This is a genomic window from Streptomyces sp. NPDC053673, assembly GCF_055585225.1.
The window spans coordinates 1-57,459 of the sequence record NZ_JBVJKN010000024.1; the positions used below are offsets into that span (position 1 = coordinate 1).

Consider the following 57,459-nt stretch of genomic DNA (forward strand, 5'->3'; position numbering starts at 1 on the left):
GCGACGCCTGGCACGCACTCCCCCGTAGCCCTTCGGGCACGGGAGGTGCCCCCACGCTGCGTTGTCGGAGTCATCCACGTACGTCCAGTACGAGGGTGATCTCCCCCAGAGCTGCGCCTGGGAGGTGCCCCCACCGCCTTGCGATCGCACGCACCAGACGCCGCGGGCCCCACCCTCCGGGCGGACGGCGCTACTTTCGCAACACGCCCTAGGACCTGTCCGGTGTCTTGCTGGGCTCGCGACGCCCTGCGGCTCCCGCTCAAGCCGGCGTCCCGAGTGGCCCGGGTGGCCCCGGGGCGCCGCCCCGGGACCCTCCCCCTGCGCCCGCAGGCGTAGGGGGACCTTCAGCTCAATCGCCGAGGGGCTGTTTGAGCCCGTCCGGCGGGTGAGGACGGACGCTCGGGCCCGCCGGACGGTACCGGGCCTCTTCGGAGCCCGCCCGCAGGGCGCACGAAACTACAGCGCCCGCGCCGGGGATCAGTACGGGCCGAGGCCGCCGGACGGGGGGCCGGGCGCCCTCGGGTCAGGCCGGCAGGCCGGGGGCGGGGAAGGCGGACATCAGGTCCGCGACCTCGGCCCGGATGGCGGCCAGGGCGTCCTCGTCGCCCGTTCGGGCAGCGGTGACGCCACGGTCGATCCAGTCGGCGACCGCCGGCATGTGCTCGGAGGTGAGTCCGCGCGAGGTGAGGGAGGGGGTGCCGATGCGGACGCCGGAGGGGTCGAAGGGCTTCCGGGGGTCGTAGGGCACGGTGTTGTAGTTGACCACGATCCCGGCCCGGTCCAGGGCCTTCGCCGCGACCTTGCCCGGGACGTCCTTGGGGGTGAGGTCCATCAGGATCAGATGGTTGTCGGTGCCGCCGGAGACCAGGTCGAATCCGCGGGCGAGCAGCTCCTCGGCGAGGGCCTTGGCGTTGGCGACAACCGCGTGCGCATAGTCACGGAAGGAGGGCTGGGCCGCCTCGTGCAGGGCGACCGCGATGGCGGCGGTGGTCTGGTTGTGCGGGCCGCCCTGGAGGCCGGGGAAGACGGCCTTGTCGATGGCCTTGGCGTGTTCCTCGCGGCACATCAGCATGGCGCCGCGCGGCCCGCGCAGCGTCTTGTGGGTGGTCGTGGAGATCACGTCGGCGTGCGGGACAGGCGAGGGGTGGGCGCCGCCCGCGATCAGACCGGCGATGTGCGCGACATCGGCGACGAGCACGGCGCCGGAATCGCGGGCGATCTCGGCGAAGGCCGCGAAGTCGATGGTGCGGGGCAGCGCGGTGCCCCCGCAGAAGATGATCTTCGGACGCTCCTTGAGGGCCAGTTCGCGCACCTCGTCGAAATCGATGAGGCCCGTGTCCTGGCGCACGCCGTACTGGACGCCGCGGAACCACTTGCCGGTGGCGGACACACCCCAGCCGTGAGTGAGGTGGCCGCCCATCGGCAGGGCCATGCCCATCACGGTGTCGCCGGGCTCGGCGAAGGCGAGATAGACGGCGAGGTTGGCCGGGGAGCCGGAGTAGGGCTGGACATTGGCGTGGTCGACGCCGAAGAGGGCCTTGGCCCGGGCGATGGCGAGCAGCTCGACCTGGTCGATGTTCTGCTGGCCCTCGTAGTAACGGCGGCCGGGGTAGCCCTCGCTGTACTTGTTCTGGAGGACGGTTCCGGAGGCTTCGAGCACGGCGTGCGAGACATAGTTCTCGCTGGGGATGAGCCGCAGGGTGTCGGCCTGCAGCCGCTCCTCGGCACCGACGAGCGCGGCCAGTTCGGGGTCGGCGGCGGTGAGCGCGGGATGGTTGTGCTGAACGGGAAGAGTCATGGCGTCCTCCGGGGCAGGCGGTCGGTGTCCCGGGTGCAGCTGGGGCTTCCCCCGCCGGAGGCAGGGGGCGGGCGGCACCCACGCGGGAATTCGGTTCCCGGGGTGCCCAGGCGGGCGGCACCTCGTAGGTTCTGCCGCACACGGCTTCCCCGCGGTTCGTTCCGCGTACGCCAGTCGCCGTGCGTACCGCCCACCCTACTCGCGGCGGCCCGGGCGCCCGGTCACGGGTTCAGAAACCGCAGGGAAACGGGAAGGTCTCCGGCGAGCCGCGACGGAAGCTCAATGTTTCTTCACCCGGTGACCGAGCGACGATAGAAAGGGGCACCACCCCAGGCCCTGGTCCGACCCAGCAACCCATGCCGCAGGACGAACGGAGACCCCGTGTCTGCAACGGAGAGAGCGATCGCCTCCGCGGAGGCGCACAGCGCCCACAACTACCACCCGCTGCCCGTCGTCGTCGCCTCGGCGGACGGTGCGTGGATGACCGATGTCGAGGGGCGCCGCTTCCTCGACATGCTCGCCGGGTACTCGGCGCTCAACTTCGGCCATGGCAACCGGCGGCTGATCGATGCCGCGAAGGCCCAGCTGGAGCGGGTGACGCTGACCTCGCGCGCGTTCCACCACGACCGGTTCGCCGACTTCTGTACGCAGCTCGCGGAGCTGTGCGGCATGGAGATGGTGCTGCCGATGAACACCGGGGCGGAGGCGGTGGAGACCGCTGTGAAAACCGCCCGCAAGTGGGGGTACAAGGTCAAGGGCGTCCCGCCCGGTCAGGCGAAGATCGTTGTCGCGGCGAACAACTTCCACGGCCGGACGACGACCATCGTCAGCTTCTCCACCGACCCCGAGGCACGGGCCGACTTCGGTCCGTACACGCCGGGCTTCGAGATCGTCCCGTACGGCGATCTCACCGCCCTGCACGCCGCGGTCAGCGCGAACACGGTGGCGGTGCTGCTGGAGCCGATCCAGGGCGAGGCCGGCGTGCTGGTGCCGCCGGCGGGCTATCTCGCCGGCGTCCGTGAGCTGACCCGCGAGCGGAACGTGCTGTTCGTCGCGGACGAGATCCAGTCCGGCCTGGGCCGCACCGGCCGCACCTTCGCCTGCGAGCACGAGGGTGTCGTCCCGGACATGTACATCCTGGGCAAGGCGCTGGGCGGCGGTGTCGTGCCGGTGTCGGCGGTCGTGTCCTCCACCGAGGTGCTCGGCGTCTACCAGCCGGGGGAGCACGGCTCGACATTCGGCGGCAATCCGCTGGCCTGTGCGGTGGCGCTGGAGGTCATCGCGATGCTGCGCACCGGCGAGTTCCAGCAGCGCGCCACCGAGCTGGGCGAGCATCTGCACCACGAGCTGGGACTGATGGGGGGCGGCGGCGCGGTGCAGGCGGTGCGCGGGCGCGGTCTCTGGGCCGGGATCGACATCGCCCCATCGCACGGCACCGGCCGGGAGATCTCCGAGAAGCTCATGGACCGCGGGGTCCTGGTCAAGGACACGCACGGTTCGACGATCCGGATCGCCCCGCCGCTGGTGATCAGCAAGGAGGACCTGGACTGGGGCCTGGATCAGCTTCGGGCGGTGCTGGCGGGCGAGTGACCCGGGGCGGTGCGCCGGGTCACTCGCCCGCGGACCCGGTGCACCGCCTGGAGGCCCATGGGGCCTCCAGGCGTCCCGGGAAGTGCTGGGACCGCCTGGCCCTCTGTCCGGGCGATCCTTTCGGGCCTGTGACGACAGCTACGGCCTGTTCCTCGAAGATCGCCCGGACAGGACCTGGTGCCCTCCCGGCAAGCTTTGCCCTGTCGCGGCACTAGAGGATCACGTGCGGCAGGAAGCGTGCGTACTCGTCGGTGACCAGTCCGGACGACTCCCGGATCCCGAGCCCGGCGGCCTCGTCCTCGACGACCCATGCGCCGAGGACGACCCGGTTGCCGTCGAAGTCGGGCAGCGGCGCCAACTCCTGGTAGCAGCAGGCCTCTTCCCGTACGACATGGCCCGCGGCAGAACCGGTGCCCGGCTCATGGACGGTGACGCCGGCCCCTTCGCGGCCCAGCAGCGGCTTGGCGACGTAGCCGCTGGTGGCGGCGAGTTCGCGCGGGCCGTCGAGATACGCGGGCAGCAGATTCGGGTGCCCCGGGTAGAGCTCCCACAACACCGCGAGCAGCGCCTTGTTGGACAGGAGCATCTTCCAGGCGGGCTCGATCCAGCAGGTGGTGCCGGTGCCGCCGCCGTTGTCCAGGGTGTCGAGGACGTGCGGGCCGAAGCGGTCCGTGGTCAGCCACTCCCACGGGTAGAGCTTGAAGCAGCTGCGGATGAAGCGCAGCCGGTCGTCCACGAACCGTCCCGAGAGCCGGTCCCAGCCGATCCGTTCGACCGACAGAGCCTCGGTGGCAAGCCCGGCCTGCTGAGCGGTTTCGCGCAGATACGCGACCGTCATCAGGTCCTCGCCGAGCTCGTCCCCGTCGGAGTGCACGAAATGCACCGGGCCGGGTGGCAGCAGCGGCGCCTGCCGCTTCCAGGCGTCGACGAGCCGCTCGTGCAGAGAGTTCCACTGGTCGGCGCCGGGGAAGCGTTCCTCCATCCAGAACCACTGGGGGCTGGCCGCCTCCACGAGCGAGGTCGGAGTGTCGGCGTTGTACTCCAGCATCTTGGCCGGTCCCGTGCCGTCGTAGCGCAGGTCGAACCGCCCGTAGACGGAGGGCAGTTCGGCACGGCGCCGCCAGGACTCGGCGACCCGCCCGGCCAGCCGCCGGTCGCTGATGCCGAGGTCCGCGAAGCGGTCGTTCTCCACGATGTGCGCGGCTGCGGTCAGGCACATGGCATGCAGTTCCTCGACGACCTCCTCCAGCGCCTCGACCTCGGGCAGCGAGAACTCGTAGTACGCGCTCTCGTCCCAGTACGGCCGCAGCGAACCGTCCGGGTAGCGGGTGAGCGGATAGATCAGCCCCTGCTCCTCGACGGTTTCCTGCCAGCCGGGGCGGGGTTCTATGGTGTGACGTTTCATCGGTACGTACGTGTCCCGCCTCAGCCGCCGCCGCTGCTGGATCCGCCGAAACCGCCGCTGTCCACGGCCGACTTGTCGTAGCTGCCGCCCGAGACCTTGCCGCGGCTGACGCTGCCGCCGTAGTAGTAGCGGCCGGAGGTGTGGCCGTCCCCGTCGTCGTCCTCGCACTTGTAGTCGGGCAGGACCTCGTACGTCACGGGGTCGATGCACCTCTCGTCCGGCTCCGAGCCGCAGGACGTGAGCGTCGCCGCGAGCACCCCCATCCCGCCGAGCACCACTGTGCCCGACCTCAGCCTTCGCCGCGCCATCCCTCCGGCCTCCCCGTCCTTGTACACATCAAGCCAGTCAACGAACCGCCGCACACACTAGATGGCCGCGCCGCCCGGCTGTAAGCCCGGTCCACGAACCCTCCCCAACTAGAGTCGTTTTGTGTTCTTTGGAATGCTCTGTGCGATTGCCTCCGCGGTCTGCTACGGCCTGGCCACCGTCCTCCAGGCGGTCGCCGCCCGTACCGTCGTCGATCCGGCCTCGGCATCCGGGGTGGACCCCGCGCTGTTCCTGCGCGCGGTGCGGCAGTGGCGGTATCTCGTCGGACTCGCACTGGACGGGGCGGGGTTCGCGCTGCAGATCGTGGCGCTGCGGCTGATCCCGATCTACGCGGTGAGCGCGGCGCTCGCGGCGAGCCTGGCGGTGACGGCGGTGGCCTCGACGCGGGTGCTGTCGGTGCGGCTCAGCCGGGTCGAGTGGACCGCGGTCGGCGTGGTCTGCGCGGGCCTCGCGATGCTGGGGCTCGCCTCGGGTCCGGAGGGCGATACGCCCGCCCCGCCCGAGCTGAAGTGGGTGCTGCTCGGCACGGCGGTCGCGGTCCTGCTGATCGGCGCGGCCGCGGGCCGGCTGCCGGGCCGCTCCCGGGCGCTGGTGCTGGGCCTGGGCGCGGGCATCGGCTTCGGGGTGCCCGAGGTGGCGGTGCGGCTACTGGACTCGGTGGACTTCACGAACCCTGCGCTGTACGCGCTGCTGCTCGGCGGGGCGGCGGCGTTCCTGCTGCTCACCTCGGCCTTCGCGCGCGGCTCGGTGACCACGGCGACGGCGGGTCTGGTCCTGACGGAGACCCTCGTCCCCTCGGCGGTGGGCGTCGTCTGGCTCGGCGACCGCACCCGGGAGGGCCTCGCGTGGGTCGCCGTCGCCGGCTTCGCGATCTCGGTGGCCGGCGCGCTGGCGCTGGCCCGTTTCGGCGAACTCCCGGCGCCGCCCCAGGCCGCGGATCCGGCGCCGCCCCCGGCCGCGGATCCGGACCCGCCCGAGTCCGCACCCGAGTCCAAGTCCGCGCCCAAGTCCAGGTCCGAATCCGAATCCGAATCCGAATCCGCCGAAGCAAACGGCGGACCGCCGGCGGGCTAGGTGTCCTGTCCGGTCTGCTCCCCGTCCGGCCCGTTCCCGAACCGGGGCTCCGCCCCAGGCCCCGCGCCTCAAACTCCCCCTACGCCCTGGGGCGTGGGGGGAATCCCCATCGGGCGCTCGTTGTGAGCCGGTCCGGCGATTGAGGACGGACACCCCCTGCCCGCCGGACGGTGCCGGTCCGCGCTGGAGCCCGCCCGCAGCGCGTACCCGGGACCGGGGGCAGAGCCCCACTCCCCTTACGGCAGCACCCGGCACAGCGCGTCCAGCGCCCCCGACCAGGCGCTGTCCGAGGGGGTGCCGTAGCCGACGACGAGGGCGTCGCGGCCCGGCGGGGTGGAGGGGTGGCGGTAGCGGGAGAGGCCCTCCAGGGCGAGCCCCTGCCAGGCCGCCGCCTGGACCACCGCGTGTTCCGTGCCCGGCGGGAGTTCGAGGACCGCGTGCATCCCGGCCGCGATGCCGCTCACGCGGATGCCGGGGGCGCGTTCCGCGAGCGCCTCGACGAGCTGGTCACGACGGCGCCGGTAGCGCAGCCGCATTCCGCGTACATGGCGGTCGTACGCGCCCGACGCGATGAACTCCGCGAGCGTCAGCTGGTCCGGCGTGCCCGACGCCCAGTCCACCCCGCCCTTCGCGCCGGCTACCTCGTCCGCGAGGCTCTCCGGCAGGACCATCCAGGCGAGCCGCAGCCCGGGCGCCAGGGACTTGCTCGCCGTGCCCAGATAGACGACCCGCTCGGGGTCGAGTCCCTGGAGCGCTCCGATGGGCTGGCGGTCGTAGCGGAACTCCCCGTCGTAGTCGTCCTCCAGGATCAGCCCGCCCGTACTGCGCGCCCAGTCGACGGCGGCGGACCGCCGGTCGGGGTGGAGCGCCACACCCATCGGGAACTGGTGCGCGGGCGTGAGCAGCACCGCTCCCACCCCTCTCAGCTCCGGCAGCTCCTCCGTCCGCGTGCCGCGCTCGTCGAAGGGCAGCGCGGGCAGCCGCAGTCCCGCGTCGCTCAGCCGGTTCCAGTGCAGATCGAGCCCGTAGGACTCCACCGCCACCTCCCGCACCCTCGCCCTGCGTCCTGCGGACGTGGGGGGACCCCCGGCGCGCAGCACCGTCGCGAGCAGCATCAGCCCGTGCACGAAACCGGAGCAGATGACGATGCGGTCCGGGTGGGTGTATACGCCACGCGCCCGGGCCAGATAGTCGGCGAGGACGGTGCGCAGTTCGATCCGGCCACGCGGGTCGCCGTAGCCGAACGCCTCGTTCGGTGCGGCCGTCAGTGCCCGGCGGGCCGCCTTGAGCCATTCGGCGCGCGGGAACGACGCCAGGTCCGGTGTACCGGGCATCAGGCTGTACGCGGGCCCGCCCCGCGCGGGGCCGGGACGCGGCGCGGGGGCCGGGGTCCTGCGCGGGCTGGGCGTGGCCCGCGGGGCGACCCTGGTGCCCGAGCCCTGCCGGGCGGTGAGCCAGCCCTCGGCGACGAGTTCGGCGTACGCGTCGGCGACGGTGTTGCGTGCCATGCCCAGGTCCGCCGCGAGCGTACGGGACGACGGCAGCCGGGTGCCCGGCGCCAGCCGTCCGGTGCGCACGGCGTCCCGCAGCGCGTCCATGAGACCCGTGCGCAGACCCGTACCGCGCAGCTCGATATGGAGGTCCGCCCCGAAAGTGGCCCAGTCATCTGTCATGGAAGTGGACCATACCTCTGCGCCATGTGCCTCGTACGGTGATCTCCATGACGAAGACGAACCAGACGTTCAACGCCGAGCACACGCCCCGCATCGAGTGGGCCAGGCACGCTCCCGAGGTCTACAAGGCCATGATCAAGCTCGAGGTGGCTGCCCGGCAGGGCCTCGACCCGGTGCTGCTGGAGCTGGTCAAGATCCGCGCCTCGCAGCTCAACCACTGCGCGTTCTGCCTCGACATGCACACCAAGGACGCACTCGCGGCCGGCGAGTCGGTCGACCGCATCATCCAGCTGAGCGCGTGGGAGGAGTCCCAGCACTTCTACACGGCGAAGGAGATCGCGGCGATCGAGCTGACCGAAGCGGTCACGGTGCTCACGGACGGCTTCGTACCGGATGGTGTGTACGAGAAGGCGGCGAAGCACTTCGAGGAGCCGGAGCTGGCGCAGCTGATCGCCGCGATCACGGTGATCAACGCATGGAACCGCTTCGGTGTCTCGACCCGCATGGTGCCCGGCCACTACACGCCGGGCCAGCACCAGCACTGAGGCGCAAGCACTGCAGCACCAGCACCAGCACCTGCAGCACCAGCAGCACCAGCACCAGCACTGAGAGGTCTCATATGTCGGTCAAGGACTCAGTGAGCGACTTCCGTGCCCTGCACCACGGCCGCGCGCCCGAGGACCCGCTGGTTCTCCCGAACCCCTGGGACGCGGCGAGCGCCCGGGTCTTCGCGGACGCCGGCTTCCCGGCCCTCGCCACGCCCAGCGCGGGCGTGGCGGCGTCGCTCGGCTACGAGGACGGCGAGACGCCCGCCGACGAGATGTTCGCCGCGGTCGCCCGGATCGTCCGCGCCGTGGACATCCCCGTTTCCGCGGACATCGAGGCGGGCTACGGCCTCCCGGCGAAGGAACTGGTCCAGCGGGTCCTCGACACCGGCGCGGTCGGTGTCAACCTGGAGGACTCGGGACCCGGCAAGGCCCTCGTCGAGCCGCAGCGCCAGGCGGAGCGGCTCGCGGCGGTGCGGGCGGAGGCGGGTGACGCGCTCTTCGTCAACGCCCGCATCGACACGTTCATCCGCGGGGTCGCGGACCCGGAGGCGGCGATCGAACGAGCAAGGCTGTACGTCGCCGCGGGCGCGGACTGCGTCTACCCGATCGGGGCTCCGACGGAGGCTCTGCCGCGCCTCCGCGAGGCGATCCAGGGCCCCATCAACGTCGGCAAGTTCCCCGGCACTCCCGCCATCGCCGAGCTGGGCCGGCTCGGCGCGACGCGGATCACCTTCGGCCCGGGTCTGCTCCTGCGCACGCTGGAGTCGGTACGCGAACTGGCGACGAGCCTGCGCACCTGACCGGGGGCTCCGTGCCTCACTCTCCGGACGGGCTCGTCTTGAGCCCGTCCGGAGAGTGAGGCACGTGGCCGGGGCGGCGCCCCGGCAGGGGACCACGGGCCCCGCCCGTCACTTCTGGCGGGGACCACGGGCCCGCCCGTCACTTCTTCGGGAGCCACGCCTTCCAGGTCGCCTCGTTCGCCTTCACCCACTTCTCCGCCGCCGCCTCCGGCGACAGCTTCTGGTCGGCGATCATCAGGGCGACCTCGTTCTGCTGCTCGGTCGTCCACGTGAAGTTCTTCAGGAACTCGGCCGCCTCGCCGCCGTTCTTCACGAAGTCCGCGTTGAAGTACTTCTGCAGCGGCGTGTTCGGGTAGGCGCAGGCCACCTTCTTCGGGTCGGCGTCACAACCCGCCTTGTTCTCCGGCAGCTTGACCTCGACCATGTCGATCTGGGCGTTCAGCCACTGCGGGGTCCACCAGTACGTCAGGAAGGGCTTCTTCTCCTTCGCGTACTTCTTGATGGCCGTGATCTGGGCGGCCTCGGAACCCGAGTAGTTCGTCTTCAGGTCCAGCTTCAGATTGTTGATGATCGCGTCGTCGTTCGTGACGTAGTCGGGCGAACCCTCCAGCAGCTCTCCCTTGTCGCCGCTCTCAGCGGTTCTGAAGTCCTTGGCGTACTTGTTGAGGTTCTTCCAGTCCGTGACATCGGGGTGCGCGTCCGCGAAGTACTTCGGTACGAACCACCCGATGTGGCCGGTGACGCCGAGGTCGCCGCCCTTGACGACGGTCTTCTTCGTCTCGACGTACTGCTTCTCCTCCTTGGGATGGCCCCAGTCCTCGAGGATCGCGTCGGTGTCGCCCTTGGACAGCGCGTCCCAGGCCAGCACCTCGCCCATCTGCTGGGTCTTGACGGTGTAGCCGAGTTCCTTCTCCAGGATGTGCTGGGCGACGGCGACATTGGCCTGGGCGCCGACCCAGGAGGGGACGGTCAGCTTCACGGTCTTCTTGCCGCCGACGTCGTTGCTCTTGCCGGTGTCGGCGGCGCTGCACGCGGTGAGGCTGAGGACGCCGAGGGCGCCGACGACAGCGGTGGCGGTACGGAGGGTGCGCATGGTGGTGCTCCTGTCGAGAGGGTGAGTAAAGGTCAGCGGTCTTTGCGGGCGGGCTGCTGCGTGATCCGGTCCAGGACGAGGCCGAGGCAGACGATGGCGACTCCGGCCGTCATGCCGAGGCCCATCTCGCCCCGGGAGAGGCCCTTGACGACGTCGTAGCCGAGGGCCCCGCCGCCGACGAGTCCGCCGACGACGACCACGGCCAGCACCAGCACCACGCCCTGGTTGACGGCGAGCTGCAGCGCCGGGCGGGCGAGTGGCAGCTGGACGCCGAAGAGCTGCTGGCGCGTGGAGGCACCGAGCGAGCGGGACGCCTCCAGCGCGGCCGGGTCGACCTCACGCAGGCCCTGGGTGGTGATGCGGACGACGGCGGGCAGTGCGTAGACCACGGCCGCGACGATCGCCGACGTGCGCGTGGCGCCGAAGAGCGCGACGACCGGGATCAGGTACACGAACTGCGGCATCGTCTGCATCGCGTCGAGCAGGGGCCGCAGCCAGCGTTCCAGCCGTCCGGCGCGGGCGCACAACACCCCCGCGAAGAAGCCCAGCACCAGCGTGATCACCAGCGCGGCGAGCACCTGGGAGAGCGTGTCCAGGGACTTCGCCCAGACGCCGAGCGCCCCGATCGCCGCCATCGCGGTGGTCGCGGTGAGCGCGGCGGCCCAGTTGCCGACGAGCCAGGCCGTGGCGGCGACGATCAGCAGCACCGACCACCACGGCAGCCAAACCAGGGTGTCCCGCAGGGGGTTGAGGATCCACAGCGTGAACTCCCGCGCCCACACCTCGGCGAAGGTGAGGTTCTCGGTGATCCACTCCTGGGCCTTGTTGACGGGCGTGGAGATCTCGTACGTCCATGCCTCGGGCCAGGTCGTGGTGCGTACGGCGGCGGCCGCGGCGACGAGCACGCCCACCAGCGCCCACGCTCGTCCGCCGTGCAGCCAGCTCCCCGCGGGGGCGGGCTCGCCGATACGGTCGCCCGCGGCCGCGGTCGTACGGTCCAGCCAGATCGCGATCAGCACGATCGGGACGCCCGCGGCGAACGCCTTGCCGACGTCCGTCGTCGACAGCGCCGAGTACACCTCCTCGCCGAGGCCGCCCGCGCCGACCAGCGCCGCGATGACGACCATCGACAGCGCCATCATGATCGTCTGGTTGAGGCCGAGGAGCATCTGCTTGCGGGCGAGCGGGAACCGCGCGGTCCACAGCCGCTGCCAGCTGCTCGCGCCGAGCGAGGCGGACGCCTCCAGCGCGGCCGGGTCGGCGCCGCGCAGGCCGAGCGCGGTGAGCCGGGCCATCGGCGGGGCGGCATAGATCACTGTGCAGAACAGCGCGGCGGGTGTGCCCGTGCCGAAGACCAGCACGAACGGCAGGAGATACGCGAACGCCGGCAGCACCTGCATCGTGTCGAGCACCGGCCGCAGCGCCCGGTCCACCCGGTCGGACACCCCGGCGGCCAGCCCGATCAGGGCGCCGAGCAGGGCCGCGACCGCCACGGACACCACCATCAGCGCGATGGTGATCAGCGTGGCGTCCCACATCCCGAGCAGCCCGCACACGGCGAACGCCCCGAGCGCGGTCAGCGCGACGCGCATCCCGCGCCGCCCGAGCCCGGCGGCCCGCCATGCGACCAGCACTCCCCCGGCGAGGACCCCGAGCCAGCCGAGCGCGTCGAGCAGCTGGTAGACGGCGTCGACCGCGTCGGTGGCGGTGTTGGACAGATGCAGCAGGAAGTAGAGGAAGAGGGGGTGGGTGTCGCGGTTGTCGATGACCCAGGCATTGGCGTCGTCGAGCGGCTGCGAGATGTCGACGGTCAGCGCGGAGGGCCAGCCCCCGCCGCCGAGCAGGGTGACGCCGAGCACGGCGAGTACGGCGAAGGCCGCGACGCCTGCGACCAGCCCGCGGCGCCGTCGTACGACGTCCCGCAGCCCGCGGCCCGGCTGCTGGGACCCGCCCACGGCGTCGGAGGTCCTGGCCGTCTTGGACACGTCGTTCACGGTGACGCTCATCGGGACCACCGCCGGGGGTTCGGGGGCGGAGTCCCCGCGTCCAGGGAGCCGTTCACGCCGCCACCCCCTCGGTCGACAGCCCCGCCACCACCGCGAGCAGCGCCGCGTGGTCGACGACGCCGACGCAGCGGCCGTCCTGCATCACCCGCGCAGGGACACCCGCGCGGGCGACCGCCTCGATCGCCTCGGACACCGTGGCGTCGGGGCCGACGGCCGGGCCCGATTCGGGCTCTTCCGCGTCCACCGGCCGCATCGCCGTGCGGACCGTCATGACCTGCTCACGCGGCACATCGCGGACGAAGTCCCGTACGTAGTCGTCGGCGGGCGAGCCCACGATCTCCTCGGGCGTGCCGAGCTGGACGATCCGCCCGTCCCGCATCAGCGCGATCCGGTCGCCGAGGCGCAGCGCCTCACTCAGGTCGTGGGTGATGAAGACCATCGTGCGGCCCTCCTCGCGGTGCAGCCGGATCACCTCCTCCTGCATGTCGCGGCGGATGAGCGGGTCGAGCGCACTGAACGGCTCGTCGAAGAGCAGCACTTCGGGGTCGACGGCGAGCGCCCGGGCGAGCCCGACGCGCTGCTGCTGACCGCCGGAGAGCTGCCCGGGGCGCCGGTTCTCCAGGCCTTCGAGGCCGACCTTGGCGATGACCTCGGCGGCCCTTTCGCGCCGTGCGGCCCGCCCCACGCCCTGGATCTCCAGTCCGTAGGCGACGTTGTCGAGGACGCAGCGGTGCGGGAGCAGCCCGAAGTGCTGGAAGACCATGGCGGCGCGGTGCCGGCGCAGTTCGCGCAGGCGCGCCTTGTCCATCGACAGCACATCCTCGCCGTCGATCGCGATCGACCCGGACGTCGGCTCGATCAGCCGCGTCAGGCAGCGCACGAGCGTCGACTTGCCCGAGCCGGACAGGCCCATGACGACGAACACCTCGCCCTTGCGGACGTCGAAGCTGACGTCGCGGACGGCTGCGGTGCAGCCGGTACGTTCGCGCAGCTCGGCGGGGGTCAGGGCGCCGAGCTCCGGCGAGCCGGGCACCCGGCCCGCCCTCGGCCCGAAGACCTTCCACAGCTCGCGCACCGCGAACACCGGCGGCTCTTTCGTGATGTCGTCGGCGGTCATCGGGCTCCTCGGGCTCGTTGCGCTCGTCGGGCTCATCGGGTCTCACTCCCCGTCAGCAGGTCCGCGCATTTCTCGCCGACCATCAGCACCCCGATCATCGGGTTGACGGCGGGCATCGTCGGGAAGACGGACGCATCGGCGATACGTATTCCGTCGAGTCCCCTGACCTTCAAGTCCGGGGACACTACGGCAAGTTCATCAGCGGACGCGCCCATTCGGCAGGTGCCGGCAGGGTGGTACACGGTGTGCGCGACCTTGCGCGCGTACTCGCTCAGCTCCTCGTCACCGGTGACCTCGGGTCCCGGGCACACCTCCCGCTTCAGCCAGCCGGCCAGGGGTTCGGACTTCGCGATCTCACGGGCGAGGCGGATGCCGTCGACGAGGGTGCGGCCGTCGTAGTCGTCCTCGTCGGTGAAGTAGCGGAAGTCGAGCGCGGGCTTGGTCTGCGGGTCGGCGCTCGTGAGGTAGAGGCGGCCGCGGCTGCGCGGCTTGGGGATGTTGGGCGTCATCGACACCCCGTGCGGCGGTCGTTCGTAGCCGAGCCGCTCCGGGTTGTCGGTGAACGGTATTTGGTAGAAGTGGAACATCAGGTCCGGGCCTCGTTGCTCCGGATCCCGCCGGACGAACAGCCCGGCGTCCGAGTCCATCGCCGAGTTCTCGGGTATCGGCCCGTGGGTTTCCCACACGATGACCGATTCGGGATGGTCGAGGAGGTTCTCGCCGACGCCCGGCAGATCGTGGGCGACGGGGATGCCGAGTGCCTCCAGGTCGCCCTTCGGGCCGATTCCGGAGTGCAGCAGCAGCCTCGGGGTGTCCACAGCGCCCGCGCAGACGATCACTTCGCGCCGCGCCTCGACGAGCAGTTCCTCGCCGTCCTTGGTCCGCACCCGGACACCGCGCGCCCGGGTCCCCTCCAGCTCCAGCCGGTACGCCCAGGTCTCCAGCATCAGTGTGAGGTTCGGCCGCCGGTCCATGACCGGGTGGAGATAGGCGACGGACGCGGACGACCGCTTGTTGTTCTCCGGGTGGTACGCGAGGTCGAAGAAGCCGACACCCTCGTCGAAGGGCTTCTGGTTGAAGCCTTCGACGCGTGGGACGCCGAGCGCGGCCTGGGCGGCGTCGACGAAGTCGCGGGCGATGGCGTTACGGTCCGCCTCGTCGACCGGCACGATGTGGTTGAGCAGCCGGTCGTAGTACGGGTCCATGGCGGCGGCGTGCCAGCCGTCGGCCCCGGCCTCCGCCCACTCGTCCCAGTCGGACGGCAGCGGTTTGAAGGCGATGAGGGTGTTGTGCGACGAGCAGCCGCCGAGGACACGGGCGCGGCTGTGCCGGATGCGGGAGTTGCCGCGTGGCTGCTCGGTGGTGGGGTAGTCGTAGTCGAGCTCGCCGCCGAGGAGCCCCATCCAGCGGCGCAGCGTGAGGACGTCCTCCCGGTCGACGTCGCTCGGGCCGCCCTCGATGACGGCGACGGTGACATCCGGGTTCTCGGTGAGACGGGAGGCGATCACCGATCCGGCGGTGCCGCCCCCGATGACGACATAGTCGTACTCGGTCATGTGCATGTACTTCCCTGCTCCCCGTGTTCAGCCGTGTTCAGCCCGCGAACCAGCGCACGGGGCGCGGGGCGAGGTTCTGATAGATGTGCTTGCTCTCGCGGTATTCGGCGAGCCCGGCGGGGCCGAGCTCCCGGCCGATGCCGGACTTGCCGAAGCCGCCCCACTCCGCCTGCGGGAGGTAGGGGTGGTAGTCGTTGATCCAGACGGTGCCGTGGCGCAGCCGCCCCGCCACGCGCCGGGCGCGCCCGGCGTCACCGCTCCAGACGGCACCCGCGAGCCCGTACTCGGTGTCGTTGGCGAGCGCGACGGCCTCGTCCTCGGTGCGGAACGTCTCGACGGTCAGGACCGGGCCGAAGACCTCTTCGCGGATGACGCGCATCTCGCGGTGGCACCGGTCGAGGACGGTGGGCCGGTAGAAGTACCCCTTGTACCCGGGGCCTTCGGGCCGCACGCCGCCCGCCCGCAGCACGGCTCCTTCGGCGAGCGCGGAGGCGACGTACTCCTCGGTCTTCGCCAGCTGCTGCGCGGATACGAGCGGTCCGCACTCGACGCCCTTGTCCGTGCCGCGGCCGATGCGGATCTTCTCGGCGCGGCGGGCGAGTTCGCCGACGAAGCGCTCGCGAAGGGACTCCTCGACGATGAGGCGGGAGCCGGCCGAGCAGACCTGGCCGCTGTGGATGAACGCGGCGTTGAGCGCCTGGTCGACGGCGGTGTCGAACGCCTCGTCGGTGGCGCAGGCGTCCGCGAACACCACGTTGGGGTTCTTGCCGCCGAGCTCCAGGGCTACCTTCTTGACGCCGGCGGCGGCGGCACGCATCACCTTCGTACCGCTGGCGAGTCCGCCGGTGAAGGAGACGAGGTCGACGTCGGGGTGCTCGGCGAGGCGCGCGCCGACCGGGTCGCCGGGGCCGGTGACGATGTTGGCGACGCCGTCGGGCAGCCCCGCCTCGGCGAGCAGCCGGACGAGCGCGACCGTGGTGAGCGGGGTGATCTCGCTCGGCTTGATGACGAAGGTGTTGCCGGCGGCGAGGGCCGGGGCGATCTTCCAGCTGGCCTGGAGGAGGGGATAGTTCCAGGGGGTGATGAGAGCGCACACCCCGACCGGCTCGTGCACGACCACGCTGTGGATGTCCGGGGACCCGGCGTCCACGACGCGCCCGTTCTCGTTCATGACCAGATCGGCGAAGTACGCGAACGCGTCCGCGACGCAGTCGACGTCGACGCGCCCTTCCTCCGCCGTCTTGCCGGCGTCCCGGCTCTCGAGCAGCCCGAGCTCCTCACGGTCCCGCCGCAGCAGCCCGGCCACGCGCCGCAGCAGCGCGGCCCGCTCGGCCACCGGTGTACGGGGCCACTCACCCTGATCGAACGCGCTGCGAGCGGCGGCGATCGCGGCGTCGGTGTCCTCGGCCCCGCCCTCCGCCACGACCGCGAAGGGCGTGGCGTCAGCGGGGTCGAGGATCTCGCGCGTGGCTCCGGAGGCGGCTTTGCGCCACTCTCCGCCCACGTGGATGGTCAGTTGTGCCGACACGTCGCGTTATGCCTTCCGTTCCCGTTATGTCTCCCACCAGCGAGAACTGGTGAGCGGGGCGCCTGCCCCGGAGCGCGGAAAGCATGCGCGAGGCATGGCCGGAAGTAATGCGCGTCACTCCACACGAGATCGCCGGCACGGCCGTCGCCCGGTTCGTCGCGGGTTCACCGCGGGGTTCGTCCTGTACGCGGAGCCCGGCATGCGCCCCGACGGCCATGCACCTGCGCGTGACCGTGACGTACGCCACCGCCCCCCCCCTCCAGGCTGTTCATGATCGCGTGCATGCGCCGGTCGTGGCGCGACACCGTCTCCGTCGGGGCGGGGAGGATCATCCGGGCGATCGCCCCGTTCCAGCACTGCGAGGGCTGCGACCGGCCCTTCAGATCCCCGGAGCCCGGCCGCTGCCGGGACCGCCGGGGCGGACCTGGCGCCTGACCTCGGACCGGCGTTCCTCAACCGCCAGTTCCGTCAGTGCGAAGCAGCCGACGCACAGCACGAGCAACCCGGAGATCAGCTCGGCAGTGTTGACGAAGCCGAGCAGAGCGCCTCCCGACGGGGCCGAGGCCGCCGCGAAGTCCATCCAGCCGCTGGAGCTGAAGGCGGCGCCCACGCCGGTCCACGCCATGGCCAGCGGTACGCGCACGCGCACCGTGCCCCACCGGCGGAACACCAGCGCGTACAGGCCCGCCGCGCCGACGAGGGCGGCGATGCCCTGGATCAGGTCCTTGGTGCGGCCGACGGCACCGCCGCTGTCGGTCCAGCCGGCGTTCATGCCGAAGTCCGCTCCCAGCCCCCCGAGGACACGCATCACCCCGGCGAGGACCAGGAACGCGAGCGCGAGCGCGGTGAGCACCTGCTGCATGCCGCGGGTACCCGCCGGGTCCGTCAGGTCGCGCACCCGGGTGCGCAGGAGCTCGCCCCACCGCTCGTCGGCGTACAGCGCGAACGCGCTGAGCAGGACGAGCCCTTCGGCGATGAGCCCGCTGTAGACGACGCCGAACACCCAGGGCTGGAGGAGGTCGCTGGACGCTGCCGGGTTCTCGGCACCTGTGACGGCGATGACGCCCAGGCCGAGCGGCACGGTCGGCATGAGGACGACGAGCATGCCCGTCGCCACCCACATCGGGAAGAGGATCAGCCAGGCGCGTACACGAAGACCGCCGGGGCGGGTCAGCGTGTGGGCTATGAGCGCCGCGATCCCGTCCATCGCGAAGGTCACCACGTTCACGGCGATCCACTGCGCCTTCGAGATGCCGCCCATGTCGTTCACGCCGACGTCGAGGCCGAGAACCCACAGCAGCTTGAGCGTCAGGTAGGGCACGCACGCCACGACGGCGAGCCGGGCAAGGCGCCTGCGTCGCCGGGTGAGCGAAGGAGCCGGAATGCGGAGCGTGTCCATGCTCACGACTCTCGGGCAGGACCCGGCGGTGACGCGTCGTGCCGCAGGACGAGCGGCTCCCCCGGGCGGGGGAGTCACGCACGGTGTCGCCGCACCGCGTGGGTCGCGCCGCAGGCCCTGCGCCGTCGGAAAGCACGTCCGACTCGGCTCTTGACTTCCGACAAATCGGGAGGATACTGACCTCTACACCGGACAACCGGAGAGAGCCGCACCCGTCGGCGGAGACGTCCACCGACCCGCGTGACCCTTCCCACGGCTCTGGCTAGGCCCCCGGCAGAACCGCGCGAGGACCGGCGCTTCAGCGACGACTGAGGTACACGGAAATCGCGGCGGACTACCGGGGACTGTTTTGTGTCCGGCCGGTGGTCCCGGTGTCTGATCAGTCGGTCTTCGCTCCTCTGGCCACGACGAAGGCCGTCAGCCGCGCCGTGCCGAGGCCGAGCGCCGCCCAGCCGCCGCCGAGGCCGAGCACCGCGAAAGCCGATGTCGGGAACTTCTCGCTCATCCGGGCCAGGGCGTCGCCCTCGGCCTCACCCGTGAGCCCTCCCGCCAGGTCCTCCATGCCCGGGTTGTGACCGACCAGCAGGACCGTCCCCACATCCTCGGGCACCTCCCGCAGGACGCCGACCAGCTCCGCCGGATCCGCCCCGTACACGCGTTCCTCGTAGCGCACCGGCACCTCCGTGCCCAGCTGCGCGGAGGCGAGGTCCCAGGTCTCGCGCGCCCGCCGGGCGGTCGAGCAGATCACCAGGTCGGGCACGCACCCCGTCTCGCGCAGGAGCCGTCCGGCCGCCGGGGCGTCCCGCCGGCCGCGCGGCGCCAGCGGTCGCTCGTGGTCGGCGACGTCCGGCCAGGCGGACTTGGCGTGCCGCAGCAGCACGAGACGGGCGGCGTCTCGCTCGTTCCTGGGACCGGGTTCCATGGGCCCAGGCTCGCAGAGAGTGCTGTGGGGCGCTACGCGGCCGCGCAGCGCCCCACAGTCCCTACCGGGAAATCAGATGAGGCCGAGGCCGCGCACCGCGTCGCGCTCCTCCGCCAGCTCCGCGACCGACGCGTCGATGCGGGTGCGGGAGAACTCGTTGATGTCCAGGCCCTGGACGATCTCGTACTTGCCGTCCTTACAGGTGACCGGGAAGGAGGAGATCAGGCCCTCCGGGACGCCGTAGGAGCCGTCCGAGGGGATGCCCATGGAGGTCCAGTCGCCCTCGGCGGTGCCGTTGACCCAGGTGTGTACGTGGTCGATCGCGGCGTTCGCGGCCGAGGCGGCCGAGGACGCGCCACGGGCCTCGATGATCGCGGCGCCGCGCTTGGCGACGGTCGGGATGAACGTGTCGGCCAGCCAGGCCTGGTCGTTCACGACCTCCGCGGCGTTCTTGCCGGCGATCTCCGCGTGGAAGATGTCCGGGTACTGGGTCGCGGAGTGGTTGCCCCAGATGGTGAGGCGCTTGATGTCGGAGACGGCGGCACCGGTCTTGGCGGCCAGCTGCGAGATCGCGCGGTTGTGGTCGAGGCGGGTCATCGCGGTGAAGCGCTCGGCCGGTACGTCCGGGGCGGCGGCCTGCGCGATGAGCGCGTTGGTGTTGGCCGGGTTGCCGACGACGAGGACCTTGATGTCGTCCGCGGCGTTGTCGTTGATGGCCTTGCCCTGGGGCTTGAAGATGCCGCCGTTGGCCTCCAGCAGGTCGCCGCGCTCCATGCCCTTGGTACGGGGACGGGCGCCGACGAGCAGCGCGACGTTGGCGCCGTCGAAGGCGACGTTCGGGTCGTCGCTGATGTCGATGCCCTGGAGCAGCGGGAAGGCGCAGTCGTCGAGCTCCATGGCGGTGCCCTCCGCGGCCTTCAGGCCCTGCGGGATCTCCAGGAGGCGGAGCTTGACCGGCACATCCGCGCCGAGCAGGTGGCCGGAGGCGATGCGGAAGAGCAGCGCGTAGCCGATCTGGCCGGCCGCGCCGGTGACGGTGACATTCACGGGAGTGCGGGTCATGGCGATCTCCGTAAGACAGCTGGCGGTGGGGGTCCCTACCCCCTGATGCTGGATATCTCCACCGTACTGATCGATCTCTCGACGTGAAGAGATATCCAGCCGCCAGGCTATCGGACCGGGACCCCCGCGGACCGCCACCCCCTTGTGGCCCGGCTCACGGGAGCGGCTCACTGCTCCTTCGTGCAGCCCTTCGTGCCCGTGGTGAGCGTCGCGCATGCCTTGGCCTCGGACTCGTCGGTCACGGCGACCATGGGGGTGTACGCGTCCTTGTCGGCGTTCACGAGGCCGTTCTGGGTCGCGTCCCCCGCGGCTATCGAGACCTTGTCGCCCGGCGTCGCCTGGGTGATACGGGCCCACGCGGCCGCGCACGTCTTGCTGTAGCGCACCTCGACGAGGGCCGTGCCGACCTTCACCCGCGAAGCGGTCGTGGCGAACTCACCGCCGCACCCCATGCTCTCGGGGTCCTGGCCGGTGCAGTCGGCCCCGGAGCACTTGACCCCCGCCGGCAGCTGCGGATCGCTGGTCGTGGGAGCGACGGTCGGCGTGGCGGCCACGTTCTTGCCGCCGCCGTCGCCGTCCCCGCCGCCCCCGAGATCGGTCAGCAGGACGGCCGCCGCGATCACCAGCAGCGCGCCCACGACGCCCGCGAGGAACATCGTCATCTTGCGCCGTCCGCGCCCCTGGTCGGGGGACGCGGGAGCGGCATGCCCACCGGTACGGGGCGGCGGAACGGAGCGGCCACCGCCCTGCACGGGGACGTACGGCTCACGCTCGGGACCGGTCGGCGGCGCGGCGGTCCGCGAGGCGCCGGGCTGCCCGGTCGGCCCGAACTCTCCCAGCGCGGCCCGCGCCTGGGAGATCCGGATGGCCTCCATGGTCATGTCGTGGCGCATCTCGGCGCGGCTCCAGGCGCGCTCCGCGAGCTCCCACATGGTCGTGAGGTGGAGCGGGTTCGTCCCCGTCACCTCGGCGAGTGCGACGATCGCGCCCTTGGGTGCGAGCAGCCGCCCGTTCAGATAGCGCTCCCACGACGTCTTGCTGTAGCCGGTACGGTCCGCGACCGCGGCGATGCTGAGCCCGCTGCGGTCGACGAGTCGGCGCAGCTGGCTGGCGAACTCCCTGACCTGCGGGTCCAGTTCCTCCGGTAGCGCCTTCCAACGAGGCATTACTTCCCCCCTTGTCCCCCGAACGTGCCTGATGTGCCCCGCTCCCCCCTACGCCCTGAGGGCGTGGGGGGACCCCCAGTGGTGCCCCAGCCACGCCCTCGGGCGGCCGTCACGGACTCGTACGAGTTACGGACTCGTCCGCGTTGTGGACTACCCAGAGGGATGCGCGGAGCCAGGATGACAGTTCCTGACCCCGGGGCGCACGGGGGGCATTCGGGGCATTGGCGTACCCCCGCGTGCGCCCGTGCCCTGAAGCCCGCCCCAGTCTCGCATCCGTTGCCCGACGATCACACCATGGCGGAACCGTCACTTCCGTGCCACAGGCCCCGGACCTTTCTTGTGCCTGTTTGGCGCGTGCATGACTCTGGATCACGAGACGGCGCCCGTCCTCCCTCGGGGGAGAGGACGGGCGCCGTCACGGCGGATCGACGTGTTGATCAGTGCGGGGCCCCGCTGACGCACTCCGGCGGGCCGCCGGAAGCCGGGGGCAGACAGGCCCGGACCTCTGACTGGCACGCGCTGAAGAACCCCGGCTGCTGACGCCGGAACGCGGTGGCCGGCCCCCGGTTCGTACCGGGGCGGGCCACCGTCCGGGGTTGCGGCGCGAGAGGAGTCAGGCAGAGGGATCAGGCAGAGGATCAAGCGACAGGTCAGGCAGAAGCTCAGGCAAGGGCGCGGGCAAAGGCTCAGGCGGCGGCCATGGCCATCTTCTTCTCCAGGTTGGAGTCCAGCGCCTCCAGGAACTGCTCCGTGGTCATCCACGGGGTGTCCTTGGAGATCAGCAGCGCCAGGTCCTTCGTCATCTGGCCGCCCTCGACGGTCTCGATGCAGACCTCCTCCAGGGTCTGCGCGAACCTGGTGACCTCGGAGGTGCCGTCCAGCTTGCCGCGGTGGGCGAGACCACGGGTCCAGGCGAAGATCGAGGCGATCGGGTTGGTCGAGGTCGCCCTGCCCTGCTGGTGCTGGCGGTAGTGGCGGGTGACCGTGCCGTGCGCGGCCTCGGCCTCGACGGTCCTGCCGTCGGGGGACATGAGCACCGAGGTCATCAGGCCGAGCGAGCCGAAGCCCTGCGCGACGATGTCCGACTGGACGTCACCGTCGTAGTTCTTGCAGGCCCATACGTAACCGCCCTCCCACTTCAGGGCCGAGGCGACCATGTCGTCGATGAGCCGATGCTCGTAGGTGAGCCCCTTCTCCTCGAACTCGGTCTTGAACTCGCTGTCGAAGATCTCCTGGAAGATGTCCTTGAAGCGGCCGTCGTACTTCTTCAGGATCGTGTTCTTCGTGGACATGTAGACAGGGAAGCCGCGGGCCAGGCCGTAGCGGAACGAGGCGCGCGCGAAGTCGCGGATCGACGCGTCCAGGTTGTACATCGACAGCGCGACACCGGCACCCGGGAACTCGTACACCTCCAGCTCGACCGGATCGGAGCCGTCCTTCGGGGTGTAGGTCATGGTGAGGGTGCCCTCGCCCGGGACCTTCAGGTCGGTCGCCCGGTACTGGTCGCCGAAGGCGTGACGGCCGACGACGATCGGCTTGGTCCAGCCCGGGACCAGCCGCGGCACGTTGTCCATGATGATCGGCTCACGGAAGATCACGCCGCCGAGAACGTTGCGGATGGTGCCGTTGGGCGAGCGGTACATCGCCTTGAGGTTGAACTCCTCGACCCGCGCCTCGTCGGGTGTGATCGTGGCGCACTTCACGCCGACGCCGTACTCCTTGATGGCGTTGGCGGCGTCGACCGTCACCTGGTCGTTGGTGGCGTCGCGGTGCTCGATGCCCAGGTCGAAGTACTTCAGCTCGACATCGAGGTACGGCAGGATCAACTTGTCCTTGATGAACTGCCAGATGATGCGGGTCATCTCGTCGCCGTCGAGCTCGACGACGGGGTTGGCTACCTTGATCTTGGCCATGAGCTGGACCGTCCCTCTCGGGCTTCGTGCTGGTTGGCCTCCCGGCTCTCCGCGTACGCGCCGCCTAACGCACGGTGAAGTGATGGACCGCGTCCTCCAGGAACGGGATCTCCAGCCAGGGACGCGGCTGGACCATCAGGGCGAGCAGCACGATCACGGTGCCGAGCAGGCCGTACGTGACCATGTCGGTGAAGCGTGAGCGCACCGCAAGCATGCCCACGGAGGGCAGCGCGCGGCGCAGCGCCGCGCCGGTGAGCAGGGCGACGCCGACGAGAATCGTGCCGACCCGGAAGGCCTGGTCGAACGGATCCGTGCCGACGATCAGCAGCCCGAGCGCCGTCATCCCGAGCACGGTCAGCAGCGGCCACTGCCGCGCGGGCGCGGGCGCGTCCCCGGGCGCTGCCCGCCCGCCGCCCTCGGGCCGCGCGGTGTCCCGCGTGACGGCCGGCGGCCGCCGCGACTTGCTCCCTGCGCGCTCGGAGACGGCGTGGCCGTTGGCCGCGGCCCGCTCGGAGACGGCCTGCCCGTCGGCCGCCGCCCGCTCGGAACCGGGCACGTGGCCGTTGGCCGCGGCCCGCTCGGAGACCGCCTGCCCGTTGACTCCCGCGCCGGTCGCGCCGGAGGCGCTGCTGTCCGGCGACGGGGTCGAGGCACGTCCGCGACCGTCCGCCTCGGGAGCCGACTGCCCGTTCGCCGACCCCTTCGGCGACGTCTTCGCCGACCCGGGCCCGGGCCCGGTGCCGTTCACCGGAGCGTCGGGTGCTGCCCGGTCTGCGGCACCGGGGCCGGTCTCGTTGTTGTCCGGGGTGGTCATGGCCGGTCAGTCCGCGGCCGCGAGCTCGGCCGCCTCAACGACATTGACCAGAAGCTGGGCCCGGGTCATCGGGCCGACGCCGCCCGGGTTCGGGGAAAGCCAGCCGGCGACCTTCGCGACGTCGGGGTGGACATCGCCGACGATCTTCCCGTCGCCGTCGCGGCTGACGCCGACGTCGAGGACGGCCGCGCCCGGCTTCACGTCCTCCGGCCGGACCAGGTGGGCGGAGCCCGCCGCGGCGACGATGATGTCGGCCTGGCGCAGATGCGCGGAGAGGTCACGCGTACCGGTGTGACACTGCGTGACCGTCGAGTTCTCGGAGCGGCGGGTCAGCAGCAGCGGCAGCGAGCGGCCGATGGTGGTGCCGCGGCCGACGACGACGACGTGCGCGCCGTTCAGCTCGACGCCGTACTGACGCAGCAGCCGGATCACGCCGTACGGCGTGCACGGCAGCGGGGCCGGCTCGTTCAGGACGAGACGGCCGAGGTTCATCGGGTGCAGCCCGTCCGCGTCCTTCGCCGGGTCGATCAGCTCCAGCACCCGGTTCTCGTCGATGCCCTTCGGCAGCGGCAACTGCACGATGTATCCCGTGCAGTCGGGGTTCGCGTTGAGTTCGCGTACGACCGCCTCGATCTCGTCCTGCGTGGCGGTGTCGGGCAGTTCGCGCTGGATGGAGGCGATCCCCACCTGCGCGCAGTCGCGGTGCTTGCCCGCGACGTACTTCTGGCTGCCGACGTCGTCGCCGACCAGCAGGGTCCCGAGGCCGGGCGTGATGCCCCTGGCCTTGAGGGCCGCCACGCGGGCGGTCAGGTCGGACTTGATCGCGGCTGCGGTGGCCTTGCCATCGAGAATCTGGGCGGTCATGCCCCCATCCTCGCGGATGACCCCTCCCCTGTTCCAATTCGAGCCGTCGTCATCGGTCCGACAGCCTGTCCACACGGCTCCGTCATCGGTCCGCCGAGCGGTGCGCGAGGTTGCACTTGCACAACACATTCGGATACCGACTGGACAAAAACTCGACCTTAATACCACGATGAGCCGCGCAGTGCCGCGGGCAGTGTCGGGGGGCAAACCGCTTGTTTTTGTGAACTTTCCTCCTGTCAGGACCGCGTCGTCCCCGCAAACCCCACGGAGGAATCCCGCCATGAGCTTCGGCGACCCGAACAACCCCTACGGCCAGCAGCAGGGCCAGCCCGGCTACGGCCAGCAGGGCCAGCCGGGCTACGGCTACCCGCAGGGCCCGCAGCAGCCGCAGCCCGGATACGGCTACCCGCAGGCCCCGCCCGTCCAGCAGCCGTACGGCGGCTACCCGGGCGTCCCGGTGGAGATGCCGGGTGGGGTGAAGGCAGCGCGTGTGATGCTCTACATCCTGGGCGGCCTGCAGGCGGTCGGCGCGGTCATCACCGTCGTCGCCGGCGCGGCGATCATGGACGCTATCGCGGGCTCCTCCGAGATCTCCGGTTCGGACGCTGACGCGGCCGCCGGCATCGGCATGGGCGTGATGGTGTTCGTCGCGCTCCTCATTCTCGGCTTCGCGCTGTGGGGCATCCTCACGGCCGCCAAGTTCCACACCGGCGGCAGCGGCATCCGTATCTCGGCGATCGTCTACGGCTCTGTGATCACTCTGTTCAGCCTCCTCAGCCTGCTCGGGGCGAACATCTTCGCCCTCATCAGCCTGGTGCTGGGCATCCTGATCATCGTCTTCTGCGCCAAGTCGGACGCCTCCACCTGGTTCGGCCGCCCGCGCTACTGACGCGACGCCCTGCAAGACACAGAAGTGCCGTAACTTCCGCCTCACGGCGGTGTGTTACGGCCTTCTGTGCGTATGCGATGCGAGCCACCCAGTACGTGCACGTGCGGCCCGCCGGTTCCGTACCGGCGGGCCGTCACGCGTCACGCGTCATGTGTCATGTGGCACGCATTTAGCGCGTCGCGCGCTCAGTGGAAGAAGTGCCGCGTCCCCGTGAAGTACATCGTCACGCCCGCCTTCTGCGCGGCCTCGACGACCTGCTCGTCACGGACCGAACCGCCGGGCTGGACCACGGCCTTGACCCCGGCCGCGGTCAGGATCTCGAGGCCGTCCGGGAACGGGAAGAACGCGTCGGAGGCCGCGTACGCGCCCGTCGCACGCTCCTCGCCCGCCCGCTCGACGGCGAGCTTCGCGGAGTCGACGCGGTTGACCTGGCCCATGCCGACGCCGACCGAGGCACCGCCCTTGGCGAGCAGGATCGCGTTGGACTTGACGGCTCGGCAGGCCTTCCAGGCGAAGGCGAGTTCGGCCAGCTCCTCGGCGCTGAGCGCCTCGCCGGTGGCGAGGGTCCAGTTCGCCGGGTCGTCACCGTCGGCCTGGAGCCGGTCGGTGACCTGGAGGAGCGCGCCACCGTCGATCGGCTTCAGCTCGACGGGCGCTGACGGGGCGTCGGGGCAGCGCAGCACGCGGATGTTCTTCTTGCGGGCCAGCACCTCGACCGCGCCGTCCTCGTAGTCCGGGGCGACGATGACCTCGGTGAAGATCTCGGCGACCTGCTCGGCCATCGCCACGGAGACCGGGCGGTTGACCGCGATCACACCGCCGAACGCGGAGAGCGGGTCGCATGCGTGGGCCTTGCGGTGCGCCTCGGCGACGTCGTCACCGATCGCGATGCCGCACGGGTTGGCGTGCTTGATGATCGCGACGCACGGCTCGGCGTGGTCGTACGCGGCACGGCGCGCGGCATCCGTGTCCGTGTAGTTGTTGTACGACATCTCCTTGCCGTGCAGCTGCTCGGCCTGCGCGAGGCCGCCGCCCGCCTCGGTGACGTACAGCGCGGCGTCCTGGTGCGGGTTCTCGCCGTAGCGCAGGACGTTCGAGCGCTCGTACGTGGCGCCGAGGAAGTCGGGGAAGAGGCTCTCGTCGGCCGGGGCGTACGAGGACGCGAACCAGGAGGCGACGGCGACGTCGTACGCGGCCGTGTGCTGGAACGCTTCGGCGGCGAGGCGCTTGCGGGCGGTGAGGTCGAAGCCACCCGACGCGACGGCGGTGAGGACGTCGGCGTACCGCTCGGGGCTGGTGACGACCGCCACGGACGGGTGGTTCTTGGCGGCGGCACGGACCATCGAGGGGCCGCCGATGTCGATCTGCTCGACGCACTCGTCGGGAGTCGCGCCGGAGGCGACGGTCTGCCGGAACGGGTAGAGGTTCACGACCACGAGGTCGAAGGGCTCGACGCCGAGCTCCGCGAGCTGCTCGCGGTGGGTGTCGAGGCGGAGGTCGGCGAGGATGCCGGCGTGCACGCGCGGGTGCAGTGTCTTGACGCGGCCGTCCAGGCACTCGGGGAAGCCGGTGAGCTCCTCGACCTTGGTGACCGGGACACCGGCCGCGGCGATCTTCGCGGCGGTGGAGCCGGTGGAGACGAGCTCGACGCCGGCTTCGTGGAGGCCGCGGGCGAGCTCCTCCAGCCCCGTCTTGTCATAGACACTGACCAGCGCGCGACGGATGGGCTTATTCACCGACATGAACCTTTCGTCCCTCAATGCGGTAGCCGTTTCGGGCGAGACGCCCCACGACCTCGACGAGCAGCTGACGCTCGACTTCTTTGATGCGCTCATGGAGAGCGGCTTCGCCTTCTTCTGTGTCCTCTTCGACCACCTCGACCACGCCCTGCGCGATGATCGGCCCGGTGTCGACACCGTCGTCGACGAAGTGGACGGTGCATCCGGTGACCTTCGCCCCGTACGCGAGCGCGTCACGCACTCCGTGGGCACCGGGAAAACTGGGCAGCAGGGCGGGGTGGGTGTTCACGAACCGACCGCCGAACCGGGCGAGGAAGTCCTTGCCGACGATCTTCATGAAGCCGGCCGAGATGACGAGATCCGGCTCGTACGCGGCGGTGGCCTCGGTCAGCGCGCGGTCCCACTCCTCGCGGGTCGCATAGTCCTTCACCTTGCGGACGAAGGTGGGGAGCCCGGCGTCGCGGGCGCGGTCGAGGCCGGCGATGCCGTCGCGGTCGGCCCCGACCGCGACGATCTCGGCGCCGAAGCCTTGCGGATCGTCGCCGATGGCGTCGAGCAGCGCCTGGAGGTTGGTGCCGGATCCGGAGACCAGGACGACGAGGCGGGCGGCAGCCACTGGGGGACTCTTTTCGCGTTGCGGTACGGCTTACAGAAGGCCGTGCGGGTTGTGCGGTATGCGTTTGGGCGGTTCTTGTGTCGATCTTTGTATGGTCGTACGAACGAAACGAGCCCGGCGATAGGGGAACTCTACGAAGCCGTCGACCGTCAGCAACGATACCGGCACACCGAGCGGCCCCCGCGGGACGGGGGCTGGGCCGGGAGGTAGCGTCTGGGGGCAGGGCCCGTCCCCAGACGGAGTACCCGGGTACAGAGGGGAAGACGTTCACCACATGCCGGACCGACGCCGCCGCACGGCACTCCGCCTCCCGCTCTCCACCGAGCGGGGCTCCCTGCTGCTGCGGGAACGCCAGTCGCCGGAGTCCACGGAGCCCCGGGAGACCGGGGGCCCCGCTACACCCAGGGAGCCGAGGGACGAGAGCAATCCGTTCGCGCCGCCGCCCGAGGGCTCCCCGGACCGGCCGTGGCAGCCACGGCACGGCTCCGGGAGCGACTCCGGCGACGAGGGCGGTCGGCGGGACGACGAGCGTTCGTCCTGGGGCAGCCAGTGGAGCAGCCGCCAGCCGGGCCGCTCCCCCGGCGGCTTCGGCAGCCGGCCCGGCGGCCAGAGCGGCCAGAGCGGCCAGAGCGGCGGCAATGGTGGCGGTGACGGCCAGGGCAGCGGCCCGGAAGGCGGTGGCCAGGGCAGCGGACTCCGCTGGGATCCGACGGACCCCGCCCAGCGCCGTGCCCGCTACGCGCTCCTCGGCGGTATGTGGGCCTTCTTCTTCGCGCTCTTCGACCTCCCGGAGATCGCCCTGCTCCTCGGCGCCCTCGCGCTCTACTGGGGTACGAGCTCGCTGCGCGCCAAGCCCCGCCGTGCTTCCTCCGACCCCTCTGTGGCCGCCTCCGCCACGCCGCCGCAGCCTGCGGGCAAGCCCCAGGTGACGGCGGCGGTGAGCGGCCTGCTGCTGGCGGGGATCGCGCTCGCGATCGTGGCGATGACGTTCACGGTGCAGGTGGTGTACCGCGACTTCTACACGTGCGTGGACGACTCCCTGACGAAGACGGGCCAGCTCTCCTGCAACGAGCTCCTGCCGGATCCGCTGCGCGGGGTCATCGGCGTCAAGGAGTAGCGCCGCGACGGAGTAGCGGCGCCGCGGAGTAGCGGCGCCGCGGAGTAGCGGCGCCGCGGAGTAGCGGCGCCGCGGAGTAGCGGCGCCGCGGAGTAGCAGATCCACACCTCCTGTGGGGACATGGATCCAGGTGAGCGTCGGCATCGCGATCGCCGCCTCGTCACCCAGGTGCGGCGCTACGCCTCCGGCGGCGTGATGCTCGGCGGGGAGGCGTTCGGCGGTTGCACGTCGGGGACCTCCGGCGCGGGACGCGGGTGAACGGCCGCATCACCCGGGTGGCTCAGGGCGTGAACCTCCCCCGACGGGGATGGTTCACGCACGGGAGTGACCTCGCCCCTGTGGGCTGCCTCGCCCGTATCGGCGGGCTCGAGCCGTGCGCCCGGCGCGGGGGCCGGCGCGGACCCGGAACTGCCCGGTCGCAGGTCCGGCTGCCCGTCCGGCCGCAGGACCGGCGCGGGCCGGGGCTGCGGCGCCGAAGCCCCCGGCCGTGACTGGCCGGCGGCGTCCGACACCGACGAGTTCGGCCGGTCCTCGCCGGGAGAGGTGCCCGACGCGGACGCAGCGCTGCCCGCGCCCGGCGTGGGAACGCCCGTCGGCCCATCGCCATCGCCGTCGCCGTCGCCGTCACAGTCCGCGGCCGCGGCGGCTTTGCCCGCCGCCCCCAGCGACTCGTCCGAGGCGGCCGGACCTTCCGCAGGAGCGGCCGGGTCGTCCCCTGCGCCGCCCTGCGCGGCATCGGGCGCGAGGGGCGAGGGCCCGGAATCAGCCGCACCCGCCGCGAGCGACCCGGGCGGCGGGGAGAGCTCAACGGCCGAAGGGGCCGCAGCGGCGGAATGGGCCGCAGCGGCCTCGGAATCCGGGAACGGGAACGCTGCCATCAGACCGCCCGAGGCCTGTTTGATGGCCGCCCAGCGCCGGGCACGCGCGTCGCGGTCGGCATCACGGAGGCACCAGGCGTGGACGGCGAGCGCGCCGGGCACGCCGACGGCGCCGGTCCACAGGAGAGCGGCCGGGCCCGTGAGCCACCACACCGGACCGAAGGACGCCAGGTGGCCCGTACCCAGGGGGCCACCCGCAACGGCCGACAGGAAAGATGTGAGGGCTCCGCACACCGCCGCCCCCAGCAACGCGGTGAACGCGGTCTCGCGGCGGCTCCAGGACGCCGCCGCGTCCGCCCCGCGCACCGTGAACCACGCGACCACGCAGCCCGCCACGACCGGCACCACCGCGGCCGCCCAGGTCAGCGGCGACCCGGGCCCCTCCGCGGGGACCGCGGTGAGCAGCGGGAACTGGGGCAGCGCGGGGTTCCCCACCGCCGCGAGCGGCGTCACCGTGGCGCCCGTACCGAGTGCGAAACCCGGGCCGAGCCCGTACGCCGCCGCCCACACCGCCGCGTTCGGCACCAGCGCCAGAGCGAGCAGCAGCAGCGCGAACCGCCCCGGCCAATCGCTCGCGAGCAGCAGGAACGACTTCTGCGCCGCGCCCGCATGCCACACCAGCGCCGCCGCGACGAGCAGCGCCCCGCCGCCGAGCAGCACCGCCACCGCCGCTCCCCCCGCCCGGAACGCGACGGGGACCCTGGAGCGGGCGAGGGCGATGCGAACGCGCTCGGGAATCCAGTCCGGCAGCGGCCCGAGCGGCAGACCGTTCGCCGCCCACACCCCCGTCGCCGCCGACAGCGCCGCCACCACGGGCAGATGCAGCGCCGCGCTGAGCGGCTCCGCGGCGAGGTCCCCACCCAGGGAGTAGAGCACCGCCGCAGCCGCGACCAGCAGATATCCACAGGTCACTCCGCACACGGCCATGCCACCCGACGGCTGGCGCCACCCCTCCCCCTCCTCGAGGGAGTCACGCGCGGCCCGGTGCACCAGCCAGACGGGCAGCGTCACCAGCAGCATCGGCACGAGCCCGACGGGCGCGGGCGTCCCGGAGAGTGTGTCGGCTCTGATCAGCTCGGTCCCGTGCGCGAGCAGCCACAGCCCGGCGGCCACGTGCAGCGCCCCGCGCGGGCCGCTGTCCGGGTACGGCGAGCTGATCCACATCACCATCACGAGCACGGCGAGCGCGCCGAGCCCTAGCCCCGCGGCGAGCACCCCACGCAGAAGCGACGTCACGAGCGCTGCGGCCGGCCTGCCGCCCTGCACGGGCACGAACGACGGGCTGTGATCGGTCGTCTGGGTCACGCGGCCATGCTGCCAACGACACGCGCTTTATCCGGGTAACAGGCGAATGGCCGTTGTGTCGCTCAATATACGTTTATGTACTTTTTGGCCTGGTGCAGTGTCACAAGGAGCCCCTCATGAGGGAGCGCCCTGCGGAAGGCGCGGAGACGACCGCGCCGGCGCTGCCTTCGCCCAAGGAGCGACGCAGGCTGCGCGAGGCGAAGTCATTGAGCCAGGAGCAGCTCGCGGAAGCCGTCGGCGTCACCAAGGCGACGGTCAAGTCCTGGGAGGCCGGTCGCACCAGCCCACGCGGGCGCAAGCGCGAGGCGTACGCGAAACTCCTCGCCACGTACGAGGCGGAGGTCACGGCCAGGGAGGCCAGGCAGGCCAGGGAAGCCAGGGAGGCCAGGCAGGCGGAAGGGCTGGGGACACAAGAAGGCGGGGCGCTCCCCGCCGCTCCCACCCGTCCCGCTCCCACTCCTCCCGCCCCTCCCACCCGCCCCGCCCCGAGCAGGCGTCGGACACCCCCCGTGACCCAGCCGCCGCCTCCCGCGCGCGAGCCGGACCTCACCCCGGAGGAGGCCTTCGACGCCCTCTACGCCCGCGCCGCCCCCGCTCTCGTACGCCAGGCCTGTCTGCTCACCGGACGGCGCGGGCTCGCTCTGGAATCCGTGGAGCATGCCTTCCAACTCGCCTGGGAACGCTGGCCCGAGGTCGCCGTCGACCGGGATCCCGCGGGCTGGGTGCGGGTGGCGGCGTACGAGTACGCCTTGTCGCCGTGGCACCGGCTGCGCCGCAGCCACCGGCACCCGGATCCGGACCCGGTCCCGGACCCGACCCTTCCGGCCCTGCTGTCCACAGCGCCGGACCCGTGCCGACTCACCCTGCGCAAGACGCTGCTCGAGCTGCCCCCGACGTACCGCCGCGCCCTGCTGCTGTACGACGGACTCGGCCTCGACCTGCCCGAGACCGCGGCCGAGACCGAGGCGAGCACTCCGGCCGCCGCGAACCGCGTCCTGCACGCCCGTGCCGTCGTCGCCGAGCGGCTGCCGGAACTGGCGGATCCGCAGGCGCTGCACGAACAGCTCGGCGGCCTGGTCCACGACGTATCCACGCCGAAGGTCCCCACCGCCCGTGCCGTACGAACCGCCGGCGAGCACAGGACCCAGCTGCGGACGCGTGCGGTGTTCGGCCTCACCGCGCTGATCCTCGCTGCGGCGGCGTACACCGTGGCCACCTCGGAGAGCCACTACGAGCCGCCGCAGGCGCCCGGCGATGCGGTCGGCGGTGTACCGCCACGCGGCGGACCCCAGTCGTACACGAAGGCGGAAGTGAAGCTCCGCAACATGCTCCAGTCGCATCCGCACGCCGGCCCGCAACGGCTCGTTCCACGCATCGGTTGACCCGCCCGTCCCGGTTCGGGCTGAACATGCGCGAGGGCCCGCACCCCGGTCTCCCGGGGGCGGGCCCACGTGCTGCGGCTGAGCCGGTCAGGCTCCGCCGGCGAGGCTGTGTCAGCCGGCGAGAATCGCGCGCGCCAGCTTCGCCGTCTCGGTCGGCGTCTTGCCGACCTTCACACCGGCGGCCTCAAGGGCCTCCTTCTTGGCCTGTGCGGTACCAGAAGAACCGGAGACGATCGCGCCCGCGTGACCCATGGTCTTGCCCTCGGGCGCGGTGAAGCCCGCGACGTAGCCGACGACCGGCTTGGTGACGTTCGCCTTGATGAAGTCGGCGGCACGCTCCTCGGCGTCGCCGCCGATCTCGCCGATCATCACGATCAGGTCGGTGTCCGGGTCGGCCTCGAAGGCGGCCAGGGCGTCGATGTGGGTGGTGCCGATGATCGGGTCACCACCGATGCCGACGCAGGAGCTGAAGCCGAGGTCACGGAGCTCGTACATCATCTGGTAGGTCAGCGTGCCGGACTTGGACACGAGACCGATGCGGCCGGGCTTGGTGATGTCGGCCGGGATGATGCCGGCGTTCGACTGACCGGGGGTGATCAGACCCGGGCAGTTCGGGCCGATGATCCGGGTCTTGTTGCCCTTGGCGCCCGCGTACGCCCAGAACTGCGCGGTGTCGTGGACCGCGACGCCCTCGGTGATGACGACCGCGAGGCCGATCTCGGCGTCGATCGCCTCGATGACCGCGTCCTTGGTGAACTTCTCCGGGACGAAGATGACCGTGACGTCCGCGCCGGTCTTCTCGATGGCGTCCTTGACCGACCCGAAGACGGGGATCTCGGTGCCGTCGAAGTCGACCGTCGTGCCCGCCTTGCGCGGGTTGACGCCACCGACGATGTTCGTGCCGGAAGCGAGCATGCGCTTGGTGTGCTTCTGGCCCTCGGAGCCGGTCATGCCCTGGACGATGACCTTGGATTCCTTGGTGAGGAAGATAGCCATGGTGTTGGTGTCCCTCGTCCCTTACTTCGCAGCCAGCTCGGCGGCCTTGTCGGCCGCGCCGTCCATGGTGTCCACGCGCTGCACGAGCGGGTGGTTGCGGTCGTCGAGGATCTGACGACCCAGCTCCGCGTTGTTGCCGTCGAGGCGCACGACCAGCGGCTTCGTCACGGCCTCGCCCTTGGACTCGAGGAGCTCCAGGGCCTGCACGATGCCGTTGGCGACCGCGTCGCACGCGGTGATGCCGCCGAAGACATTGACGAACACGGACTTGACGTCCGGGTCGCCGAGGATGATCTCGAGGCCGTTCGCCATGACCTCGGCGGAGGCGCCGCCACCGATGTCGAGGAAGTTGGCGGGCTTCACGTTCGCGTGCTTCTCACCGGCGTACGCGACCACGTCGAGGGTCGACATGACCAGACCCGCGCCGTTGCCGATGATGCCGACCTCGCCGTCGAGCTTGACGTAGTTGAGGCCCTTGGCCTTGGCAGCGGCCTCGAGCGGGTTGGCCGATGCCTTGTCCTCGAGCTCGGCGTGCGAGGGCTGGCGGAACTCGGCGTTGGCGTCCAGCGACACCTTGCCGTCCAGGGCCAGGACCCGGCCGTCGGCGACCTTGGCGAGCGGGTTGACCTCGACGAGCAGCGCGTCCTCGGCGATGAAGGTCTTCCACAGGGTCTGCAGGATCTCGGCGATCTGCTCGGCGACCTCGGCCGGGAACTTCGCGGCCTCGACGATCTCGCGGGCCTTGTCGGCGGAAACGCCCTCGTTGGCGTCGACCGGGATCTTGGCGAGCTTCTCGGGGGTCGTCGCGGCGACCTCCTCGATGTCCATGCCGCCCGCGACCGAGGCCATGGCCAGGAAGGTGCGGTTGGTGCGGTCGAGGAGGTACGAGACGTAGTACTCGTCGGCGATCTCGGGAGCCGTCTCGGCGATCATCACCTTGTGGACCGTGTGGCCCTTGATGTCCATACCGAGGATGTCCGTCGCACGCGCGACGGCCTCGTCCGGCGTGGCGGCCAGCTTGACGCCACCGGCCTTGCCGCGGCCGCCGACCTTCACCTGCGCCTTGACGACCGAACGGCCGCCCAGTCGCTCGGTCGCCTCGCGCGCCGCCTCAGGCGTGTCGATGACTTCACCGGCCAGCACCGGTACACCGTGCTTGGCGAAGAGGTCCCTCGCCTGATACTCGAACAGGTCCACGCGCGTCCGTCCCTTTTCAGTGATTCGCGGTTCGTTGTCTGCGTGGGCGTGCCGCGAAGGGCAACGTGACTGCGCTGTCACTAGGAAGGCGTACACGGTGACCGGGCACGCGGCATGTCCGTCTCGCAGGTTATCCCCGAGGGACGTGGGGGCCTAAATCGCAGATCACACCGGAGCGGTGATACCTGTCACAGATCGCGCGCGCGGCGGAACCCTCCGAGTACGGCACGAGCAGAGCGTGAGTAGGGGCACACATACGGAAAACGGGCGGCCCCCACCCCAATGGGAACCGCCCGTCGAACGCCTGGACCCGCCGGTCAGACTCCCAGGGTCAGATGCCCTGGGCCAGGTTCTGGACGTAGCTCGGGGCGACCGAGGACGCCACGCCCTGCACACCGGAGAAGGCGTTTCCGGCGACCGGGGTCGCGGCGACCGTGCCCGTCAGGTCCTGGGCGAACGGCTGGACGTCGGAGACCACACCGCCGGCGAACGGGGTCACGTCGCCGGCAACGCCCTGCGCGAGGGTCCCGGCGCTGCCGCCGACGCCGTACGCGACAGGCTGGACATCGGAGACCACGCCGTACGCGACCGGCTGGACATCGGAGACCACACCGTACGCGAGGGCGTCGGCGCTGCCGACGACGCCGTACGCGACGGGCTGGACGTAGTCGACGACGGTCTCGACGAGCGGCTGGACCGCGCCGACGACCCCGCCCGCGAACGGCTGGACATCGGAGACCACACCGCCCGCGAACGGCTGGACATCGGAGACCACACCGCCCGCGAACGGCTGGACATCGGAGACCACCCCGTACGCGACCGGCTGGACATCGGAGACCACACCGTACGCGACCGGCTGGACGTCGCTCACGACACCGCCCGCGAACGGGGTCACGTCACCGGCAACGCCCTGGGCGAGAAGCCCGGCATCGCCGACCGCCTGGCCGACGACCGGGAGCGCACCGTCGATCGCGCGGTCGGCGATCGGGGGCAGGACATCCTGCGCGGTCTCGTCGACGTAGCCGGGGGCCTGCGCAGCGAGGGCCTCCGCCCGGTACTGGGTCTGGCCGACGGTCTGGCCGGCGTAGCCCTGGGCCTGCGTCGCATAACCCTGGGCCGTCTGGGTCGCATAGCCCTGCGTCTGCGTCACGTGGCCCTGGGCCTGGCCCGGGATCTGCTCCAGCTCGGGGGCGAACGCGGAGAGCGGGCCGAAGAGGTAGTCGATCTCGGCCTGCGTGTCGGAGATGCCACCGATCACATCGGCGCCGGTGGGCAGGTCGTACGCGTACGAGGCCAGCTCGCCCTCGACGTACTGGCGGGCCTGGTCCGCGGTGGACTGCGTCGTGCCCTGGAACGTGGCGAGGCTGCCCTGGACACCCTGCGCGACGCCCGTGGCCTCGGCGACGGCGCCGCTGGGCGTGACCTTCGCCTCGACCTGGACATTGCCGGGAGCCATCGTGGCCTCGACGCCGACGACGCCGGTGGACGCGTGAGTGTCGGTGACCTCGGCGAGAGTGTCCGCGACCGAGTCGACCGCCTGGTCGGACGTGGAGAGGGAAACCGCGGGCAACTCGTCCGCGCTGGCGGCGGCGGTGCCGATGGCCCACATGCCGGCGGCACCGGCCGCGACGACGATGGAGCGGCGGATGTTCTTGTTCATGTTCGGGAGAGTTCCTTCGAATTCGAGGATTCCGAATGCCCGTTGCGTCGGTCGCGTCAGCTGCGGCGCTGCGTCAGCTGGGACAGTCGGCATCCGGGCCGGCGGGCAGACCTGCTCCGCCCCCGCGCGGCAGGTCCTGAGGCGGGGGAACGGCCTGCCCTATCCGGGGAATTCGAGAATGTCGCGGTGCCGCTCACGGACTCCGGCGCCGGTGACCGGCTGCCGGGAACCGGGCACGAGTCCGAACGCCACGGCGTCCGAGAACCAGGCGCCGTGCGGGTCACCTGAGCGCTGCGTGTGACCGTCACCGGTGTACTGCAGTACGGCGCTTCCGCACGGGCCGGTCGGCGCGCCGGGAAGCTGCGGAAGCCGCCCGTCGAGCGGGCCGCCGAGCACGGGCGCCACGAGAGTCCGGTACGACTCCGAAGCACGGTGCATGTGCCCGTACGCGTGGGAGAACACGCAGGTGCGGGCGTCCGCGGAAGGGGCCGCGGGCCTGGGCGAGGCGGACGCGAGCGGGCCGGAACGCGGCTCGTCGCGCTGGACGTTGACCGGCACGGCGTTCTGCGGCCGGTCCTGCCCGGGCACGGGCAGACGGTCGGCGGGCCATACCGGTGCGGGCAACGGCCGCGCGGGCACGTCCTCCACGACCGAGCCGACCACCTCACCGAGGGGCTCCGCCACACCGTGAACGACCTGTCCCGCGGCCCCTGCGACGGGCTCCACGACGGGCCTGGCCACATGCTCCACGGTCGGCTCGACAACGCGCTCCACCGCCTGCCCGACCGCCTGCTCGACGGCCGGCTTCGTGACGCGCTGCGCAACAGGATCCGTGACAGGTTCCGTGACGGGCTTGAGGGCCCGCTCGGCGGCCTCGGCTTGCTCGGTTCGCCCAGCGTGTTCGGCGCCCGGGCTGAGCGGCTCGGCCGCACCCTCGGTCACCGGCTCCGCGACGTCACGGAGCTGACCGGCCGGACCGGCGGCAGGGGCGACTTGCTCCAGCGAGGAGCCCACGCCCGACTGCTCCGCCGCGTGCGCCTGACCGCCGAGAACGAACCCCAGCACCAGCAGCCCGCCCACGAGCAGCAACACACGCACCGCGTGCACCGCATGCCGACCGGCCGCACGGCGCACGAGGCGCCCGGCGGCACGAGGCTGAGCAGCGGTGACAGTCAAAATGGGGCGAGCCCTCCCAGTTACGGAACATGGCCCTCCACGGGCAACGGGGACGATGCTTGCACGAGCCTCCCGGGGTCACGCAAGTCCCTTGTTACTGATGAGTCGCCATGTCCGGTATGGGCAGTGGCCTTTTCTCGATCGCCGCGGCCATCACTTCCGGGAACAGGTCGGGCGTGCAGGCGAACGCAGGCGCACCCAGTGCCGCCAGGGCCGCCGCGTGCTCACGGTCGTACGCAGGTGCTCCCTCGTCGGAGAGCGCGAGCAGCGCGACGAACTGAACTCCCGACGCCTTCATCGCCGCGACCCGCTTCAGCATCTCGTCCCGTATGCCGCCTTCGTACAGATCACTGATGAGCACGACGACGGTGTCGGCAGGCCGGGTGATCTGCGACTGGCAGTAGGCGAGCGCCCTGTTGATGTCCGTGCCGCCGCCGAGCTGAGTGCCGAACAGGACGTCCACCGGGTCGTCAAGTTGGTCCGTCAGATCGACGACCGCCGTGTCGAAGACCACGAGCCGCGTCGCGATCGACCGCATCGAGGCGAGCACCGCTCCGAACACCGAGGCGTAGACGACGGATGCCGCCATCGACCCGGACTGGTCGATGCAGAGGACGACGTCCTTCTTCACTGCCTGGGACGCGCGGCCGTAGCCGATCAGCCGCTCGGGCACGACGGTGTTGAACTCGGGGAGGTAGTTCTTCAGGTTCGCCCGGATCGTGCGGTCCCAGTCGATGTCCCGGTGGCGTGGGCGGTTGATGCGCGCGCTGCGGTCGAGCGCGCCGGTGAGGGTCGCGCGGGTGCGGGTGGCCAGCCGCTTCTCCAGATCGTCGACGACCTTGCGGACGACCGCGCGGGCGGTTTCCTTCGTCGTCTCGGGCATCGCCTTGCTGAGGGAGAGCAGCGTCCCGACGAGGTGGACGTCCGCCTCGACGGCCTCCAGCATCTCCGGCTCCAGCAGCAGCGTGCGCAGACCGAGCCGGTCGATCGCGTCTCGCTGCATGACCTGGACGACGGAGCTCGGGAAGTACGTACGGATGTCGCCCAGCCAGCGCGCCACATTGGGCGCCGACCCCTCCAGGCCGGCCGATCGCTTTCCGCTCCCGCGCTCCTGACCGCTCCCCGGGCCGTAGAGCGCGCCCAGGGCTCCGTCCATCGCGGCGTCCGTCCCGGCCAGGGTGCAGCCAGTACCCTCGGCCGCGCCCCCGCCGAGGACCAGCCGCCAGCGCCGCAGCCGCTCGTCGGATGCCATGTCCACCACGGTCTCCGGCGTTGTCATACGTGCTCCCCCTCCAGGATCAGCCGCAGTACGGGCAGCACCGCGTCCGCCCGCTCCTCGTCGAGCCCGGCCCCGAATCCGGGCACGCCCCCTTCACCCCGCACCGGTCCACCGGCGGCGGCCGGGCCGCGCCGCACCAGCTCGCCCAAGGTGCGGCGTACGCCCGGCTCGTACGCCGAGAACGTGCGCCGCAGCAGCGGCAGTACGTCGGTGAACGCGTCCGCCGGGACGGATGCCAGCCAGGCGTCGACGAGTCCGAGGAGCCGCTCGTCGTGGACCAGGAGCATCCCGCCTCCCGACGCCCCGCCGACGAAGCCCTCGATCCAGGCCGCGGCGTCGGCGGGCGGGGTGCCCGGCGAGAGCGCCAGGCTCATCAGCCGCGCGGCCTCGTCCTCGGCGAGCCGCCCGTCGTCCAGCAGCAGCCGGGCCGCGCGCCCTCGGATCACCCCGGGGACGGCGTCCCGCACCGCGAGCTTGCGCAGGACGCCCGACCAGCGGCCGCTGAGCTCCTCGGACTTCGGAAGCAGTGCGATCGCCGTGTGGACGCCGTCGAGATGGCCGCGCATCTCGGCGGAGCCGTCCGCGTCGAGCCCGGTGCAGGCGGGCGGCAGTCCGACGCAGACGCGCTCGGCGAGACCGGCCGCGACCTCGCCGAGGGCCGCGGTGTCCGTCGCGCGCACGTCCCCGTAGCGCAGGGAGCGGGCGAGCGCGGGCAGGGCCTGGGCGAGGTGGCCGACGTCCGCGTCCAGGGCGGCCCGGTCGGCGAGGGCCTTCATCACGACGGGGAGCGCGTCGGGCAGTTCGGCCAGGAGACACCGCTCCGCAAGCGACGTGACGTCGGCGAGCGCGGTCGCCGACGCGGCCTGTCCCTCGGCCTTGGCGGTGGCGGCGGAGAGCACCGTGGTGCCCCAGACGCCCGCCTCGGCGACCTTGACGTACAGCTCGGGGTCCCAGCGCAGCCGCCACGTCTCCCGGAACGTCCCGGTCGATCCGCGCCCCGCCGCCGGTGTGCCCCAGCCGACGCCCAGGAGCCGAAGCCGGTGCAGCAGCCGGCTTCGCTCCGCGTCGGTCTCCTTGCGCAGGTCGAGCTCCAACTCCCGCTCCAGCAGCTCCGGTTTGAGCCGCAGGGTGCGATGGAGGCGGGTCAGGTCGCGCTGCAGCGGTACGGCCGGGGCCGTGTCCGGGACCTCACCGAGCACATCGCCGGTGATCAGCTCGTCCTGGATCAGTCCGAGCGGCACATCGGAGCCGTCGCACATCACAGCCCGGATCGCGTCGGTCGTCTCGCTCAGTCCGGCGAGCGGGCGGGCGCGCATCGCGGCGAGCGTCTCCGCGAGCCGGACGGCCTCGATGACATGGGCCGAGGAGACCATCCGGTCCTCGTCCCTGAGCAGTCCGGCGACCTTGGTCATCCAGCGCTCGACGGGGCGGTCGGGGGCGCTGAACAGGTGCGCGTACCAGCCCGGTGAGTCGATTCCGGCGCCGTATCCGCTGTGCCGGGCGAGCCTGCGGTGCGTCCAGGGCACCCAGGTCATCTCGGTCCTGACCTTGGGCAGGCCCTTGAGCAGCGCGCGGTCCGCGGTGGCCGTCGACTTCCCGGTCAGCGCGGGGACGTGCCAGGCGCCGCAGACGACGGCGACCTCGTCCCCGAACTCCTTGCGTGCCGCCCGCAGCTGGATCCGCATATGGGCCTCTCGGACGAGGTCGCGGGTGTGGCCGCCGTGTCCGTACGTCTCGCGGAGCGCGGCCATGGCCTCGCCGAGCACGGCGAACGGCGCGAGCGGGTCGGCCTCGTCCGCGCCGCCCGCCGAGGATGCGGCGCCGCGGTGCTCGATCACGTCCTCCCACCAGCGCTCGGGGTCGTCGTATCCGGCGGCCTCGGCAAGCACTGCGACCGGGTCGATCCGCAGGGTCGCCTCGCCGTCGGCGACTTCGTCGTCATCGCCCCAGGTGGGATCGGTGGCGGCCGCCAGGGAGTGCGCGGCGGGCAGGTCGATGAAGCGCACAGGCACCTCGTGCGCCAGCGCCCAGCGGATCGCGACCCACTCCGGGGAGAACTCGGCGAGTGGCCAGAACGCGGCCCGGCCCGGGTCGTCCACGGCGTGGGCGAGCAGCGCGACCGGCGGGGCCATGCCTTCGTCGGCAGCGAGCGGCAGCAGCACGTCCCCCTCGGGCGGCCCCTCGATCAGCAGCGCCCTGGGCACCGCCGAATCCAGCGCGGCCCGCACCGCCCTCGCGGATCCGGGCCCGTGATGCCGCACCCCGAGCACGAGCGGACCGTCACCGGGCCATGTCCTCTCCGCGCCTGCGGCTGTGACATGCGCCGGGACCGCGGGCCGTACGGGCGTCGCCGTCCGTGAGGTCATGCGCTCACCTCGCGGCAGGCGCGGTAGAAGTCCTTCCAGCCGTCCCGCTCGCGAACGACCGTCTCCAGGTACTCCTGCCAGATGACGCGGTCCGCCGCCGGGTCACGGACGACCGCTCCGAGGATGCCGGCCGCCACGTCGCCCGGCCTCAGCACTCCGTCGCCGAAGTGCGCCGCGAGCGCCAGCCCGTTGGTGACGACGGAGATCGCTTCGGCCGTGGACAGCGTCCCCGAAGGGGACTTGAGCTTCGTGCGCCCGTCCGCGGTGACGCCGTCGCGCAGCTCACGGAAGACCGTGACGACGCGGCGGATCTCGTCGGCGCCCTCGGGTGCGGCGGGCAGTTCGAGCGAGCGCCCTATCTGGTCGACGCGCCGGGAGACGATGTCGACCTCCGCCTCCGGGGTCGCGGGCAGCGGCAGGACCACGGTGTTGAAACGGCGGCGCAGCGCGCTCGACAGATCGTTGACCCCGCGGTCGCGGTCATTGGCGGTGGCGATGAGGTTGAAGCCGCGGACGGCCTGCACTTCCTGGCCCAGCTCCGGGATGGGCAGGGTCTTCTCCGACAGGATCGTGATGAGCGTGTCCTGCACGTCCGCCGGGATGCGGGTGAGCTCCTCGACACGCGCGGTCATGCCTTCCGACATCGCGCGCATGACGGGGCTGGGCACCAGCGCGTCGCGGCTGGGGCCGTGGGCGAGCAGCTGGGCGTAGTTCCACCCGTACCGGATGGCTTCCTCGGGCGTGCCCGCCGTCCCCTGCACGAGCAGCGTGGAGTCCCCGCTGACGGCCGCGGCGAGATGCTCGGAGACCCAGGTCTTGGCGGTGCCGGGAACGCCGAGGAGGAGCAGCGCGCGATCGGTGACGAGCGTGGTGACGGCGACCTCGACGATCCGGCGCGGTCCCACGTACTTGGGCGTGATCACGGTCCCGTCGGGCAGCGTGCCGCCGAGCAGATAGGTGGCCACGGCCCACGGCGACAGCTGCCAGCGGGCCGGCCGCGGCCGGTCGTCGGACGCCGCCAGTGCCTTGAGTTCGTCGGCGAAGGCGTCCTCGGCATGGGGCCGCAGGGCCTCGGTGCCGGTGGCTGCGCTGGTTTCGGGCACGGTCATGGATCCCCCTCCAGATCGATCGACCGGATGTGGGTTCCACCGTGCACCATGCCACTGACAATCGGTCGTTTCCGCAGGCCGGAGCCGTGATCGGGGGCTGAAGCAGGGGGCGTTGGAGCCGAGTTGCCGGTGATCGCGGACATCGCGGTGCGGTGTCGCGGCCTCGACTCCTGTCCCGGACTCCTCGGTCCGAGGATTCCGCAGGTCAGGGCCGATTGTCAGTGGGGACCCCTAGCGTCTCTCGCATGAATCAGCAGGGGGTGCGCTGGACGGCGGAACAGGTGCTGGCTCTGGCTCCTGATGCCTCGTCACGCAAGGCGGGAAGCAAGCTCGGTGCGGCCGGGCCGTGGTCCGATGCGGGCAGCAGCGGCTCGGGGGCCGTCTGGGGCCTGTGCAAGGGCAGCGGCAGCAGGCCGTACCAGACCATCGTGGACACAACGGGACCGGCGTACAAGTGCAGTTGTCCGAGCCGGAAGTTCCCGTGCAAGCACGCGCTCGGGCTGCTGCTGCTCTGGGCGGGCGACGACGAGACCGTCCGGGACTCCGAGGTGCCGGGCTGGGCCGACGAGTGGCTTGCGGGTCGCCGCAAGCGCACGGCGGAGAAGGAGGAGCGGGCTGCGGGCGAGGGGCCGTCCGCGAAGACCGCGGACCCGGAGGCGGCGCGGCGCAGGGCGGAGCGCCGGGCGGGCCGTATCACCGCGGGGGCGACGGAGCTGGAGCAGCGGCTTGCGGATCTCGTGCGCGGCGGTCTGGCCTCGGCGGAGCAGTCGGGATACGGCCTGTGGGAGGAGACAGCCGCCCGCATGGTCGACGCACAGGCTCCCGGACTGGCCGGACGCGTAAGGGAGCTGGGTGCCATACCGGGTTCCGGGCCCGGCTGGCCCGTGCGCCTGCTGGAGGAGAGCGCCCTTGTGCATCTCCTCGACCGTGCCTGGCTGGGCATCGAGCGGCTGCCGGAACCCTTGGCCGCGACCGTGCGGACGAGGGTCGGACTGACCGTGCCCGCCGAAGGGCCGGCGGTCAGGGACGACTGGCTGGTGCTCGCGCAGTACGACTCCGCCGACGCCAAGATCACCACACGGCGCATCTGGCTCTACGGGCGGGAGACCGGGCGGACGGCGCTGCTGCTCTCCTTCGGCGCGGCCGGCCGCGCACCGCAGCAGGCCCTGCCCGCGGGCCTGATGATCGACGCCGAACTGGTGCCGTACGCGGGCGCGGGGCAGCTGCGGGCCGACCTGGGCGAGCAGTTCGGCGCCCCCGTCCCGATCAAGGCGCCGCCACCGGGCGGATCCACGGGCGACGCGCTCGCCGCGTACGGGGCGGCCCTGCGCGAGGACCCATGGCTCGATTCCTGGCCGGTCACGCTGACCGGTGTCATACCGGTCCCGGCGGACGACGGATGGCAACTGGCCGACGCGGACGGGGGGTCCGCACTGCCGGTCGCCCCCACCGCACTGTCCCGGCCGGGGCTGTGGAAACTCGCCGCACTCTCCGGCGGCAGCCCGGTCACCGTCTTCGGCGAATGCGGTCACCGGGGCTTCACACCGCTGGCCGCCTGGTCCGACGAGACCCCCGAGACGGTCACCCTCACCTGAACGCACCACGGAGGACCGATGACCAGCACCACCCGCACGACCGTCTGGGAAGAGCTCGTGACCTCCGCTCTTCTCGGCACCGACCGGCGGACGCCGCCGGCTGACGTCCTGACGCCCGGCACAGAGGCGCCCGTCGCGCTGCTGGACGCGGCCGCGCTGCACACCGTGCGGCGGAGAGCCGGGCTACGGCCCGCGCCGGCCGGGCCGCGGCCGGAGCCCGCACCGCACGACGACCGCCGTGCCCTGCCCGAGCCCGCCCGGCGGAGACTCGCCCTGCTACTGGCCGACCGGGCCGCGCCCACGGGCGCGGGAGGCCGCCGCGGCACGGCGCCCGACCTCACGGAACTGCTGCCGCAGTGGCTCGCCGCGGCCAACGAGCACGGTTACCGCGCCCCGGCCTCGGCGCTGCCCGCCCTGCTCGACGCGGCCCGCGCCCGCACCGATCTGCGGCCCCTCGCCCTGCGCTTCGCAGGTCCGCGCGGCCTCTGGCTCGCCCGGCTCAACGCGGACTGGAAGTTCGCCCTGCGCGGCACCTGGGGGTCCTCCCGGACCGGAGGCTCCGAGGGAGGTTCCGCCCTGCCCGCACCGGAGGACACGGGGGCTGTCCGGCGGCTGTGGGAGGAGGGCCTGTTCGCCGAGCGGGTCGCCCTGCTCGCCTCCGTACGCGCTCACGATCCGGCTGCGGCGCTCGCACTGCTCACCGGCACCTGGCCGACCGAGCGCGCGGAGGACCGGCTGATGTTCCTGGACTCGCTGCGTACAGGGCTGTCCGACGCGGACGAGCCGTTCCTGGAGCAGGCGCTGTCCGACCGCAGCCGCAATGTCCGGACGACCGCGGCCGAGCTGCTGTCCGCGCTGCCGCGCTCCGCGCTCGCCGGCCGGATGGCCGCGCGGGCCGTCAGCTGCATCGGACCGGACCGCGCGGAGGGCACGGCGGGGATCGCGGTCGAGGCGCCGCACGAATGCGATCCGGCGATGCAGCGCGACGGGGTCGTCCCGACGCCGCCGTCCGGACGGGGCGAACGGTCCTGGTGGCTAGGGCAGTTGGTGGAGGCCGCGCCGCTGTCCACCTGGCCGGAGCGGCTCGGCGGGCGCACCCCCGAGGAGATCGTGGCCCTGCCCGTCGCCGACGACTGGGGCGACGAGCTGCACGCGGCGTGGTGCCGGGCGGCAGTGCGGCAGCGGGACCCGGAATGGGCCCGCGCCCTGCTCGGCGCCCCGTCCGCGCCGCCGTCGACCGGACCCGGGACGTCATCGCTGGCGGAGCGGGCGAAGCTGCTGGCGACACTGCCGGAAGAGGAGCGGGCGGAGTGGGTCGCCGCGTTCATATCCGCGCACGGTCTGTCGGAGGCGTTCCAGCTGCTCGGTGTCTGCGCGGTGCCCTGGGCCGAGCCGCTCGGCCGCGCGGTGGTCGACGCACTGGACATCGCGCGGGACGCGGGGAGCTACCCGTGGAGCTTCAGCGGCGTCATGGGCCTCGCCGAGCGCTGCCTCGACCCGGCGGAGGCGAGCCGCCTCGACCTCCTCACCGCCACCCCGGACGAACCGGAGGGCGGCTCCCCAGGCGCGGGCGGCTACTGGTCCGAGGCCTTCCAACGCCTCGTCTCGACGCTGCGGCTCCGCGCGACGATGCACTCGGAACTGCACCCGTAGCCGACGACAGGGGGTTCGTACGGGCGGCTCCCGTCCCACCGGCACAACACCCACACCAGTGGCAGCCGCGGGACGCGGACCCGCACCCACACCAGTGGCAGCCGCCCCAGGGATCGGTCAGGCGTCCGCCGCCTGGCGAACGTTCGCGTTCACCCAGTCCACGATCGACGCCGTCGTCGCGCCCGGGGTGAAGATCTCCGCGACGCCCTTCTCCTTCAGCGGGGCGATGTCCGCCTCCGGAATGATGCCGCCGCCGAAGACCTTGATGTCCTCCGCGTCGCGCTCCTTCAGCAGCTCGAGCACCTTCGCGAAGAGCGTGTTGTGCGCGCCGGAGAGGATGGAGAGGCCGATCGCGTCGGCGTCCTCCTGGATCGCGGTGTCCACGATCTGCTCGGGGGTCTGGTGCAGCCCGGTGTAGATGACCTCCATACCGGCATCCCGCAGCGCCCGAGCGATCACCTTCGCGCCGCGATCGTGGCCGTCGAGACCCGGCTTGGCCACCACCACGCGGATCGGACCGGTCACACCCATCACTGCCTCCACATACCGACTGCGCCGTCATTGGCACGGGTCCCCACGCCTGTACGGGCCGGGGAGGTGAACGAACGTTATCTCCAGCATCCCGCAACCTGCCGTTTCGCGGCGGATAGCGAGGGGGAAATCACACGTGGGACATATTCGCTGTGCGTCGTACCCGCATCGTGCACCACCCAGTCGCAGCCGGGGCGATCGCAAGGGGAGCCGCTACTCGGTCGCCGTACCACCGTGCCGCCAGCCGTGCGGCGCGGCGGTAGGGCCTGTCGGCAGCCCCATGAGGGCATACGGGGGACGGAGCCGTCGACCCGTGCGCCATTCGGGAGGTCGGCCATGGGTTTCGTGCCGCTCTTGCGGATACGGCTGTCGATCGCGCTGCTCCGGGCCACCGCCCTTGAGCTGGCGATCCTCGCCGGGCATCTGATCCTGTACCCATCGGGCATCTCCCATGAGCGCCAAGCCCCGCTGCCGCCGTCCGGCCCGGCATCACCGCCGTCCGGCCCGGCGTCATCGCCGTCATCAGCGCCTACGACCCTGCCGACCACCGGGGACCCGTCGCGTCCCCCCGCCGTCCTGCTGCACGGCTTCGTCGACAACCGCTCCGTCTTCCTCCTGCTGCGCCGCTCCCTCTCCCGGCACGGCTGGCACCACCTGGAGTCGCTCAACTACTCCCCGCTGACGTGCGACATACGGACGGCAGCCGAGCTGCTCGGCCGCCACATCGAGGAGATCTGCGAGCGCACCGGCCATCGTGAGGTCGACATCGTCGGGCACAGCCTCGGCGGCCTGATCGCCCGCTACTACGTCCAGCGGCTCGGCGGAGACCGCCGCGTGCGCACCCTCGTCACCCTCGGCACTCCCCATTCGGGCACCAGCGTCGCCCCGCTCGCGAGCGCGCACCCCATCGTGCGCCAGATGCGCCCAGGCTCCCCCGTGCTCGAAGAGCTGCGACAGCCCGCCCCAGGGTGCCGGACGCGGTTCGTCAGCTTCTGGAGCGATCTCGACCAGCTGATGGTGCCGCTCGAGACGGCCTGCCTGAAGCACCCCGATCTTCTCGTGCGGAACGTCCGTGTGAGCGGCATCGGCCATCTCGCGCTGCCCGTCCATCCCGCCGTCGCGGCAGGCGTCCGTGAGGCGCTCGAATCGTCCGACGCGGAGGCCGGGGCCTCGGGCGCCGTTTCGGTCGCCTGAAGTCGAACAACAGTCGAACGTAAGGCCAAAGCTGTGCCCGCAGTCCGCCGAAAGGCGGCCGAATGCCCGTTTCCCGTTCCTTCAAAACCTGCTGAAGATTGTCGGCGTCGCATACCGCCGGGTACAGTCGCGCCACTGCTTTGCCTCTGGGACCCCCGCCGTGGGGTGGCCCCCAGATCCTGGTCCTGCTGCCGAGGCGAGAGAGAAGTTGGTGAACGACCAGCACCCCAACGCCGGGTACGACGCGTACGCCACCGGCAGCTTCGACACCGACCCGCTCTTCGGCGCCCTGCCGGGCAGTTACGAAGCGGGACACAGCGGACACAGCGGGCAGTACGACGCGACGCAGTGGAACACGGGCTCCGCGACGGGTTACGAGACCTTCGACGCGCAGGCGCACCAGCAGGCATACCCGCAGCAGTACGACACCACCCACTACGACGCCACGGGCCAGTGGGACGCCAACGCCTGGAACCAGGCAGGACAGTTCGCGACAGGGCAGTACGAAACGGCCGCGGCCACCTTCGCGTACGACACGACCGGCCAATGGCCGGCGGCCGGGTACGGCACGGCATCGGCGTACGAAACGGGCGCGTATGACGCCACCGCCTGGAACTCCGGCGCGGAGGTCCCGGCGGAAGCCACGGCCGTATATCCGCAGTACGCCGACACCCAGCAGTACGCCGACGTCCAGCAGTACGCCGAGCACATCGGGTACGCGGAGCAGCACCTCGATCACACGGAGCACGCAGAGCACACAGAGCCTGCGGAGTACGCCGAGTATCCGGTGCACGACGGCCACCAGGACCTCACCGAGGCCGTCATCCCTGAACAGTTCTCCCCCGCGGACGAGTTCGACGTCGACACCGCGGCCGCGACCGGTTCGGACTACGAGTCCGAAGCCGACCACGCCGCCGACTACGGCTACGAGTCCGAGGGCGACCATGCCGACTACGAAGCCGACTACGACGCCGACACCGAGCTTGACGCCGACGCCGACACCGCCACCGCGCCCGCCGTCGTCCTCTCCCCCGCCGCCGTACCGGTCCGCCCCGTACGCCGGGCCGGCGGCAGCCGCGGACGTCGCCGTACCCCCGCCAAGCGCTCCGCGCTCCTCACCGTCGCCGTACCCTCCGTCTGCGTGATGGGCGTCGCCGGTGTCGCCGCCGCCTCGGTCGGTGGGCTCACCGGCGGCGAGACGAAGGACGCCGACACCGCGGTCACGGCAGCCGATCCGTCATCCGTGAAACCCGTCGCCGCGAACAACAAGCTGGACACCCAGCTGGCGGCGCTCAGCGCAGACGCCCGCGACTTCGGTGACCGCGCCAGCCGCACGCAGGAGCGCATCGACCTCAAGGAGCGCCAGGAGGCCGAGCGCAAGAAGCGCGAGGCGGAGGCCGCCCGGCGCGAGGCACTGCGACCCAAGTTCGCCCTGCCGGTCGCTCAGCACGGGCTGAGTGCGTACTACGGCCAGGCGGGCGTCAACTGGATGTCCATGCACACCGGTATCGACTTCCCCGTCTCGTACGGGACGCCGGTGATGGCTGCGACGGACGGCACCGTGCGCACCCAGTGGAACAGCGCGTACGGGAACATGGCGATCGTGACCGCCGCCGACGGCACGGAGACCTGGTACTGCCACCTCAGCAGCACCAAGATCCGCTCGGGATCGGTCAAGGCCGGCGAGGTCATTGCGTACTCGGGAAACTCGGGCAACTCCACCGGCCCGCACCTGCACTTCGAGGTCCGGCCGGGCGGCGGGTCCGCGATCGACCCGCTGTCGTGGCTGCGCAGCCACGGCCTCAGCCCGACCTAGGCCTGTCCGAGCCGCACCGCGGTCCGAGTTCCGGCTCCGGCTCCGGCTCCGGCTCCGGCTCCGGCCAGCGCACCTGCCCCTGGCCCCGGGGCGGAAGCCGAGCCCCCGCCCCCGAACCGCTTCTTAGAGCTTTTCGACCGGTGCGTACCGCAGAAGCAGCCGCTTCGGCTTGGTGTCACCGAAGTCGATCGTCGCCTGTGCGTCCGCACCCGAGCCGGTCACCGCCATCACGGTCCCCAGTCCGAACTGGTCGTGCGTGACCCGGTCCCCGATCGCCAGCGCGATCACCGGCTTGTCCGTCGTACGCCGCGTGGCGAAGCCCGAAGGGCCGGAGCGCGACCGGGACGACGAGAGCGAAGACGTGATCCCGGACGTCGGGCCGGCGGGCGCCGCCATGGGGCCGGTGCGCTTCCACTGCAGATGCGCGTCCGGGATCTCCTCCAGGAACCGCGACGGCGGGTTGTACGCGGGCTGGCCCCAGGCGCTCCGCATCGACGACCGCGTCAGATAGAGCCGCTCGCGGGCGCGTGTGATGCCCACGTACGCGAGGCGGCGCTCCTCCTCCAGCTCCTTCGTCTGGCCGAGCGCGCGCATGTGCGGGAAGACGCCGTCCTCCATGCCGGTGAGGAACACGACCGGGAACTCCAGGCCCTTCGCCGTGTGCAGCGTCATCAGCGTGATGACACCGGTGCCTTCCTCGTCCTCGTCGGGGATCTGGTCGGAGTCGGCGACGAGCGCGACCTGCTCCAGGAACTCGGCCAGCGTGCCCGCAGCCGCCCCTTCCCGCCCGCCGGGCTCCGCGCGCTCCTGCTCGAATTCGAGGGCGACCGCCGCCAGCTCCTGCAGGTTCTCGATACGGGTCTCGTCCTGCGGGTCGGTCGAGGCCTGCAACTCGGCCAGGTAACCGGTCCGTTCGAGGACGGCCTCCAGAACCGTCGCCGGGCCGGCGCCCGATTCGACGATCGTCCCGAGCTCCTCCATCAGTACGTTGAAGCGCTTGACGGCATTGGCGGAGCGGGCCGCCATGCCGTACGCCTCGTCGACGCGGCGCAGCGCCTGCGGGAAGGTGATCTTCTCCCTGAGCGCCAGGGAGTCGATCATCGCCTCCGCCCGGTCGCCGATGCCGCGCTTGGGCACATTCAGGATCCGGCGCAGCGGGACGTTGTCCTCCGGGTTGGCCAGCACCCGCAGGTACGCCAGCACGTCCCGGACCTCCTTGCGCTCGTAGAAGCGCACGCCGCCGACGACCTTGTAGGGCAGGCCGACGCGGATGAAGATCTCTTCGAAGACACGGGACTGCGCGTTCGTCCGGTAGAAGACCGCTACATCGCCGGCCTTGGCACTGCCCGCGTCCGTCAGCCGGTCGATCTCGTCGGCGACGAACTGGGCCTCGTCGTGCTCGGTGTCGGCGACATAGCCGGTGATCTGCGCGCCCGCGCCCGCATTCGTCCACAGGTTCTTGGGGCGGCGGCTCTCGTTGCGCTCGATGACGGCGTTGGCCGCGGAGAGAATCGTCTGGGTCGAGCGGTAGTTCTGCTCGAGCAGGATCGTCGTCGCGTCCGGGTAGTCCTCCTCGAACTGGAGGATGTTACGGATCGTGGCACCGCGGAAGGCGTAGATCGACTGGTCGGCGTCGCCCACGACGCACAGCTCGGCCGGCTCCAGGTCCTCGTACCCCGTCCCGACCAGCTCGCGGACCAGCGTGTACTGGGCGTGGTTGGTGTCCTGGTACTCGTCGACGAGGACATGGCGGAACCGGCGCCGGTAGTGCTCGGCGACGTCCGGGAACGCCTGGAGCAGATGGACGGTGGTCATGATGATGTCGTCGAAGTCCAGCGCGTTGGCCTCGCGCAGCCGCGCCTGGTACATCCGGTAGGCCTCGGCCAGCGTCTTCTCGAAACCGTCGGCGGCCTGGTCGGCGAAGGTCTCCTCGTCGATCAGCTCGTTCTTCAGGTTCGAGATCTTGGCGCTGAAGGACTTCGGCGGGTAGCGCTTCGGGTCGAGGTCCAGATCACGGCAGACCAGGGCCATCAGCCGCTTGGAGTCGGCGGCGTCGTAGATCGAGAACGACGACGTGAAGCCGAGCTTCTTGCTCTCGCGGCGCAGGATGCGGACGCAGGCGCTGTGGAAGGTGGAGACCCACATGGCGTTGGCGCGCGGGCCGACGAGGTGCTCCACGCGCTCCTTCATCTCGCCCGCGGCCTTGTTCGTGAACGTGATCGCCAGTATCTGGCCGGGGTGCACATGGCGGGTCGCCAGCAGATGGGCGATCCGGTGGGTCAGCACCCGGGTCTTGCCCGAGCCGGCACCGGCGACGATGAGCAGCGGCGAGCCCTGGTGCACGACGGCGGCACGCTGCTGCTCGTTCAGCCCCTCGAGCAGCGCGGCCGGGTCCACGGCGGGGCGCGGCGCCCCGTCCCGGTAGTACGCGTCGCGGGCCGGAGGCGCGTCGAAAGCGCCCTCGAAGAGGTCGTGCGGGACCTCCTCGTGGGGCGGGTGCTCGTCGTGCTCGTCGGGCTCGGGCGGCGGGTGCTCCTCCGGGGCCGAGGTGCGCTGGAGGTCCGCCAGGAAGCTGTCATCAAAGAGGCTGCTCATCGCTCTATGAGTCTAGGCCGCCCCACTGACAGCCCGCCGCCGCCTTCACCACACTCACCGTGCCGGAGCGGAACGCCTCTTCTTGCCCGAGCGCAACGCCTCTCGCTGCCCGAGCAGAAGCAGGGACCGTGCCCGAGCAGCAGCACGCACCGTGCCGGAGCGCACACAGGAACCGATCACATACTGTCACGTCTCGGCCACGACACGCCAAGGTCACGGAAATGTATCGGGCATATCGAACATCGTCCTTCACAGCAGCACCACAGTTTGGCTAGCCTGCTCGCCCAGGCGGCCCGTACTGCCAACGGCGACCTACGCCAATCGGGCAGCCTGCGCCGAATCCGGCCTCCCGCAGGGGAGTTCGGAACCGGGGACCCACCAGACATGTACAACTGGGGTGAATCGGGCCGCACTCCACTCGGCCCGTAGGACAGCCTTCCGTTCCGTCCGAACCCGACAGCTAACCCGGTAGGCGGTCCACGGAAGGAGATGCCGGCCTTGGCGTCGCATCGCAAGCCGCGCAGCCGCACTCGTACGAATTCATCCGCCGTCGGGTTCACGACGGCCGCCCTCGCGGGCGTGACGCTGCTCTCGACCCAGAACGCGACAGCCGAACCGAAGCCGAGCATCGAAGAGGTCCAGAAGAAGGTCGACGACCTGTACCGGCAGGCGGGCTCCGCGACCCAGGACTACAACCGGGCGCAGGAGGCCACCGAGAAGCAGCGCCGCGCGGTGGACACGATCCTCGACGACGTCGCCAAGCGCACGGACTCCCTCAACGAGTCCCGCCGGGCCCTCGGTTCGTACGCGGCCGCCCAGTACCGTACGGGTGCGGTGGCCCCGACCGCCGCGCTGCTTTTCGCCGACAGCCCGCAGGCGTACTTCGACCAGACGCAGCTGATGGACCGGCTGACCGACCAGCAGCGCAGCGCCATCGCCGACTTCGAGACCCAGCAGGCCGCGGCGGCGAAGCAGCGCGCGCGGGCGACCAAGAGCCTGGAGTCGCTGACCGCTTCGCAGCAGACGCTGCGTGAGAGCAAGCAGACCGTCCAGAAGAAGCTCGCCGAGGCGCGGGCGCTGCTGTCCGAGCTGACCGCCGAGGAGAAGGCGCGGCTCGAGGCGCTGGAGCGGCAGCGGGAGGAAGAGGCCCGCCGCAAGGCCGAGGCACAGGCCAAGGCGGAAGCCGAGGCGGAGGCGGAGCGGCTGCGCCAGGAGCGCGCGCAGCAGGAGCAGGCGCAGAACCAGGACACGGGTACCGGCACGGACACGGGTACCGGCACGGGCACGGGCACGGGTACCGGCACCGCCCCCGACTCGTACGCGGCCAAGGCCGAGAAGGTCCTCTCCTTCGCCCGCGCCCAGATCGGCAAGCCGTACGTCTGGGGCGCGACCGGCCCCAGTTCGTACGACTGCTCCGGGCTCACCCAGGCCGCCTGGAAGGCGGCCGGCGTCGATCTGCCCCGGACCACCTGGGACCAGGTGGAGGTCGGACAGCGGGTGGCGACGAACGATCTCCTCCCGGGTGATCTGGTCTTCTTCTACGACGACATCAGCCACGTCGGCATCTACATCGGCGACGGCATGATGATCCACGCCCCGAAGCCGGGCACGAACGTCCGCGAGGAGTCGATCTACTACATGCCGATCTACGGGAGCGTCCGCCCCGCCTAGAGGGCGTGCCGAGCAGACTTGCGGAAGCCGGGCTTGCGGAAGCCCGGCTTGCGGAAGCCCGGCTTGCGGAAGTCGCGCTTACGGAAGTAGCGCCGGTGGAAGCCGCCGCCCGGTGCGGGACTCACGCCGCAACCGGCCATTGGCCAAGGGGAGTTGCGGCATGAGCGGCTCGGGCTCGGCCGACCGGCGCGGACCCCGGAACCCCCGGGTCGCCCGGAATCCCCCGGGCCCCCGGGCCCCCGGGCGCATCACGTCCACAGCGTCGCAATGAAGATGTTCGCCAGCGTCAGCGCGCCCACCGTCGCGAACACCCCCTTGTCCACCTTCTCCTCGTCCCGCTTGACGTAGACCAGCGCGAGGATCACCACGAGCAACGCGAGCTTGATGCCGATCTTGAGGTTGTTCACCGGCTGGTCGTCCGCCTGATTCAGCCCCACCAGCACCACGCCCGTGACCAGCATGGTCAGCGCACCGTGCAGCATCGCGGGCGTGAAGCGCGCCGTCCCCTCGCCCATCGCCTTCATCTGGGTCAGGAAGCCGCCGAGCAGCGCCGCGATACCGATGATGTGCAGGGCTACGAAGACATTGATGAGTACGTCCATGGCACCGGAGCCTAGCCGTACGGTCCGAAAGTGACCCCGGCCGGTCCATCTCCCACCAATACCGGTCAGGACGCCGCCGTGTCGTCACCCGGAGGTTTAGCGTCCTGCCCCAGGCGGCCGACTCCTCACCACCGTCCCGTACCCGGACGGCAGCCGGTCGCCCCCGCCGAAAGAGCCGGCGGTGGACCGTCTCCCCTGTGCGGTCCGCCGCCGGTACCCGTACCGGCGGACCCTACGGAAGGACTGGCTCCCTCGTGGCAGCGCACCGCAAACCCAGGCAGCGCACGCTCTACGGCCCCGCCGCCCGCCTCTCCGCCACCCTCGCGCTCGCCGGCGCGGCAGCCGCCACCGCCTTCGAGGGGGCCGGGCACGCCGAACCGCTCCTCACCCCGGACGAGGTCAGGGCCAAGGCCGACAAACTGTACGAAGAGGCCGAGGAGGCGACCGAGAAGTACAACGGCGCGAAGGAGAAGGCCGACGCGGCAAAGGCCTCGGCGAACGAGCTGCGGGACGAAGCGGCACGGCGTACGGACCGGCTCAACGCCTCCCGCAACGCACTGGGTTCCCTCGCCACCGCGCAGTACCGGGCCGGCGGCATCGACCCCGCCGTGCAGCTCGTACTCAGCTCCGACCCGGCCCGTTACCTGGTGGGCGCGGAGCTCGCGGAGCGCGCCGGGGAGCGGCAGGCCACGGCGATCGCCGGGGTCCGGCGGCAGTTGAGGGAGATCGCGCAGGTCCGTTCCGAGGCGGGCGAGCGGCTCACCGAGCTTCAGGAGCGGCAGGCGGAGCTGGCGCGGCATCGCACGACGATACGGAAGAAGCTCGCGGCGGCCGAGGCCCTGCTGGCACAGCTCACCGCCGCACAGCGCGCCGCGTACAACGGCCAGGACGGCACACCGACGGGCCGCGCGGACCGGGACGCCACCAGGACCGTCCCCGGCGCACCGGCGGCCACCGCGCCCAACGCACGTGCCGCGCAGGCCGTCGCGTACGCGTACGGAGCGCTCGGCAAGCCGTACGTCTGGGGCGCGACCGGGCCCTCCGCGTACGACTGCTCTGGCCTGACCCAGGCCGCCTGGCGTGCCGCGGGCATCTCCCTCCCCCGCACGACGTACACCCAGATCAACGCGGGCCGGAGCGTCCCGCGGTCCCAACTCGCCCCCGGGGACCTGGTCTTCTTCTACTCCGGCATCTCCCATGTGGGCCTCTACATCGGCGGCGGCCGGATGATCCACGCACCGCGTCCGGGGGCGCCGGTCCGGATCGCGCCGATCGACGAAATGCCGTATGCGGGGGCGACGCGGGTCGCGTAGCATCCCGGCTTCATGGAATCGATCGCCCATGACATACAGAACTCCTCACGCACGCTGACGTTGCGTTCTCCGGACCACCGGCGGGTGGGCCCGTTCACGGTGCGGTACAACCCCGACTGGGAGATTCCGCCCGCCAATTACGCGATCCCCGACGCGGGCGCGGTCCCGTCGGCCGCCGACATCGAGGCGCTGGTCGCGCTGTTCCGGGAGCTGGACCGGGTGCCGCGGCTGGAGTTCCTGCCGTCCACCGCTCCCGGCACCGAATCCGCGCTGCTGGCGGCCGGGTTCACGGTCACCAACCGCGCACCTCTGCTGGCCTGCGCGCCCGGTGACCTCCGGGCGCCGAAGCCGGTGGACGGCATCACCGTCACCGAGCCGTCCGCACTCGCGGAGTACGTCGCCGCGGCCGGCGTCCAGCACCTCGCGTACGGCGGGACGGGCGAGCCGGCGGAGGGGGAGATCCGCTGGCTCCGGGAGGCGTCCGAGCACGGTGGCGTCGCAGCCCTCGCCACAGCGCTCGACGGCACCCCTGTCGCCGCGGGCGGCTGCTCCGTGCCGGTCGACGGCCTCAGCGAACTCGCCGGCCTCGCCGTGGCGGCCCCCTTCCGCCGGCGCGGCATCGGCGCCGTGGTCTCCGCGTTTCTGACCACGGCGGCCTTCGCCCGCGGGATCCGCACCGTGTGGCTGGAGCCGGGCGACGCCGACATCGAGCGCATCTACGAGGGCATCGGCTACCGGCGCGTGGCGGAGAAGGCGGACTTCACTCTTCCGGAGTGACGGAGCCCCCTGGCACCGCACCCCGTGGTGCCCGGCTCCTGGGAAGTGTCTTCAGAGGAACGTCGCCCGCCCGCGCGGAGCGTCCACAGCGGGTTCCACCAGCCCGTGCTCACGGCCCGGGTCAGTGACCCGCCGCCGACGGGTTCGGACCGCGTTCGTACGTGACCTGGCGGGTCAGCCAGCGGAAGACATCGGGGACCTGGCGCTTCCACTCGCCGGTGTCGTGGGCACCGCCGATCTCGAAGACGTCGACACTCGTCGGGAACTTGGCGGCGGCGCGGAGCGCAAGGCCCGATTCGTAGCCGTCGCCGCGGGCGCCGGAGACGAAGAGCGCCGTGCGCGGGGCGGTCCTGGCGGACTCCAGGATGCGCAGGGGGTTGTTGGCACGGCGCAGCTCGGGGTCGTGGGCGGCGAGGGAGGCCTTCTCGCCGGCCGGGTCGTTGTAGCCGGACAGGCTCACGCCGGCGCGGTAGCGGTCGGGGTGGGCGACGGCTAGCTTCGCCGCGCAGTGGCCGCCGGCCGAGTATCCGGCGACGGCCCAGCCGCCGGGCTTCTGCGTGGCGCGGAAGTTGTCCATGACCATCTTGCGGACGTCGACACTGAGCCACGAGTCCGCGTTGATCTTGCCCGGAATGTTGGCGCAGCCCGTGTCCGAGCGGCCGATCAGCGTGGTGCGCGGGGCGACGAGGATGAACGGCGCGACCTCGCCGCGCTCCATCATCGGCCTGAGCTGCTCCTGCACCTTGAGCGTGCCGAACCAGGCCTTGGCGGAGCCGGGATAGCCGGGCAGCATCTCGACGACCGGGAACTTCGTGTTCCGGTAGGCGGGCTGGTCGTACTGCGGAGGCAGCCAGACGTACACCTCGCCCTGGACGCCCGACACGTGCCCGGTGAGCGAGGTGACCTGCACCCCCTCCCCGACGATCGGGTCCTTGGAGCGCTTGAAGGTCTGCTTGCTCTTCGGCAGATCGGCCCAGCGGACCCCGCCCATGCCGTCCTTCCCGAGGTCCTGCGCGGTCGCGACATGGTCGCCCGTTCCCAGCAGGTCCTCCCAGCTGTCGTACAGGCCGTTGCTGTTGTTCACGGCAATGAAGACCACGAGCAGCGCGGTCGCCTGAGCGAAGCCGAGCATCATCAGCCGGACGGTGCCCCGCAGCAGGGCGGGGCCGCGCACCCGGCTCCACAGGGCCAGCGGCAGCAGTACGGCGACCACGGCCAGTGCGATCGCGGTCACGAACAAGGGCGTCCCGGTCAAACTCATCACGGACAGTCAGATGGAGCCCGACCCGCCCTGGTTGCCACGGTCGTACGGCGGTTTCATCACAGATTCCCGAATGTGCACGGCTGA

General features: G+C 71.5%; 45 protein-coding genes and 2 riboswitches. Of the genes, 14 read left to right on the forward strand and 31 right to left on the reverse strand.

Annotated features, from left to right (window positions below; translation table 11 throughout):
* Nucleotides 1-523 precede the first annotated feature (523 nt).
* Nucleotides 524-1,798: a serine hydroxymethyltransferase gene (locus ACZ6ZQ_RS27910; RefSeq protein WP_469771260.1), complete on the reverse strand. Its 1,275-nt coding sequence runs from the start codon at nt 1,796-1,798 to the stop codon at nt 524-526.
* Nucleotides 1,799-1,895: 97 nt separating this feature from the next.
* Nucleotides 1,896-1,986, reverse strand: a riboswitch (ZMP/ZTP riboswitch).
* 193 nt (nt 1,987-2,179) lie between these two features.
* Here ACZ6ZQ_RS27910 and rocD point away from each other — a divergent pair.
* A complete protein-coding gene (rocD, locus tag ACZ6ZQ_RS27915) occupies nt 2,180-3,388 on the forward strand; it encodes an ornithine--oxo-acid transaminase (RefSeq protein WP_469771261.1) in 1,209 nt (402 codons plus the stop codon).
* Nucleotides 3,389-3,599: 211 nt separating this feature from the next.
* On the opposite strand, the gene ACZ6ZQ_RS27920 is transcribed toward rocD, so the two are convergent.
* Nucleotides 3,600-4,793 carry a glutathionylspermidine synthase family protein gene (locus tag ACZ6ZQ_RS27920; protein WP_469771262.1) on the reverse strand — a complete coding sequence of 398 codons (1,194 nt, stop codon included), beginning with the start codon at nt 4,791-4,793 and terminating at the stop codon, nt 3,600-3,602.
* A gap of 20 nt (nt 4,794-4,813) precedes the next feature.
* The gene (locus tag ACZ6ZQ_RS27925; RefSeq protein WP_469771263.1) at nt 4,814-5,101 is read right to left on the reverse strand and encodes a hypothetical protein; all 288 of its coding nucleotides are present in this window, start codon (nt 5,099-5,101) and stop codon (nt 4,814-4,816) included.
* 121 nt (nt 5,102-5,222) lie between these two features.
* Here ACZ6ZQ_RS27925 and ACZ6ZQ_RS27930 point away from each other — a divergent pair, with 121 nt between their 5' ends.
* A complete protein-coding gene (locus tag ACZ6ZQ_RS27930) occupies nt 5,223-6,194 on the forward strand; it encodes a DMT family protein (protein WP_469771264.1) in 972 nt (323 codons plus the stop codon).
* A 236-nt stretch (nt 6,195-6,430) separates the two neighbouring features.
* On the opposite strand, the gene pdxR is transcribed toward ACZ6ZQ_RS27930, so the two are convergent.
* Nucleotides 6,431-7,867 (reverse strand): MocR-like pyridoxine biosynthesis transcription factor PdxR, encoded by a 1,437-nt coding sequence (gene pdxR, locus ACZ6ZQ_RS27935; RefSeq protein WP_469771265.1) that lies wholly within the window; start codon nt 7,865-7,867, stop codon nt 6,431-6,433.
* Nucleotides 7,868-7,914: 47 nt separating this feature from the next.
* On the opposite strand from pdxR, the gene ACZ6ZQ_RS27940 reads away from it, so the two are divergent.
* Nucleotides 7,915-8,412 (forward strand): carboxymuconolactone decarboxylase family protein, encoded by a 498-nt coding sequence (locus ACZ6ZQ_RS27940; protein WP_469771266.1) that lies wholly within the window; start codon nt 7,915-7,917, stop codon nt 8,410-8,412.
* A 74-nt stretch (nt 8,413-8,486) separates the two neighbouring features.
* Nucleotides 8,487-9,215 (forward strand): isocitrate lyase/PEP mutase family protein, encoded by a 729-nt coding sequence (locus ACZ6ZQ_RS27945; protein ID WP_469771267.1) that lies wholly within the window; start codon nt 8,487-8,489, stop codon nt 9,213-9,215.
* Nucleotides 9,216-9,354: 139 nt separating this feature from the next.
* Here the strand turns inward: ACZ6ZQ_RS27945 and ACZ6ZQ_RS27950 are convergent, their stop codons facing one another.
* The 12 genes from ACZ6ZQ_RS27950 to ACZ6ZQ_RS28005 all read right to left on the reverse strand — a co-directional run bounded on the left by ACZ6ZQ_RS27950 (nt 9,355) and on the right by ACZ6ZQ_RS28005 (nt 24,655).
* A complete protein-coding gene (locus ACZ6ZQ_RS27950) occupies nt 9,355-10,308 on the reverse strand; it encodes an ABC transporter substrate-binding protein (RefSeq protein WP_469771268.1) in 954 nt (317 codons plus the stop codon).
* A gap of 32 nt (nt 10,309-10,340) precedes the next feature.
* Nucleotides 10,341-12,314: an ABC transporter permease gene (locus ACZ6ZQ_RS27955; protein WP_469771269.1), complete on the reverse strand. Its 1,974-nt coding sequence runs from the start codon at nt 12,312-12,314 to the stop codon at nt 10,341-10,343.
* Nucleotides 12,315-12,366: 52 nt separating this feature from the next.
* On the reverse strand, nt 12,367-13,431 hold the full coding sequence (locus ACZ6ZQ_RS27960; protein ID WP_469771270.1) for a quaternary amine ABC transporter ATP-binding protein: 1,065 nt from the start codon (nt 13,429-13,431) through the stop codon (nt 12,367-12,369).
* 32 nt (nt 13,432-13,463) lie between these two features.
* Nucleotides 13,464-14,993, reverse strand: a complete 1,530-nt coding sequence (locus tag ACZ6ZQ_RS27965; RefSeq protein WP_469771271.1) for a GMC family oxidoreductase — start codon at nt 14,991-14,993, stop codon at nt 13,464-13,466.
* Nucleotides 14,994-15,024: 31 nt separating this feature from the next.
* Nucleotides 15,025-16,515, reverse strand: a complete 1,491-nt coding sequence (locus tag ACZ6ZQ_RS27970; RefSeq protein ID WP_469771272.1) for an aldehyde dehydrogenase family protein — start codon at nt 16,513-16,515, stop codon at nt 15,025-15,027.
* 379 nt (nt 16,516-16,894) lie between these two features.
* Entirely contained in the window at nt 16,895-17,914 is a 1,020-nt protein-coding gene (locus tag ACZ6ZQ_RS27975) for a hypothetical protein (protein WP_469771273.1), read from the reverse strand.
* Nucleotides 17,915-18,293: 379 nt separating this feature from the next.
* A complete protein-coding gene (locus ACZ6ZQ_RS27980; protein WP_469771274.1) occupies nt 18,294-18,836 on the reverse strand; it encodes a SixA phosphatase family protein in 543 nt (180 codons plus the stop codon).
* Nucleotides 18,837-18,908: 72 nt separating this feature from the next.
* Nucleotides 18,909-19,898: a malate dehydrogenase gene (locus ACZ6ZQ_RS27985; protein WP_453658992.1), complete on the reverse strand. Its 990-nt coding sequence runs from the start codon at nt 19,896-19,898 to the stop codon at nt 18,909-18,911.
* A 167-nt stretch (nt 19,899-20,065) separates the two neighbouring features.
* Entirely contained in the window at nt 20,066-21,064 is a 999-nt protein-coding gene (locus tag ACZ6ZQ_RS27990) for an XRE family transcriptional regulator (RefSeq protein ID WP_469771275.1), read from the reverse strand.
* A gap of 686 nt (nt 21,065-21,750) precedes the next feature.
* Complete coding sequence (locus ACZ6ZQ_RS27995; protein ID WP_469771276.1) at nt 21,751-22,977, reverse strand: NADP-dependent isocitrate dehydrogenase; 1,227 nt, start codon at nt 22,975-22,977, stop codon at nt 21,751-21,753.
* A gap of 64 nt (nt 22,978-23,041) precedes the next feature.
* Nucleotides 23,042-23,791: a DUF3017 domain-containing protein gene (locus ACZ6ZQ_RS28000; protein ID WP_469771277.1), complete on the reverse strand. Its 750-nt coding sequence runs from the start codon at nt 23,789-23,791 to the stop codon at nt 23,042-23,044.
* A gap of 6 nt (nt 23,792-23,797) precedes the next feature.
* Nucleotides 23,798-24,655: a bifunctional methylenetetrahydrofolate dehydrogenase/methenyltetrahydrofolate cyclohydrolase gene (locus ACZ6ZQ_RS28005; RefSeq protein WP_469771278.1), complete on the reverse strand. Its 858-nt coding sequence runs from the start codon at nt 24,653-24,655 to the stop codon at nt 23,798-23,800.
* 280 nt (nt 24,656-24,935) lie between these two features.
* Between ACZ6ZQ_RS28005 and ACZ6ZQ_RS28010 the strand changes: the two genes are divergently transcribed.
* Nucleotides 24,936-25,544, forward strand: a complete 609-nt coding sequence (locus ACZ6ZQ_RS28010) for a hypothetical protein (RefSeq protein WP_469771279.1) — start codon at nt 24,936-24,938, stop codon at nt 25,542-25,544.
* Nucleotides 25,545-25,729: 185 nt separating this feature from the next.
* Here the strand turns inward: ACZ6ZQ_RS28010 and purH are convergent, their stop codons facing one another.
* The gene (gene purH, locus ACZ6ZQ_RS28015; RefSeq protein ID WP_469771280.1) at nt 25,730-27,286 is read right to left on the reverse strand and encodes a bifunctional phosphoribosylaminoimidazolecarboxamide formyltransferase/IMP cyclohydrolase; all 1,557 of its coding nucleotides are present in this window, start codon (nt 27,284-27,286) and stop codon (nt 25,730-25,732) included.
* Complete coding sequence (gene purN, locus ACZ6ZQ_RS28020) at nt 27,273-27,899, reverse strand: phosphoribosylglycinamide formyltransferase (protein ID WP_469771281.1); 627 nt, start codon at nt 27,897-27,899, stop codon at nt 27,273-27,275. Before purN ends, purH begins: the two co-directional genes overlap by 14 nt.
* 274 nt (nt 27,900-28,173) lie before the next feature.
* On the opposite strand from purN, the gene ACZ6ZQ_RS28025 reads away from it, so the two are divergent.
* Nucleotides 28,174-29,016 carry a hypothetical protein gene (locus ACZ6ZQ_RS28025; protein ID WP_469771282.1) on the forward strand — a complete coding sequence of 281 codons (843 nt, stop codon included), beginning with the start codon at nt 28,174-28,176 and terminating at the stop codon, nt 29,014-29,016.
* A 176-nt stretch (nt 29,017-29,192) separates the two neighbouring features.
* Here ACZ6ZQ_RS28025 and ACZ6ZQ_RS28030 read toward each other — a convergent pair whose 3' ends face one another.
* Nucleotides 29,193-31,199, reverse strand: a complete 2,007-nt coding sequence (locus ACZ6ZQ_RS28030; RefSeq protein WP_469771283.1) for a cell division protein PerM — start codon at nt 31,197-31,199, stop codon at nt 29,193-29,195.
* 116 nt (nt 31,200-31,315) lie between these two features.
* Between ACZ6ZQ_RS28030 and ACZ6ZQ_RS28035 the strand changes: the two genes are divergently transcribed.
* Nucleotides 31,316-32,581, forward strand: coding sequence for a sigma factor-like helix-turn-helix DNA-binding protein (locus ACZ6ZQ_RS28035; protein ID WP_469771284.1), 1,266 nt, complete (start codon nt 31,316-31,318; stop codon nt 32,579-32,581).
* A gap of 111 nt (nt 32,582-32,692) precedes the next feature.
* On the opposite strand, the gene sucD is transcribed toward ACZ6ZQ_RS28035, so the two are convergent.
* The 7 genes from sucD to ACZ6ZQ_RS28070 all read right to left on the reverse strand — a co-directional run bounded on the left by sucD (nt 32,693) and on the right by ACZ6ZQ_RS28070 (nt 42,364).
* Nucleotides 32,693-33,577, reverse strand: coding sequence for a succinate--CoA ligase subunit alpha (sucD, locus tag ACZ6ZQ_RS28040; RefSeq protein ID WP_453658426.1), 885 nt, complete (start codon nt 33,575-33,577; stop codon nt 32,693-32,695).
* A 21-nt stretch (nt 33,578-33,598) separates the two neighbouring features.
* On the reverse strand, nt 33,599-34,774 hold the full coding sequence (gene sucC, locus ACZ6ZQ_RS28045) for an ADP-forming succinate--CoA ligase subunit beta (protein ID WP_469771285.1): 1,176 nt from the start codon (nt 34,772-34,774) through the stop codon (nt 33,599-33,601).
* 331 nt (nt 34,775-35,105) lie between these two features.
* Nucleotides 35,106-36,434, reverse strand: a complete 1,329-nt coding sequence (locus ACZ6ZQ_RS28050; protein ID WP_469771286.1) for a hypothetical protein — start codon at nt 36,432-36,434, stop codon at nt 35,106-35,108.
* A gap of 159 nt (nt 36,435-36,593) precedes the next feature.
* Nucleotides 36,594-37,532, reverse strand: coding sequence for a hypothetical protein (locus ACZ6ZQ_RS28055; RefSeq protein ID WP_469771287.1), 939 nt, complete (start codon nt 37,530-37,532; stop codon nt 36,594-36,596).
* Between the two features lie 172 nt (nt 37,533-37,704).
* A complete protein-coding gene (locus ACZ6ZQ_RS28060; RefSeq protein WP_469771288.1) occupies nt 37,705-38,889 on the reverse strand; it encodes a VWA domain-containing protein in 1,185 nt (394 codons plus the stop codon).
* On the reverse strand, nt 38,886-41,255 hold the full coding sequence (locus ACZ6ZQ_RS28065; RefSeq protein ID WP_469771289.1) for a DUF5682 family protein: 2,370 nt from the start codon (nt 41,253-41,255) through the stop codon (nt 38,886-38,888). Before ACZ6ZQ_RS28065 ends, ACZ6ZQ_RS28060 begins: the two co-directional genes overlap by 4 nt.
* Nucleotides 41,252-42,364, reverse strand: a complete 1,113-nt coding sequence (locus ACZ6ZQ_RS28070; protein WP_469771290.1) for an ATP-binding protein — start codon at nt 42,362-42,364, stop codon at nt 41,252-41,254. The genes ACZ6ZQ_RS28065 and ACZ6ZQ_RS28070 overlap by 4 nt, the downstream gene beginning before the upstream one ends.
* Before the next feature lie 245 nt (nt 42,365-42,609).
* On the opposite strand from ACZ6ZQ_RS28070, the gene ACZ6ZQ_RS28075 reads away from it, so the two are divergent.
* The gene (locus ACZ6ZQ_RS28075; protein WP_469771291.1) at nt 42,610-43,959 is read left to right on the forward strand and encodes an SWIM zinc finger family protein; all 1,350 of its coding nucleotides are present in this window, start codon (nt 42,610-42,612) and stop codon (nt 43,957-43,959) included.
* Nucleotides 43,960-43,977: 18 nt separating this feature from the next.
* Nucleotides 43,978-45,612, forward strand: a complete 1,635-nt coding sequence (locus ACZ6ZQ_RS28080) for a DUF5691 domain-containing protein (RefSeq protein WP_469771292.1) — start codon at nt 43,978-43,980, stop codon at nt 45,610-45,612.
* A gap of 117 nt (nt 45,613-45,729) precedes the next feature.
* On the opposite strand, the gene ACZ6ZQ_RS28085 is transcribed toward ACZ6ZQ_RS28080, so the two are convergent.
* On the reverse strand, nt 45,730-46,143 hold the full coding sequence (locus ACZ6ZQ_RS28085) for a cobalamin B12-binding domain-containing protein (RefSeq protein ID WP_453658408.1): 414 nt from the start codon (nt 46,141-46,143) through the stop codon (nt 45,730-45,732).
* A 336-nt stretch (nt 46,144-46,479) separates the two neighbouring features.
* Between ACZ6ZQ_RS28085 and ACZ6ZQ_RS28090 the strand changes: the two genes are divergently transcribed.
* Nucleotides 46,480-47,337, forward strand: a complete 858-nt coding sequence (locus tag ACZ6ZQ_RS28090) for a lipase family alpha/beta hydrolase (RefSeq protein ID WP_469771293.1) — start codon at nt 46,480-46,482, stop codon at nt 47,335-47,337.
* A 211-nt stretch (nt 47,338-47,548) separates the two neighbouring features.
* Nucleotides 47,549-49,153, forward strand: coding sequence for a M23 family metallopeptidase (locus ACZ6ZQ_RS28095; RefSeq protein WP_469771294.1), 1,605 nt, complete (start codon nt 47,549-47,551; stop codon nt 49,151-49,153).
* A gap of 123 nt (nt 49,154-49,276) precedes the next feature.
* Here ACZ6ZQ_RS28095 and pcrA read toward each other — a convergent pair whose 3' ends face one another.
* A complete protein-coding gene (pcrA, locus tag ACZ6ZQ_RS28100) occupies nt 49,277-51,748 on the reverse strand; it encodes a DNA helicase PcrA (RefSeq protein WP_469771295.1) in 2,472 nt (823 codons plus the stop codon).
* Nucleotides 51,749-52,071: 323 nt separating this feature from the next.
* A riboswitch (cyclic di-AMP (ydaO/yuaA leader) is annotated at nt 52,072-52,239 on the forward strand.
* On the opposite strand from pcrA, the gene ACZ6ZQ_RS28105 reads away from it, so the two are divergent.
* A complete protein-coding gene (locus tag ACZ6ZQ_RS28105) occupies nt 52,238-53,419 on the forward strand; it encodes a C40 family peptidase (RefSeq protein WP_469771296.1) in 1,182 nt (393 codons plus the stop codon). (Overlaps the previous riboswitch by 2 nt.)
* On the opposite strand, the gene ACZ6ZQ_RS28110 is transcribed toward ACZ6ZQ_RS28105, so the two are convergent.
* Together ACZ6ZQ_RS28110 and ACZ6ZQ_RS28115 are read right to left on the reverse strand one after the other, a co-directional pair.
* The gene (locus ACZ6ZQ_RS28110) at nt 53,416-53,544 is read right to left on the reverse strand and encodes a hypothetical protein (RefSeq protein WP_469771297.1); all 129 of its coding nucleotides are present in this window, start codon (nt 53,542-53,544) and stop codon (nt 53,416-53,418) included. The two genes, ACZ6ZQ_RS28105 and ACZ6ZQ_RS28110, sit on opposite strands and share 4 nt — an antisense overlap.
* A 123-nt stretch (nt 53,545-53,667) precedes the next feature.
* The gene (locus tag ACZ6ZQ_RS28115; protein ID WP_469771298.1) at nt 53,668-54,021 is read right to left on the reverse strand and encodes a hypothetical protein; all 354 of its coding nucleotides are present in this window, start codon (nt 54,019-54,021) and stop codon (nt 53,668-53,670) included.
* 254 nt (nt 54,022-54,275) lie between these two features.
* Here ACZ6ZQ_RS28115 and ACZ6ZQ_RS28120 point away from each other — a divergent pair, with 254 nt between their 5' ends.
* Together ACZ6ZQ_RS28120 and ACZ6ZQ_RS28125 are read left to right on the forward strand one after the other, a co-directional pair.
* A complete protein-coding gene (locus tag ACZ6ZQ_RS28120; RefSeq protein ID WP_469771299.1) occupies nt 54,276-55,334 on the forward strand; it encodes a C40 family peptidase in 1,059 nt (352 codons plus the stop codon).
* 12 nt (nt 55,335-55,346) lie between these two features.
* Nucleotides 55,347-56,111: a GNAT family N-acetyltransferase gene (locus ACZ6ZQ_RS28125; protein ID WP_469771300.1), complete on the forward strand. Its 765-nt coding sequence runs from the start codon at nt 55,347-55,349 to the stop codon at nt 56,109-56,111.
* Nucleotides 56,112-56,232: 121 nt separating this feature from the next.
* On the opposite strand, the gene ACZ6ZQ_RS28130 is transcribed toward ACZ6ZQ_RS28125, so the two are convergent.
* Nucleotides 56,233-57,372, reverse strand: coding sequence for an alpha/beta hydrolase (locus ACZ6ZQ_RS28130; protein ID WP_469771301.1), 1,140 nt, complete (start codon nt 57,370-57,372; stop codon nt 56,233-56,235).
* Between the last annotated feature and the right edge of the window lie 87 nt (nt 57,373-57,459).

Coding starts and splice junctions, on each gene's coding strand:
- ACZ6ZQ_RS28010 (WP_469771279.1), top strand. CDS start 24,936: ATGAGCTTCGGCGACCCGAACAACCCCTACGGCCAGCAGCAGGGCCAG.
- ACZ6ZQ_RS28105 (WP_469771296.1), top strand. CDS start 52,238: ATGCCGGCCTTGGCGTCGCATCGCAAGCCGCGCAGCCGCACTCGTACG.
- ACZ6ZQ_RS27960 (WP_469771270.1), bottom strand. CDS start 13,431: ATGACCGCCGACGACATCACGAAAGAGCCGCCGGTGTTCGCGGTGCGC.
- ACZ6ZQ_RS28080 (WP_469771292.1), top strand. CDS start 43,978: ATGACCAGCACCACCCGCACGACCGTCTGGGAAGAGCTCGTGACCTCC.
- ACZ6ZQ_RS27950 (WP_469771268.1), bottom strand. CDS start 10,308: ATGCGCACCCTCCGTACCGCCACCGCTGTCGTCGGCGCCCTCGGCGTC.
- ACZ6ZQ_RS27945 (WP_469771267.1), top strand. CDS start 8,487: ATGTCGGTCAAGGACTCAGTGAGCGACTTCCGTGCCCTGCACCACGGC.
- ACZ6ZQ_RS27955 (WP_469771269.1), bottom strand. CDS start 12,314: ATGAGCGTCACCGTGAACGACGTGTCCAAGACGGCCAGGACCTCCGAC.
- ACZ6ZQ_RS28130 (WP_469771301.1), bottom strand. CDS start 57,372: ATGAGTTTGACCGGGACGCCCTTGTTCGTGACCGCGATCGCACTGGCC.
- ACZ6ZQ_RS28035 (WP_469771284.1), top strand. CDS start 31,316: ATGAGGGAGCGCCCTGCGGAAGGCGCGGAGACGACCGCGCCGGCGCTG.
- ACZ6ZQ_RS28090 (WP_469771293.1), top strand. CDS start 46,480: ATGGGTTTCGTGCCGCTCTTGCGGATACGGCTGTCGATCGCGCTGCTC.
- ACZ6ZQ_RS28050 (WP_469771286.1), bottom strand. CDS start 36,434: ATGAACAAGAACATCCGCCGCTCCATCGTCGTCGCGGCCGGTGCCGCC.
- ACZ6ZQ_RS27980 (WP_469771274.1), bottom strand. CDS start 18,836: ATGGAACCCGGTCCCAGGAACGAGCGAGACGCCGCCCGTCTCGTGCTG.
- ACZ6ZQ_RS28075 (WP_469771291.1), top strand. CDS start 42,610: ATGAATCAGCAGGGGGTGCGCTGGACGGCGGAACAGGTGCTGGCTCTG.
- ACZ6ZQ_RS28025 (WP_469771282.1), top strand. CDS start 28,174: ATGCCGGACCGACGCCGCCGCACGGCACTCCGCCTCCCGCTCTCCACC.
- ACZ6ZQ_RS28065 (WP_469771289.1), bottom strand. CDS start 41,255: ATGACCTCACGGACGGCGACGCCCGTACGGCCCGCGGTCCCGGCGCAT.
- ACZ6ZQ_RS27975 (WP_469771273.1), bottom strand. CDS start 17,914: ATGGACACGCTCCGCATTCCGGCTCCTTCGCTCACCCGGCGACGCAGG.
- ACZ6ZQ_RS28005 (WP_469771278.1), bottom strand. CDS start 24,655: ATGACCGCCCAGATTCTCGATGGCAAGGCCACCGCAGCCGCGATCAAG.
- pdxR (WP_469771265.1), bottom strand. CDS start 7,867: ATGACAGATGACTGGGCCACTTTCGGGGCGGACCTCCATATCGAGCTG.
- ACZ6ZQ_RS27965 (WP_469771271.1), bottom strand. CDS start 14,993: ATGCACATGACCGAGTACGACTATGTCGTCATCGGGGGCGGCACCGCC.
- ACZ6ZQ_RS27995 (WP_469771276.1), bottom strand. CDS start 22,977: ATGGCCAAGATCAAGGTAGCCAACCCCGTCGTCGAGCTCGACGGCGAC.
- ACZ6ZQ_RS28060 (WP_469771288.1), bottom strand. CDS start 38,889: ATGACAACGCCGGAGACCGTGGTGGACATGGCATCCGACGAGCGGCTG.
- ACZ6ZQ_RS27985 (WP_453658992.1), bottom strand. CDS start 19,898: ATGACCCGCACTCCCGTGAATGTCACCGTCACCGGCGCGGCCGGCCAG.
- ACZ6ZQ_RS27910 (WP_469771260.1), bottom strand. CDS start 1,798: ATGACTCTTCCCGTTCAGCACAACCATCCCGCGCTCACCGCCGCCGAC.
- pcrA (WP_469771295.1), bottom strand. CDS start 51,748: ATGAGCAGCCTCTTTGATGACAGCTTCCTGGCGGACCTCCAGCGCACC.
- purH (WP_469771280.1), bottom strand. CDS start 27,286: ATGTCGGTGAATAAGCCCATCCGTCGCGCGCTGGTCAGTGTCTATGAC.
- ACZ6ZQ_RS27920 (WP_469771262.1), bottom strand. CDS start 4,793: ATGAAACGTCACACCATAGAACCCCGCCCCGGCTGGCAGGAAACCGTC.
- ACZ6ZQ_RS28125 (WP_469771300.1), top strand. CDS start 55,347: ATGGAATCGATCGCCCATGACATACAGAACTCCTCACGCACGCTGACG.
- ACZ6ZQ_RS27990 (WP_469771275.1), bottom strand. CDS start 21,064: ATGCCTCGTTGGAAGGCGCTACCGGAGGAACTGGACCCGCAGGTCAGG.
- ACZ6ZQ_RS27925 (WP_469771263.1), bottom strand. CDS start 5,101: ATGGCGCGGCGAAGGCTGAGGTCGGGCACAGTGGTGCTCGGCGGGATG.
- ACZ6ZQ_RS28085 (WP_453658408.1), bottom strand. CDS start 46,143: ATGGGTGTGACCGGTCCGATCCGCGTGGTGGTGGCCAAGCCGGGTCTC.
- ACZ6ZQ_RS28115 (WP_469771298.1), bottom strand. CDS start 54,021: ATGGACGTACTCATCAATGTCTTCGTAGCCCTGCACATCATCGGTATC.
- ACZ6ZQ_RS27940 (WP_469771266.1), top strand. CDS start 7,915: ATGACGAAGACGAACCAGACGTTCAACGCCGAGCACACGCCCCGCATC.
- ACZ6ZQ_RS28070 (WP_469771290.1), bottom strand. CDS start 42,364: ATGACCGTGCCCGAAACCAGCGCAGCCACCGGCACCGAGGCCCTGCGG.
- sucD (WP_453658426.1), bottom strand. CDS start 33,577: ATGGCTATCTTCCTCACCAAGGAATCCAAGGTCATCGTCCAGGGCATG.
- ACZ6ZQ_RS28000 (WP_469771277.1), bottom strand. CDS start 23,791: ATGACCACCCCGGACAACAACGAGACCGGCCCCGGTGCCGCAGACCGG.